This is a genomic window from Rhodococcus sp. KBW08 (genome assembly GCF_003852455.1).
Classification (GTDB): Bacteria; Actinomycetota; Actinomycetes; order Mycobacteriales; family Mycobacteriaceae; genus Rhodococcus_F; species Rhodococcus_F baikonurensis.
Window position 1 is genome coordinate 57010 of sequence record NZ_QAJJ01000007.1, and the last position, 55940, is coordinate 112949.

60 protein-coding genes (1 of these 60 running past the window's edge) are annotated in these 55940 nt (G+C 61.7%); 29 read left to right on the forward strand and 31 right to left on the reverse strand.

Translation table 11 applies throughout. From position 1 onward, the window contains the following. Positions 1–371: the end of an alpha/beta hydrolase gene (locus DBV08_RS08845; protein WP_124567189.1), read on the forward strand. It extends 601 nt beyond the left edge of the window; 371 of the gene's 972 nt are visible here — the last part of the coding sequence; its start codon lies beyond the left edge, outside the window; its stop codon occupies positions 369–371. Positions 372–380: 9 nt separating this feature from the next. Beyond that, entirely contained in the window at positions 381–1460 is a 1080-nt protein-coding gene (locus DBV08_RS08850; protein WP_240952060.1) for a helix-turn-helix domain-containing protein, read from the forward strand. Between the two features lie 22 nt (positions 1461–1482). On the opposite strand, the gene DBV08_RS08855 is transcribed toward DBV08_RS08850, so the two are convergent. Continuing rightward, positions 1483–2382, reverse strand: coding sequence for a LysR family transcriptional regulator (locus DBV08_RS08855; RefSeq protein ID WP_124567190.1), 900 nt, complete (start codon positions 2380–2382; stop codon positions 1483–1485). Between the two features lie 142 nt (positions 2383–2524). On the opposite strand from DBV08_RS08855, the gene DBV08_RS08860 reads away from it, so the two are divergent. From DBV08_RS08860 to DBV08_RS08880, 5 genes are all read left to right on the forward strand, one after another. Continuing rightward, positions 2525–3937, forward strand: a complete 1413-nt coding sequence (locus DBV08_RS08860) for an FAD-binding oxidoreductase (protein WP_124567191.1) — start codon at positions 2525–2527, stop codon at positions 3935–3937. A 13-nt stretch (positions 3938–3950) separates the two neighbouring features. Beyond that, complete coding sequence (locus DBV08_RS08865; protein ID WP_124567192.1) at positions 3951–4592, forward strand: histidine phosphatase family protein; 642 nt, start codon at positions 3951–3953, stop codon at positions 4590–4592. Further along, positions 4592–5791, forward strand: a complete 1200-nt coding sequence (locus tag DBV08_RS08870; protein ID WP_124567193.1) for a winged helix DNA-binding domain-containing protein — start codon at positions 4592–4594, stop codon at positions 5789–5791. Before DBV08_RS08865 ends, DBV08_RS08870 begins: the two co-directional genes overlap by 1 nt. Before the next feature lie 135 nt (positions 5792–5926). Further along, a complete protein-coding gene (locus DBV08_RS08875) occupies positions 5927–7402 on the forward strand; it encodes an aldehyde dehydrogenase (protein ID WP_124567194.1) in 1476 nt (491 codons plus the stop codon). Then, entirely contained in the window at positions 7399–8136 is a 738-nt protein-coding gene (locus tag DBV08_RS08880) for an SDR family oxidoreductase (RefSeq protein WP_124567195.1), read from the forward strand. Before DBV08_RS08875 ends, DBV08_RS08880 begins: the two co-directional genes overlap by 4 nt. A gap of 73 nt (positions 8137–8209) precedes the next feature. Here the strand turns inward: DBV08_RS08880 and DBV08_RS08885 are convergent, their stop codons facing one another. After that, complete coding sequence (locus DBV08_RS08885; RefSeq protein WP_166809942.1) at positions 8210–8860, reverse strand: TetR/AcrR family transcriptional regulator; 651 nt, start codon at positions 8858–8860, stop codon at positions 8210–8212. 304 nt (positions 8861–9164) lie between these two features. Between DBV08_RS08885 and DBV08_RS08890 the strand changes: the two genes are divergently transcribed. Continuing rightward, complete coding sequence (locus DBV08_RS08890) at positions 9165–10514, forward strand: lipase family protein (RefSeq protein ID WP_124567197.1); 1350 nt, start codon at positions 9165–9167, stop codon at positions 10512–10514. 17 nt (positions 10515–10531) lie between these two features. Here the strand turns inward: DBV08_RS08890 and DBV08_RS08895 are convergent, their stop codons facing one another. From DBV08_RS08895 to fepB, 5 genes are read right to left on the reverse strand one after another with little or no spacing between them, the layout of a single operon-like run. Then, complete coding sequence (locus tag DBV08_RS08895; RefSeq protein ID WP_124567198.1) at positions 10532–11389, reverse strand: siderophore-interacting protein; 858 nt, start codon at positions 11387–11389, stop codon at positions 10532–10534. 21 nt (positions 11390–11410) lie between these two features. Continuing rightward, complete coding sequence (locus DBV08_RS08900) at positions 11411–12235, reverse strand: ABC transporter ATP-binding protein (protein WP_124567199.1); 825 nt, start codon at positions 12233–12235, stop codon at positions 11411–11413. A 23-nt stretch (positions 12236–12258) separates the two neighbouring features. After that, positions 12259–13308: an iron chelate uptake ABC transporter family permease subunit gene (locus DBV08_RS08905; RefSeq protein ID WP_235172370.1), complete on the reverse strand. Its 1050-nt coding sequence runs from the start codon at positions 13306–13308 to the stop codon at positions 12259–12261. 2 nt (positions 13309–13310) lie between these two features. Next, positions 13311–14372, reverse strand: a complete 1062-nt coding sequence (locus tag DBV08_RS08910; protein WP_260395409.1) for an iron ABC transporter permease — start codon at positions 14370–14372, stop codon at positions 13311–13313. Positions 14373–14376: 4 nt separating this feature from the next. Further along, positions 14377–15390: a Fe2+-enterobactin ABC transporter substrate-binding protein gene (fepB, locus tag DBV08_RS08915; protein WP_124567202.1), complete on the reverse strand. Its 1014-nt coding sequence runs from the start codon at positions 15388–15390 to the stop codon at positions 14377–14379. Positions 15391–15497: 107 nt separating this feature from the next. Between fepB and DBV08_RS08920 the strand changes: the two genes are divergently transcribed. After that, complete coding sequence (locus DBV08_RS08920; RefSeq protein WP_124567203.1) at positions 15498–17114, forward strand: AraC family transcriptional regulator; 1617 nt, start codon at positions 15498–15500, stop codon at positions 17112–17114. Here DBV08_RS08920 and DBV08_RS08925 read toward each other — a convergent pair. Next, complete coding sequence (locus tag DBV08_RS08925) at positions 17102–17479, reverse strand: glyoxalase/bleomycin resistance/extradiol dioxygenase family protein (protein WP_124567204.1); 378 nt, start codon at positions 17477–17479, stop codon at positions 17102–17104. The genes DBV08_RS08920 and DBV08_RS08925 overlap by 13 nt on opposite strands. Before the next feature lie 97 nt (positions 17480–17576). Here DBV08_RS08925 and DBV08_RS08930 point away from each other — a divergent pair, with 97 nt between their 5' ends. The 3 genes from DBV08_RS08930 (at position 17577) to DBV08_RS08940 (ending at position 19205) form a co-directional block, all read left to right on the forward strand. Then, the gene (locus DBV08_RS08930; RefSeq protein WP_124567205.1) at positions 17577–18302 is read left to right on the forward strand and encodes a TetR/AcrR family transcriptional regulator; all 726 of its coding nucleotides are present in this window, start codon (positions 17577–17579) and stop codon (positions 18300–18302) included. 149 nt (positions 18303–18451) lie between these two features. Next, entirely contained in the window at positions 18452–18754 is a 303-nt protein-coding gene (locus DBV08_RS08935) for a hypothetical protein (RefSeq protein ID WP_253252955.1), read from the forward strand. Between the two features lie 88 nt (positions 18755–18842). Then, positions 18843–19205 (forward strand): hypothetical protein, encoded by a 363-nt coding sequence (locus tag DBV08_RS08940; RefSeq protein WP_253252954.1) that lies wholly within the window; start codon positions 18843–18845, stop codon positions 19203–19205. Positions 19206–19529: 324 nt separating this feature from the next. Here DBV08_RS08940 and DBV08_RS08945 read toward each other — a convergent pair whose 3' ends face one another. From DBV08_RS08945 to DBV08_RS08955, 3 genes are read right to left on the reverse strand one after another with little or no spacing between them, the layout of a single operon-like run. After that, positions 19530–20951, reverse strand: coding sequence for a hypothetical protein (locus tag DBV08_RS08945; RefSeq protein WP_124567206.1), 1422 nt, complete (start codon positions 20949–20951; stop codon positions 19530–19532). Further along, positions 20948–21136 (reverse strand): hypothetical protein, encoded by a 189-nt coding sequence (locus DBV08_RS08950; protein ID WP_124567207.1) that lies wholly within the window; start codon positions 21134–21136, stop codon positions 20948–20950. Before DBV08_RS08950 ends, DBV08_RS08945 begins: the two co-directional genes overlap by 4 nt. After that, a complete protein-coding gene (locus tag DBV08_RS08955; RefSeq protein WP_124567208.1) occupies positions 21133–24966 on the reverse strand; it encodes a GTPase in 3834 nt (1277 codons plus the stop codon). Before DBV08_RS08955 ends, DBV08_RS08950 begins: the two co-directional genes overlap by 4 nt. A gap of 528 nt (positions 24967–25494) precedes the next feature. On the opposite strand from DBV08_RS08955, the gene DBV08_RS08960 reads away from it, so the two are divergent. Together DBV08_RS08960 and DBV08_RS08965 are read left to right on the forward strand one after the other, a co-directional pair. Continuing rightward, positions 25495–25701 (forward strand): hypothetical protein, encoded by a 207-nt coding sequence (locus tag DBV08_RS08960; RefSeq protein WP_095971750.1) that lies wholly within the window; start codon positions 25495–25497, stop codon positions 25699–25701. An 83-nt stretch (positions 25702–25784) separates the two neighbouring features. Next, positions 25785–26000, forward strand: coding sequence for a hypothetical protein (locus tag DBV08_RS08965; RefSeq protein WP_095971749.1), 216 nt, complete (start codon positions 25785–25787; stop codon positions 25998–26000). 8 nt (positions 26001–26008) lie between these two features. Here DBV08_RS08965 and DBV08_RS08970 read toward each other — a convergent pair whose 3' ends face one another. From DBV08_RS08970 to DBV08_RS08980, 3 genes are all read right to left on the reverse strand, one after another. Beyond that, the gene (locus DBV08_RS08970; RefSeq protein ID WP_124567209.1) at positions 26009–26536 is read right to left on the reverse strand and encodes a CinA family protein; all 528 of its coding nucleotides are present in this window, start codon (positions 26534–26536) and stop codon (positions 26009–26011) included. Beyond that, positions 26533–27012: a hypothetical protein gene (locus DBV08_RS08975; protein ID WP_124567210.1), complete on the reverse strand. Its 480-nt coding sequence runs from the start codon at positions 27010–27012 to the stop codon at positions 26533–26535. Before DBV08_RS08975 ends, DBV08_RS08970 begins: the two co-directional genes overlap by 4 nt. Positions 27013–27174: 162 nt before the next feature. Then, positions 27175–28323 carry a glutamate--cysteine ligase gene (locus DBV08_RS08980; RefSeq protein ID WP_124567211.1) on the reverse strand — a complete coding sequence of 383 codons (1149 nt, stop codon included), beginning with the start codon at positions 28321–28323 and terminating at the stop codon, positions 27175–27177. 171 nt (positions 28324–28494) lie between these two features. On the opposite strand from DBV08_RS08980, the gene DBV08_RS08985 reads away from it, so the two are divergent. Continuing rightward, positions 28495–28788 carry a hypothetical protein gene (locus DBV08_RS08985; RefSeq protein ID WP_095971745.1) on the forward strand — a complete coding sequence of 98 codons (294 nt, stop codon included), beginning with the start codon at positions 28495–28497 and terminating at the stop codon, positions 28786–28788. 57 nt (positions 28789–28845) lie between these two features. Here DBV08_RS08985 and DBV08_RS08990 read toward each other — a convergent pair whose 3' ends face one another. The 4 genes from DBV08_RS08990 to DBV08_RS09005 form a co-directional block, all read right to left on the reverse strand. After that, the gene (locus tag DBV08_RS08990; RefSeq protein WP_095971744.1) at positions 28846–29115 is read right to left on the reverse strand and encodes a Rho termination factor N-terminal domain-containing protein; all 270 of its coding nucleotides are present in this window, start codon (positions 29113–29115) and stop codon (positions 28846–28848) included. Positions 29116–29210: 95 nt separating this feature from the next. Then, entirely contained in the window at positions 29211–31379 is a 2169-nt protein-coding gene (locus DBV08_RS08995; RefSeq protein WP_124567212.1) for a catalase, read from the reverse strand. A 143-nt stretch (positions 31380–31522) separates the two neighbouring features. Further along, the gene (locus tag DBV08_RS09000; protein WP_003943084.1) at positions 31523–31759 is read right to left on the reverse strand and encodes a CsbD family protein; all 237 of its coding nucleotides are present in this window, start codon (positions 31757–31759) and stop codon (positions 31523–31525) included. A 230-nt stretch (positions 31760–31989) separates the two neighbouring features. Further along, the gene (locus DBV08_RS09005) at positions 31990–32454 is read right to left on the reverse strand and encodes a hypothetical protein (protein WP_260395413.1); all 465 of its coding nucleotides are present in this window, start codon (positions 32452–32454) and stop codon (positions 31990–31992) included. Positions 32455–32725: 271 nt separating this feature from the next. Here DBV08_RS09005 and helR point away from each other — a divergent pair, with 271 nt between their 5' ends. Next, the gene (gene helR / locus DBV08_RS09010) at positions 32726–34948 is read left to right on the forward strand and encodes an RNA polymerase recycling motor ATPase HelR (RefSeq protein WP_124567213.1); all 2223 of its coding nucleotides are present in this window, start codon (positions 32726–32728) and stop codon (positions 34946–34948) included. On the opposite strand, the gene DBV08_RS09015 is transcribed toward helR, so the two are convergent. Next, the gene (locus tag DBV08_RS09015) at positions 34910–35671 is read right to left on the reverse strand and encodes an IclR family transcriptional regulator (protein ID WP_095971733.1); all 762 of its coding nucleotides are present in this window, start codon (positions 35669–35671) and stop codon (positions 34910–34912) included. The two genes, helR and DBV08_RS09015, sit on opposite strands and share 39 nt — an antisense overlap. 69 nt (positions 35672–35740) lie before the next feature. Here DBV08_RS09015 and DBV08_RS09020 point away from each other — a divergent pair, with 69 nt between their 5' ends. The 5 genes from DBV08_RS09020 (at position 35741) to DBV08_RS09040 (ending at position 39893) form a co-directional block, all read left to right on the forward strand. Then, the gene (locus tag DBV08_RS09020) at positions 35741–36568 is read left to right on the forward strand and encodes a 2-keto-4-pentenoate hydratase (RefSeq protein WP_095971788.1); all 828 of its coding nucleotides are present in this window, start codon (positions 35741–35743) and stop codon (positions 36566–36568) included. Continuing rightward, a complete protein-coding gene (locus DBV08_RS09025) occupies positions 36565–37509 on the forward strand; it encodes an acetaldehyde dehydrogenase (acetylating) (protein ID WP_124567214.1) in 945 nt (314 codons plus the stop codon). Before DBV08_RS09020 ends, DBV08_RS09025 begins: the two co-directional genes overlap by 4 nt. After that, positions 37506–38534 carry a 4-hydroxy-2-oxovalerate aldolase gene (gene dmpG / locus DBV08_RS09030; RefSeq protein ID WP_020909650.1) on the forward strand — a complete coding sequence of 343 codons (1029 nt, stop codon included), beginning with the start codon at positions 37506–37508 and terminating at the stop codon, positions 38532–38534. Before DBV08_RS09025 ends, dmpG begins: the two co-directional genes overlap by 4 nt. Before the next feature lie 160 nt (positions 38535–38694). Beyond that, positions 38695–39393: an NUDIX domain-containing protein gene (locus tag DBV08_RS09035; protein ID WP_124567215.1), complete on the forward strand. Its 699-nt coding sequence runs from the start codon at positions 38695–38697 to the stop codon at positions 39391–39393. A gap of 38 nt (positions 39394–39431) precedes the next feature. Continuing rightward, positions 39432–39893, forward strand: a complete 462-nt coding sequence (locus DBV08_RS09040; protein ID WP_124567216.1) for a DUF6389 family protein — start codon at positions 39432–39434, stop codon at positions 39891–39893. A 97-nt stretch (positions 39894–39990) separates the two neighbouring features. On the opposite strand, the gene DBV08_RS09045 is transcribed toward DBV08_RS09040, so the two are convergent. Together DBV08_RS09045 and DBV08_RS09050 are read right to left on the reverse strand one after the other, a co-directional pair. After that, entirely contained in the window at positions 39991–40485 is a 495-nt protein-coding gene (locus DBV08_RS09045; RefSeq protein ID WP_095971730.1) for a DinB family protein, read from the reverse strand. 127 nt (positions 40486–40612) lie between these two features. Further along, positions 40613–41107: a hypothetical protein gene (locus tag DBV08_RS09050; protein WP_185564553.1), complete on the reverse strand. Its 495-nt coding sequence runs from the start codon at positions 41105–41107 to the stop codon at positions 40613–40615. 111 nt (positions 41108–41218) lie between these two features. On the opposite strand from DBV08_RS09050, the gene DBV08_RS09055 reads away from it, so the two are divergent. After that, positions 41219–41560, forward strand: a complete 342-nt coding sequence (locus DBV08_RS09055) for a VOC family protein (protein WP_221621593.1) — start codon at positions 41219–41221, stop codon at positions 41558–41560. A gap of 10 nt (positions 41561–41570) precedes the next feature. Here DBV08_RS09055 and DBV08_RS09060 read toward each other — a convergent pair whose 3' ends face one another. The 4 genes from DBV08_RS09060 to DBV08_RS09075 form a co-directional block, all read right to left on the reverse strand. Further along, positions 41571–42605: a MerR family transcriptional regulator gene (locus DBV08_RS09060; RefSeq protein WP_124567219.1), complete on the reverse strand. Its 1035-nt coding sequence runs from the start codon at positions 42603–42605 to the stop codon at positions 41571–41573. Between the two features lie 12 nt (positions 42606–42617). Continuing rightward, the gene (locus DBV08_RS09065; protein WP_185564555.1) at positions 42618–43283 is read right to left on the reverse strand and encodes a HEAT repeat domain-containing protein; all 666 of its coding nucleotides are present in this window, start codon (positions 43281–43283) and stop codon (positions 42618–42620) included. 81 nt (positions 43284–43364) lie between these two features. Beyond that, positions 43365–43835 carry a DUF2269 family protein gene (locus tag DBV08_RS09070; protein ID WP_124567221.1) on the reverse strand — a complete coding sequence of 157 codons (471 nt, stop codon included), beginning with the start codon at positions 43833–43835 and terminating at the stop codon, positions 43365–43367. A gap of 34 nt (positions 43836–43869) precedes the next feature. Continuing rightward, a complete protein-coding gene (locus tag DBV08_RS09075) occupies positions 43870–44544 on the reverse strand; it encodes a DJ-1/PfpI family protein (protein WP_124567222.1) in 675 nt (224 codons plus the stop codon). Positions 44545–44750: 206 nt separating this feature from the next. On the opposite strand from DBV08_RS09075, the gene DBV08_RS09080 reads away from it, so the two are divergent. Then, on the forward strand, positions 44751–45695 hold the full coding sequence (locus DBV08_RS09080; protein WP_124567223.1) for a GlxA family transcriptional regulator: 945 nt from the start codon (positions 44751–44753) through the stop codon (positions 45693–45695). A gap of 98 nt (positions 45696–45793) precedes the next feature. On the opposite strand, the gene DBV08_RS09085 is transcribed toward DBV08_RS09080, so the two are convergent. Further along, positions 45794–46897 carry an iron-siderophore ABC transporter substrate-binding protein gene (locus DBV08_RS09085; protein WP_260395418.1) on the reverse strand — a complete coding sequence of 368 codons (1104 nt, stop codon included), beginning with the start codon at positions 46895–46897 and terminating at the stop codon, positions 45794–45796. A gap of 149 nt (positions 46898–47046) precedes the next feature. Next, a complete protein-coding gene (locus DBV08_RS09090) occupies positions 47047–47718 on the reverse strand; it encodes a DNA alkylation repair protein (protein WP_124567224.1) in 672 nt (223 codons plus the stop codon). Positions 47719–47914: 196 nt separating this feature from the next. Between DBV08_RS09090 and DBV08_RS09095 the strand changes: the two genes are divergently transcribed. Both DBV08_RS09095 and DBV08_RS09100 read left to right on the forward strand, forming a co-directional pair. After that, positions 47915–49261, forward strand: a complete 1347-nt coding sequence (locus DBV08_RS09095; protein WP_124567298.1) for an APC family permease — start codon at positions 47915–47917, stop codon at positions 49259–49261. Positions 49262–49286: 25 nt separating this feature from the next. Further along, positions 49287–49655, forward strand: a complete 369-nt coding sequence (locus DBV08_RS09100; protein ID WP_095971722.1) for a hypothetical protein — start codon at positions 49287–49289, stop codon at positions 49653–49655. 59 nt (positions 49656–49714) lie between these two features. Here DBV08_RS09100 and DBV08_RS09105 read toward each other — a convergent pair whose 3' ends face one another. Next, complete coding sequence (locus DBV08_RS09105) at positions 49715–50419, reverse strand: SDR family oxidoreductase (RefSeq protein WP_124567225.1); 705 nt, start codon at positions 50417–50419, stop codon at positions 49715–49717. A 349-nt stretch (positions 50420–50768) separates the two neighbouring features. Here DBV08_RS09105 and DBV08_RS09110 point away from each other — a divergent pair, with 349 nt between their 5' ends. From DBV08_RS09110 to DBV08_RS09120, 3 genes are all read left to right on the forward strand, one after another. Next, positions 50769–50987 (forward strand): hypothetical protein, encoded by a 219-nt coding sequence (locus tag DBV08_RS09110; protein ID WP_124567226.1) that lies wholly within the window; start codon positions 50769–50771, stop codon positions 50985–50987. Between the two features lie 30 nt (positions 50988–51017). Continuing rightward, complete coding sequence (locus DBV08_RS09115; RefSeq protein WP_124567227.1) at positions 51018–51983, forward strand: ferritin-like domain-containing protein; 966 nt, start codon at positions 51018–51020, stop codon at positions 51981–51983. A gap of 87 nt (positions 51984–52070) precedes the next feature. Further along, positions 52071–52508, forward strand: a complete 438-nt coding sequence (locus tag DBV08_RS09120) for an SRPBCC family protein (protein WP_124567228.1) — start codon at positions 52071–52073, stop codon at positions 52506–52508. Positions 52509–52521: 13 nt separating this feature from the next. Here DBV08_RS09120 and DBV08_RS09125 read toward each other — a convergent pair whose 3' ends face one another. Then, positions 52522–53148: a TetR/AcrR family transcriptional regulator gene (locus tag DBV08_RS09125; RefSeq protein ID WP_221621594.1), complete on the reverse strand. Its 627-nt coding sequence runs from the start codon at positions 53146–53148 to the stop codon at positions 52522–52524. 80 nt (positions 53149–53228) lie between these two features. On the opposite strand from DBV08_RS09125, the gene DBV08_RS09130 reads away from it, so the two are divergent. After that, positions 53229–53912 (forward strand): SDR family oxidoreductase, encoded by a 684-nt coding sequence (locus DBV08_RS09130; protein WP_124567229.1) that lies wholly within the window; start codon positions 53229–53231, stop codon positions 53910–53912. A gap of 25 nt (positions 53913–53937) precedes the next feature. Here DBV08_RS09130 and DBV08_RS09135 read toward each other — a convergent pair whose 3' ends face one another. Together DBV08_RS09135 and DBV08_RS09140 are read right to left on the reverse strand one after the other, a co-directional pair. Next, positions 53938–54342 carry a DUF4259 domain-containing protein gene (locus tag DBV08_RS09135; protein ID WP_124567230.1) on the reverse strand — a complete coding sequence of 135 codons (405 nt, stop codon included), beginning with the start codon at positions 54340–54342 and terminating at the stop codon, positions 53938–53940. Positions 54343–54450: 108 nt separating this feature from the next. After that, positions 54451–55536, reverse strand: coding sequence for a sorbosone dehydrogenase family protein (locus DBV08_RS09140; protein ID WP_124567231.1), 1086 nt, complete (start codon positions 55534–55536; stop codon positions 54451–54453). Between the last annotated feature and the right edge of the window lie 404 nt (positions 55537–55940).

The window sequence follows — 55940 nt, forward strand, 5'->3', positions numbered from 1 at the left end:
CGAACTTCGTCGACACACCAGGATGGACCCGCCCCAAGGCCATCCTGTCGTGGAACTACTACCTCGGCGAGTCGTATTCAGGCCCCGAAGATCCTGACGTTTCTATTTACGCTGCACCGTCCCGGGCCACCGACCTCACAGGTCTGCCGCCGACCTACCTCTCCGCCATGGAACTCGACCCGCTCCGCGACGAAGGAATCGAATACGCCCTTCGGCTGCTGCAAGCGGGAGTCAGCGTGGAATTGCACTCGTTCCCCGGAACCTTCCACGGGTCGGGATTTATCGCGACCGCAGCGGTCAGCGAAAGGGGTGCCGCCGAAGCCCTCACTGCGCTCCGGAAAGGGTTGCATTCGCTGTCACCGGTCTCGTAGCGTTGCAAGATGCAAGGACTGATGTACCGGCTTGCCGAGCTCGACGCAGACTCGGCAGGCCTGGTACGTGTGATCGACTACTTCGACTCCCTCGTACGTCACGGCGCCGACACGGCGTCCCTGCTGCGCGCAAGCGCACAGTTGGCGGATTGTGTTGCGGGTATCGAGATCGTGGAACACGGTCGCAGCAAGAAGAACTTGCGCCGTTGTGACCCGCGCGGCCGATGGTCACCCGAACCTCAGCTCCCACCGAGTATGGCCAGAGACATCGCTGTAGACGATGACGTTCTCGGGACGGTATGGATCGAGCGAGCCGGGACGAGCTTGCCGCTCGACGAAATGCTGGTGGACCGGATGGCCTTGACCGCCGCGATAATCCTGCAACCACGACGGTTACCTACCGTGGCCGAGCACAGTCGAAATTTGTTGTTCCCGATGGATGAGCTCGCGGTGCTCACCTCGTGTGCCGGTCTCGGTATCGAACCCCATACACCAGTCCGTGTAGTGGCAACCAAGGCAGTCTCAGACACAGCTGCCAGCAGTGCACGCCTTGTTATTTCGCAAGATTGCACACCTGGCAAAGCCGCTGGGATAGAAGCTGATGGCGAGTATCTGAATCTCGTGGCGGGTTCGTTCGCACCGACACCCGAGCTGTCCGAGGCAGCGCTCTCATCCTCCGTCCGCGCCGGAATATCCTTGGCCGCAGCCGCTTCCGAGGTGCATACCGTTGTCGCCACTGCACGATTCGCTCGCACACAGGCGTCAGCGACAACACCGATCGTGAACGCGGACGATCTCGGCGCCCTCAACCTCCTGGCACCGGGAGCGCGGATTGATCACTCTAAAATTCCGGATCTAGTTCTCGCCAAGGAGATCGGCAGTACCAAGCAGGGATTCGAACTGCTGGAAACCTTGAGGACATATCTGCGATCCGGAACATTGAGGGCCGCAGCCGATGCCATGCATCTTCATCACAGCAGCGTCGCGCACCGATTGTCGAAGCTGTCCCAGCACGTCGGATTCCACGTCGACACCCTCGAGAACCGAGCACGCGCAACGGCCATGATGCTGGTCCTCGATAGCGGATAACGCCCACCCCGCATCTCATGCGCTACGCAGTCATTGACGATCTTTCACGTTCAGCGAGCGCCACAAACGGCGCAAGCGCCGGATTCGGATTATCCGGGCGGTAGGTCACTGCAACGTCGAGAGTTGGTTGCTCACCGGCGATCTCACATAGATGTATACCTGGGATCCGGAGCATCCGTGCCCTGCCCTGGGGGATCGGCGCAATACCCACCCCATCCGCGACGGCGTGGAGGACCTGCTCGTCGTCAGCTTCGAAGCGAACGATATCCGGAGTGCTGTTCGGCCAAAGTTGTTCGAGCGTATGGGAATACATTCCAGGTGCATTCTCCTCGGGCCAGAACACAACGGGGACGTCCATCAGATCTCCGAGTTCGAGTGTCGCTCGGCCCCCGAATGGATGGTCTACAGGAACCGCAACCAGTATCGGTTCCGAATCGAGGACAATCAGGGGAAGTTCGCGATCACCGTCATCGAGTGGCGGGCGCACAACCGCGATGTCTACCGCTCCGCTTCGGACGAGATCAACTGTCTGCGCTGAAGTGCCACGATGGACGACGACCTCCACGCCCGGGTACAGCTTTCGATAGGTGCTGACCAGATCCGCGACTGCGCCGCCTGCCCACGAGCGGGTGTACGCGATGCGCAGTTCCCCATCCACACCACGCGCGGCCAACCGAATTCGTTCGACCGCCCGGTCCGCACACCCGAGCAAAAAGCGCGCCTCTCGTACCGCTACCCGGCCGGCGTCGGTGAAGGTGAACTGTGGACCACGACGATCCACCAACGGCACCCCGAGTTCGCGCTCGAGCACCTTGATCTGCTGACTGAGCGCCGACTGCGCTACGTGGACGTTCGCTGCGGCGCGAGTGAAGCTGCCGTGATCCGACAGAGCGATCAGATAACGGGCGCGCTGCAGGTTCATACGGCGATTATAAGAAGAACAGATGGTCGTGTCACTACTTGGTCTTGGACACGGCATCACCTGAGGTCGGAGGATCGAGTTCACGGAAGTTCCACCGCTTGTCTTCCGAAGAATTGTCACCCGATCGATCACAAGGTTGCACATGAACCCCCGAACACTCACGGAACCACGCGAACCTGCAACAGATGCGAGGCTTCTCGATGCCCTCGCGGAGATCGTCGGCCAAGCGCACGTCCTCACCGATCCCGAACTGATCGAGGGCTACACACGCGACTGGACGGGACGTTGGATCGGCGACGCGATCACGGTCATTCGACCGGGCAACACTTCCGAAGTGTCTGCGGTGCTTCGAGCCTGTTTCGACGCGGGGGTTCCCGTCACACCTCAAGGCGGAAACACCGGACTGGTCGGGGGCGGAATCGCCTCGGCTGGGTCCGTGGTGCTGAGCACCAGACGTCTAGAGACGATCGAATCCGTCGATCCCATCGGCCGGACAATCGCAGCCGGCGCCGGCGTGACCGTTGCCCGCGCCGACCTTGCTGCCTCTGCACACGGACTTCGATTCGGAATCGACTTGGCATCAAAGGAATCGGCGACACTCGGCGGCATCGTCGCGACCAATGCCGGTGGAACACGCATGGTCCGATACGGAAATACACGGGCGCAGATCCTCGGCATCGAGGCAGTACTCGCCGACGGTTCCGTCCTGAGCAGGTGGACGCCACTCGTCAAAGACAACGTCGGCTACGACATTCCAGGGCTACTCGCCGGCAGCGAGGGAACTCTTGCCGTCATCACCAAGGTCTTGATGAAGCTGGTCACCCCCGCGACCGACACCCAGGTTGTGCTCGCCGGTGTGCGCGACGTCGATCAAGCGCTTCATTTGTGTAATCGCGTGCGTCAGAGCGGATTGACCGTCGAAGCCGCCGAGATCATGACTGACGACGGCATCTCCCTCGTTTGTGCACACACCGATGCACGTCGCCCGTTCGGCACCCCTTCACCGATGTACACACTGATCGAGGTTTCGTCGCCGCGCGAGACGGAAGAGTCGCTCCTGGAGGTTCTCTCCGACTCTGCCGATCTCATCGAGGACGCGACTGTAGAGCCTGGTCCGGCGCGGAAGCTGTGGACCCTGCGGGAAAGCCACACCGAAAGCATCAGCGCTTCGTCGACGACGCCGGTGGTCAAACTCGACATCTCCGTCCCCCTGTCCGTGATGGGAACGTTCATCGAAAGCCTCCGAGAGACGTTGGTCGATCGTTTCCCCCTCGTTCGACCAATCCTGTTCGGGCACTTCGCCGACGGAAACATTCATGTGAACCTTCTGGATGCGGAGCCGAGGGTCGCCCACGAACTGACCGATACGGTGTTCCGACTCGTCGCCGCCCACCATGGAAGCATCAGCGCCGAGCACGGGATTGGTCGCGCGAAGTCGCCGTGGATATCGCTGGGGCGCACTGAGGCCGATATCGCCGCAATGCAGTTGATCAAATCGTCCTGGGATCCACGTGGAATCCTCAATCCTGGAATACTGTTGCCGGAAAAGGTGTAAGCAAAGGGGACTCGTGCAGGATCTTTACGTCGTCACTCATCCTCATGCCGAACACACCGCGCAGGATGTGGTCGGGGGTTGGCACAATTCGGTTCTCACGCCTGCCGGCCGGCGTGATGCAGAAATGATCGCCGAAGAGATGAAGCGTCGACGCACAGGAGCTTCGCGCCCGATCTGCATCACCTCGTCCGACCTCGAACGATGCTCTGAGACATCCGCAATCATCGCCCGGACACTCGAAGTTCCGGCGACAACAGACTCTCGATTGCGCGAAATCAGCTTCGGAGAAGCAGAAGGGCGCCCGAACTCCTGGCTGGCCCAGCGGCAGGTCCCGGCTCCCGACGACAACCGCCTCGATCACCGTGGCCCCGTTGCCGGTGCCGAGACCCGCCGCGAAATCGCGTCGAGGGTCGGCGAATGCGTTCACGAATTGATGACCGACCTCGACCACGACCACATCGTCGTAACACACGGCTTTGCACACACATTCGTCATCTCCGCCTGGTTGCAGATCCCCGTCGAAGCCGCAGGGTTTGCAACCTTCGCGACCACGCCCGGTGCAATCACCCATCTCCGACACGACGACTACTGGCGCAACCGAACCCTCGCGCAACTAGCCGATACGTCGCACCTGGACTGTGGCACGATGTCCTGATGCGCCATGTCTCCGACGACGAACGCCGTGCACGCATGGGCATACGTCATGCGCTGGCTCCCGCATTCCTCGTCGATTCTCCCGAAGCTGCGACCAATGCCATGACGGTGCTTCACGCCACCGAGTCGGCGACGGTCTACCTGTCCTGCTGGGCGAGGGTTCGGTCGTTGGACGCCGCCGACGTCGACCGCGCCCTGTACGAGCAGCGAAGCCTCGTGAAGCAATTGGCAATGCGCCGCACACTCTTCACTTTTCCCCGAGACTTGCTGCCGGCCGCGTGGTCGAGTGCGTCCGCCCGGGTCGCCAACACCGAGCGTGCTCGAATGTCCAAGGACGTAGTCAAAGCCGGACTCGCCGTCGACGGCAACGACTGGCTCGATCGCGCACGCTCCGAGGTACTGTCACTGCTGGCCGATGCGCCTGAAGGGCTTTCAGCAGTCGACGTCCGTCAGGCGGTGCCGATGATCGATGTGAAGGTCGAGGGTTCGGCAGGTGAAATCTGGTCGGCACCCAGGGTTCTCACTCACCTCGGGGCCACCGCAGACATCATGCGCGGCACCAACACCGGACGCTTCCCCACCTCGCGCCCACTGTGGACTCTTACTCGGCACTGGCTCGACGACGCCCCCGTCGCTCTCGAATCCGTTGACGTCGAACCCGCAGACGGATACCGAGAAATAGTCCGACGCTGGCTCTACACCTTCGGGCCGGGGACGGAAGACGACATCGTCTGGTGGTTGGGCTCGACGAAGACGGTCGTCCGGGCTGCCCTCGCCGAACTCGATGCCGTTGCAGTCACACTCGACGGCGGTGGCACAGGCTGGTTGCTGCCGAACGACGTCGCGGAGGTAGGGGATCCCGGTCCTTGGGTGACGCTCCTGCCCGTGCTCGACCCGACGATCATGGGCTGGAAGGGCCGCGACTTCTATCTCGGACCGCACCGCAACCAACTCTTCGACACCCGCGGCAACGCCGGTACCAGCGCATGGGTCGACGGCCGCGTCGTGGGCTGCTGGATCCAGGACGAAGCCGGGGTCGTCCATCTGCGCCTCATCGAACCCGTGTCAGCGTCTGCGCGGCGCTCTCTGGAGGCCGAAGCGGCCCGACTCACCGAGTGGCTGGGCGGCGTCAAAATCGGTACCGGGTACGTCTCACAAGCAATGAAGCAGGCGGCCGGCGTTCTTGCCGCCAGGTCCTGAGAACACGAGCAGAACACTGCTCTAGCTGGCCTTTCTTCCAACCCTTTTCAGCTGCGGGTACTAACAATCATCGACAAGTGTACGAAACGTACAGTACACTTTTGAAGTCAATGATTGACCGACCTAGGAGGTCCCATGGAGGGTCAAGCAGTTCGTGAATACGGTGCGTTCATCAATGGAGCGTTCCAAGCCATGGGCACATCCACATTCGAGGCGCGTGACGCCGCTTCCGGCGCTCTACTCGCCACACTGTCTCGGTGCGGGCCCACGGAGATCGATGATGCGGTCGAAGCCGCCAGGCGGGCATTTCCGGCGTGGGCGAACCTGACCACAGAAGAACGATCCGCACAAATCTTGCAGTTTGCCATGCTCGTGGAGGATCGAGCCGAAGAACTTGCCCAACTCGAGTGCAGGGATACCGGGCGACATATCAGGGAGATGCGAGAGGACTATCGAGCCGCCATCTCGCACCTGCGATACTTCGCGTCAATCTCGTTGGCCCACCATGGCTTCGGCCGCGAGTTGGCATCGGGATACCTGGTCGCGAAGCGAGTGCCGTTGGGCGTCTGCGGACAGATCATTCCCTGGAACGATCCCGTGGTGATGACGGCGTTCAAGATTGCACCTGCTCTGGCTGCGGGAAACACCGTGGTACTCAAGCCTGATGAAAATGCCTGTGTTTCGATCATGGAGCTGGCGAGGATCGCCGCCGACGTGTTTCCCGCAGGCGTTTTCAATGTTGTCCCTGGTCTTGGCGGGGAGGCCGGCGCAGCCCTGATAGACCACCCGAAAGTCAGCAAACTCGCTTTCACGGGAAGCACCGAAGTCGGCCGACTCGTGGCACACGCCGCAGCCTCACGGCTGATCTCGACCACGCTCGAACTCGGTGGCAAGAGTCCCAGCATCGTGTTTCCTGATATCGAGGATGTAGACGCAGTGGTCGCCGATGCCACCGCGGGTGTCCTCATGTGCAACGGCCAATCCTGCTTGGCCGGAACACGTCTCTTCATCCACGAGGATATCTACGACACCTTCGTGGAAAAACTTGTCGCATCATTCCGCTCAATGCGAGTCGGGCCGCCACTGAACGAGGACACCGAACTGAGCGGATTGATCCACCAGGAACACGCCGAACGTGTGATCTCCATGATCGAATCAGGAATCGGCGAAGGCGCACAGCTAATTACAGGCGGGAATCTGATACAAGTGCCGGGATTCGAAGCCGGAAACTTCGTCGCGCCGACGATTCTCGAGGTGACCAACTCGATGCGAATCGCACAGGACGAAATATTCGGACCGGTCCTGTGCGTCCTCAGATGGAACGACTACGAGCATGTGATCGCAGAAGCAAATGACACCCCGTACGGTCTTGCTGCTGGGATCTATACCTCAAACCTGAAAAACGCGATGGAAACCGCGGATCGTCTTGACGCGGGCTGCGTCTGGATCAACCAGTACTTCAACCTGGGCGGCGGCGTTCCCTTCGGAGGATTCAAGGAAAGCGGGCTCGGGCGAGAGTTCTGCCTCGAGACTCTCAACGAATACACCCAACTCAAATCGATCACGGTGGTCACGTCGACTCCCCTCCCAAAGCAAGGATTCAAAAGTTGAACATCTCAGGAAATACCATCTTCATTGCGGGCGGAACGTCCGGCATCGGTCTCGAACTCGCACTGGCATTACAGAACGAGGGGAACAAGGTAATCGTCGGCGGACGGCGTTCCGCTCTGCTGCAGGAGATCTCGGACAAGAATCCTAAGATCAGCACCGTCGTCATCGATGTGGACGACCCGAATTCCATTCGGGAGGCATACGAATCCGTTACACACGACTACCCCGACCTGAACGTTCTCGTGACAATGTCAGGAATCATGTACCCGGAAGACTTGAAGAACCCGGACTTCCTCGACATCGCCGAGCGAACGGTTACGACGAACCTCCTCGGGACAATTCGCTTGGTCGGCCAGTTCATCCCGCATCTGTTGACGACGCCCAGCGCCACTATCGTCACTGTCTCATCCGCTGTCGGCTTCGTCCCGCTACCCATCACGCCCACGTACAACGCGACGAAGGCGGCTGTTCATCTCTTCACAGAGAGCATGCGCGTACAACTTGCCGATACCTCGATCCAGTGCATCGAACTCATCCCACCAGGAGTCCGTACCACGCTGATGGGCCAGGAGAACTCGGAATCTGCCCTACCCCTTGATGATTACGTCGCAGAAACCATTGCTCTGTTGAAGGCTGACAACAACGCCACAGAGATCGTGGTCGAGGCCGCCAAGCCGCTTCGTCATGCCGAGATGAACGGTGAGTACCAGAACGTCCTGAAGATGCTCAGCTGACGGTACCGAATTGACACACGTCGCAACGCTGGAGAGGGCGGATCACCCTCTCCAGCACAAGGGATCTCAACAGTCAATCCTCTTGGTCGCCACTCCGGAGCCCACGAACTGCGTGATCGATGATCGAGCGCACTGTGTTGTCGTCGATACTCGCGTGCCCGACCAACATCCGGTAGATCAACGGCCCGAAGAACAGATCGATCGCTTCCTCGGTGTCGATGTCTTCGCGGAAGTAGCCGGAATTCACACATCGCCGAATCAGTTCGGCGAAGCCTCTACGACGTTCGTCGAGAAAGAAAGTGCGGAAGTATGCCGCCGTCGTCGGATCGTTGGCACACGCACCGACAAGTTCGGCAAAGATCGAACCGAGTGGACCCCGGTAGAACTCTCCGATGTCACCCAGATAGTCGTTCAAATCAGCTTGCGCACTATCGGTCTCGGGAAACGTCAGATGCCGAGCCATGAGCACACCGAATGCTTCAGCAGCGATCGCCTGCCGCGACGGCCAGTGCCGATACAGAGTCACCTTGCTGACGCCCGACTGTTCGGAGATCGCATCGATGGTCGCAGCCTTCATGCCACCGGACTTCAAAAGAGATTCCGCCGACCGGAGGGCCTTCTCGTGGGCCACCTCACTACGTGTACCGCTCGGAGGAGTGAGCAAGCCCGTCTCTGCCTCACCCGGGCCGCGAGACACATCGCCATCGGGAGCGCGCTTACCCATGTCTACCCCTTCATCCTTCAATGCCGTGCAGCACAGAGCATTTCCCGGCACCAGACGCCCCTGAACGGCCATGGGGGACCCAAGGCAGCAGTTCGGCGCGATAGCTACTAGTCGTATCGTACACATCTCATCCTGGATTGAATCATCCAGGAATCGGTGGCGACCTCAATCCCATTGCATCCATATGTGATTCAAAGAAGCACGACAAACTCTCTCGTTTATTACTCAAAAGTAAGATAGCGTGTGTTCGTCATCACACCAGTTCGTCAAGCGTCGAGGGAAATACGACATCGAAGGGTCGATCGTGACATCAAGGATTCTCTTTCGTGGAGTGGTGGCGCTGACTGCCATTGCACTCACAGGCATCACAGCACCTACTGTCGCCGCGCAACCGTCGGCGGATTCTTTCTACCAGTACGACGGTTCTGCACCGCTGTCGACGTATCCGCCTGGGGCCGTTCTCAAAACGAGAACCTTGCCCTACCACGTCGTCAACATTCCTGCCCCATTGCTGGCCGTGCAGGTGTTGTACCGGTCGACCGACGCCCTCGGCCGACCGTCTGCGAATGTCACATCGATTCTCCGACCACCCAATGCCCAGCCGGACAAAGTTGTCTCGTTCCAGTCGGCTTACGATTCACTGAACCCGGAAGACGGTCCGTCACGAGCTGTCGCCGGGGACACCCTGATCGGCGGCCTGACCACCAGCGGACGCAATGTCGCCTTCGGCGGGACTCTCGCTTCCGGCGAAGCGGTCATGTTCGCTCCCCTACTGGCGCTGGGCTACACCGTCGTCATTCCCGACACCGAAGGGCCGAACGCAGACTTCGCTGCGGGACCCGAATACGGAATGATGACTCTCGACTCTCTTCGCGCCGCCCGGAATACTCCCGAGACAGGTATTGCCGACTCAGCCCAGATCGGCCTGATGGGATACTCGGGCGGAGCAATCGCCACCAACTGGGCGTCCATCCTCGCCCCGGACTACGCCCCGGACATCAACGAGGACCTGATCGGCGCCGCCCAGGGTGGACTGTTGGTCAACCCGGCAAACAACCTCCGGTACGCAAACGGAAGCATCGGTTGGGCAGGCGTTGTCGGGATGGCAGTCGTCGGACTTGCCCGTGCCTACGACATAGATTTCGATCCGTATCTCGGCGATCGGGGACGCGAACTCCTACCTCGCATCGAGGATGCCTCGATCGGTAACGTCATCCTGCAGTACCCGGGAGTGACCTGGCAGGACCTAGCCAAACCACAGTATGCGAACCCCAACTCGGTGCCCGAGTACGTCGACGTCGCCAACAAGATCAACATGGGCAACGCGCCGATACCCACCATCCCGATGTTCATCGCTCAAGCCGCAAACGGAGCCCTCGAGGGCACCCAGCCAGGTGGACCGGGCGTCGGCCCTGGCGACGGAGTCATGGTCGCCGGGGACGTCCGCTCGCTCGCCACTCGCTATTGCGACTCAGGTTTGTCCATCCAGTACGACCAGTACGACACCATCAGTCACGTTCCGGGTGGCGCGCTTTGGCTCCCCGGCGCCATCACCTGGCTCAACGACCGTTTCAACGGGAATCCTTCGCCGAACAACTGCTCGAACATCGCACCGGGCAATTCCCTGGTGCCGGAAGAACACGCCGCGGGTTGAAGAATCCAGCAGTCGCGTCAGATCCCGATTGCCAGATCGTCGATATCCGCAAGTGTGCCGCCATTTTCGAGGATGCTCGTGTAATTCCGAAGTCGGTTCTGATCGATCTCGGTGGTGCTCACTCCGCGCTTCCAGTACCCGAAGACAACTACATCGTCCTTCGCCAGGCCGACGGTCTTACGGAAATGCGCTCGGATGGAACGCATCTCATCGCGCTCCCCGGCTCCCCACACTGCGTAGTCTCCTGGGTTCTCGAGTTCGAGAGCGTGCTCGGCGAGACGCCCTTCCACGTGGTGCAACTCCAGGCCGGGAATCACGGGCAGTTCCGCGAAAGCCCCTGCATCACCGGTGGCTACCCAACCGACGCCGGTCAGTCCTTCCGGCCACTGGAGCAGGATCGAATAGAGGGCAGGTATCGCGGTGTCGTCGGCGAACAGCGCGACGCGGCGACCAGCGACCTCGGGAACGAGGAAGTGCGGGCGGGGACCGGTGAGCGAGAACGAGTCACCCACACGAAGGTCGGCTGCCCACTTCATCATCGGACTGGTGTGGCCGTGCAGCACTACGTCGAAGGTCATCGAACCGCTCGACGCGTCGAAGGTGCGCACTGTGTAGACGCGAGAGACGTCGCCGAACTTCGGACCGAGCTGGATGCGGAATGCGACGTTGGGACGCAACCAATTCGGGTCTTCCGCCGACGAAGTCAAGTGGACGGTGATGCGCGAGATGCTCTCGGTCGGCCGTTCGACGCGTTCCACGACAGCGACCACGTCGTTGAGGCCACGGTCGTGGTCTTCGCCGCGTGGCGCTTTCACCGACGCAGAGGACGAAGTTTCTTCGTTTCGGGCTTCTTCGGGGCGAGGTGAGGTTGTCATCGTTTTCTCCTGATCGTGGTTTCAGTTCTGGACGGGTAGCTGACTGACAGGTCTGCGGTCACGCGGAACAACAAGTGGCCGTCCGGTTTCCGGATCTTCGAGGACAAGAGCCTCGAGGTCGAACACTTCGCGCAGCAACTCGGGGGTGAAAACCTCCGAGGCACTGCCCTGCATGACTATTTTCCCGGACCGCATCGCGACTACGTGCGTGGCATATCTGGCCGCGAGGTTCAGGTCGTGGAGGACTGCCACCAATGTTCGACCGGCCTGATGAAGTTGGGAACACAGGTCGAGAACTTCGATCTGGTGGGCGATGTCGAGAAAAGTGGTCGGTTCGTCGAGCAACAGCACCGGAGTACGCTGCGCGAGGGTCATGGCTATCCACACCCGCTGACGTTGTCCACCACTCAATTCGTCCACCAATTGATCTGCTGCATATCGCATTCCGACCTCAGCCAGCGCGTCGGAGACGACGCGCTCGTCTTCGGGCGACCATTGGCGCAGCATGCTCTGATACGGATAACGGCCGCGGGAGACCAGGTCTGCGACACTGATCGCGCCGGGCGAAAGCGGGGACTGCGGCAACAGAGCGATTCGGCGAGCGACGTCCTTGGTTCGGTAGGACCGAATATCGTTACCGTCGAGCACAACCCGACCCGATCGAGGTGTGAGCATTCTGCCGAGCGCACGCAACAATGTCGACTTGCCGCACCCGTTCGGTCCGACGACCACGGTGAACCCGCCGTCGGGGATTTCGAGAGTCAACTCGTCCACGATGGTTCGATCGGCGTAACGGAGTTCGATCTTCTCGGCGTGGAGCCGCGGCACTGGCGTAGCTGTAGTCATTGATCTCTTTCGTAGCAAAGTTTTCAGGCCTGACGGGCCAGCAGCCAGATCAGATAGGCACCACCGAGCAGACTGGTGACAAGACCGACCGGAGTGCGGAGACCGACCTCGACCGCTTGCGCGATCAGGTCGGCACCCGCCAGCAGAACTGCGCCGAGCAGGAAGGAGGTCGCGACAAGAACACCGCTGCGCCTTGCCAATCGTCGTGCGATCTGGGGAGCTGCGAGCGCAACGAAAGCGATGGGGCCGGTAGCTGCTGTCGCTGCTCCGGTGAGCGCGACCGCAAGCAGGATGCCGGCAAATCGGTATCGCTCCACGGAAATTCCGAGTGAGGACGCTGCGTCGTCGCCCATCTCCATCATGGTGACGCGCCTGGACACCACGACGAGAGCAGGAACGAGAACACCGACGGCGATCGCAACGCTGACCGCGTGTGGCCAACCGCGCCCGGTCAGTGAACCTGCCGTCCACTGCTGCACCACGGTGGCGTCGTCGATATCCGCGCGCACCACCAGGAACGACATCACGGCACTCAGCATCGCGCCCACGCCGATGCCGACCAGGACAAGTCGAAGACCGCCGCTAACTCCGTCTTTGCGAGCGAGTGCGTACACGAGCAATGCGGTCAGCATGCCGCCGAGAACAGCGGCACTCGCGGTCTGCAGGACCCCGCCGCCGAAGAACACGATTTGAACCACCGCCGCAGTCGCAGCGCCGGTGGTGAAACCGATGATGTCCGGCGAGCCGAGTACATTGCGCGAAAGCGTCTGGAAAACCGCGCCGGCCACACCAAGGCTTCCGCCCACTCCGATCGCCGTGATCAGCCGCGGCAGCCGGCGGTTCTGGACAGACCGAACCGCCGCTGGCGTGCCTTCGCCCTGCAGTGCGCGCCACACGTCACCCAAGGACAGATCCAAGGTTCCGTACATCAGCGTGACCAAGGAAAGGGCTAGAAGTGCCGCACTGATTGTCATGGCTACGAACAGCACTCGCGGAACTATTCGCCACGACCACGAGCCGATTCGAACCACCCAGCCTCGAAACAGCGGTGGGACCGGCTGCGCGGCAATCATGTTCACAGTGACGCCACTCGCCGCGAGCGAACGAGCGCAACAAATAGCGGACCACCGAGCACTGCCACCGCGATCCCCGTCTGCAGATCTCCCGGCGCGGTGGCAACGCGACCGAGAACGTCGGCCAAGAGCAGAAATGCCGGAGCGACGACGAGCACACACGGCAGTAGCAACCGCAGATCCGGTCCGACGACGCCCCGCACGATGTGCGGCGCGGCCAGCCCCACGAATCCGAGCGGTCCGGCCGCCGCGGTGGCGGCCCCTGCCAGCAGGATGACTGCGACAGCGGACCCGACCCCAGCGGGTCCGGTGCGGGCGCCAAGACCTTTCGCGACGTCCTCACCGAGCGCGATCGCATTGAGTGGACGAATCAGCAACAACGACAACCCGATACCGACGATGACGAAGGGAAGGACGGTGACGATCACGTCTCCGCCGCGCCCCTGCAACGAACCCACTGCCCAGAATCGGAACTGATTGAATGCGGCCTCGTTGCTGATGAGAACCATGCTGGTGAGCGCCGTGATCGCCGTTGCCACAGCGGCACCGGCAAGCGCCATGCGCGCTGGGGTCGCGGCGCTGCGATGCGCAGACCCCAACATGTACACCCCCACCGAGGCTACGGCCGCGCCGGCCAGCGCGAACCACAGATAACCGCCGACCGAAGTCACCCCCAGATAAGCAATCGCAATCACGACTGCCGCTGACGCTCCGGCGTTCACACCGAGTAGCCCCGGATCGGCCAGAGGGTTGCGGGTGATCGACTGCATCAGCGCACCGGCCAGTCCGAGTGCGGACCCGACCACCAGCCCGAGAATTGTTCGAGGCAAACGTGATTCGATCACGATCAAGTGCTCGTTGTTACCGGCGTCGTAGGAAAGAACTGCGTCGAGCACCGTGGAGACGGGAATGTTGCGTGAGCCGAGGACGAGTCCTCCGACGGATGCCAGCACGATCACGACGATGGAGACGACGACCAACAACCCCGCACGCGCGGCCGTCCCGGACCTCAGCGGCGCTTCGGTCCGGGGCGGTGCGGTCCGGGACGGTGCAGAAATACCCACGCGGTCATCCACCGAACGTGGACACCAGCGACTCGACTGTCTGCTTTGCACTGAAGTAGTCGAGACGGAAAGCCGCCGTACCCATCGCGTAGACCCGATCACCCTTGACCGCAGGTTGATTGGCAAGAAGCGGATCGGCGGCAAGTTGCTTCTCCACGTCCTTGGGTCCCATCGAGACGGCGAACAGCGTCTGCGAACCGTCGAGTGCGGCAGACATGTTCTCGGAGCTGACGATCGCGACGCCGGAGGCTCCCCGCTTGTCCGGCGCGACGAACTGCTCGGCAGGCTCGGCATAGGTGAAGCCGAGCGAGGCCAGCAGATTGCCCTGCGGGCTGTCGGCTCGGAACGTCCAGACACCGTCGGCACCCATGTAGACCAGTGCCGTCACCGGCTGCTCGGGAAGCGTGATCTTCGCGGCTTGGGTGGTGACCCAGCTGTCGTATTCGTCGACGGTCTCGGCGGCCTCGCTCTCGAGTCCGGTGACGGTCCCGAGCTGATCTGCGAGCTCCTCCCAGGAACTGGCGCCGTAGTCGAGAAGTACGGTGGGTGCGATGTCGCTCAGCTGCGCGTAGGCGTCGAGCGTCGAGTCGCCGCCGTTGGCGGACCCGATGATCAGATCGGGCTCGAAGGTCTCGATTGCGTCGAGGTCCAGCTCGAGATTTCGGTAGAGCACCTCGACGCCACGATCAGCTGCCACGCCCGACCACTGGGAGAAGAACCCCTGGCTGTCGGTCATTCCCGACGGCGTTGTCGCCGCACTCGCGACCACCGGAGCACCGATCGCAAGCAGTGTGCCGGTCAACGACGGCGAGGTGGAGACGATCCGAGTCGGCTTTGCGGTGATCTCGGTACTGCGGCCGCCGTGCTCGACGGTGCGTGGCCATCCCTCGGTGGACCCGGAGGTTGTCTGATTGCCCTCGGTTCCGGTGTCACTACCGGACGAATTGGAGCAGCCGGCAAGAGCGAGGGCGACGACCGCGGCGAGTACTGCCGCCGTCGGACGTAGAGATCTGCGCATGAGTATGTGGCTTTCTGAAGGTACGAAGGTGCGCCGCTGCGAATGCAGACGGACCGGAGGTAAAGTTAGCCATACTTAAGTAGCAAGGGTTGTCCAGGAGCGCCAACGTGTTACCACTATTGGGAAGGTCGGACCAGATCTACATGGGCCCGATCCGTGCCGGCCGCACCGAGCCCAGCACGGGCCGCTCACCCTTACTGTTCTGGGTTCTTGCAGGCAGCGGACGTGTCAGGACCGGATCGACCGTCTACGAGGTGCCGGCAGGCGAGTTGCTGTGGATCCCGGCGGGCGCACGATACGCAATGGAGACGGACTCGGATTCCGTCGCGTTTCCCATTCTGCTCCCACCCTCGGACGGCGTAACCGACGGACCGGCCACCGTGACACGGCTGCGCGTTCCGCCCGGCTGGGAAGACCGACTGATCCACGAGTTCGTTCACAATCTGGGCTATCTACGCGGGGACGCGGCAAAACCGGCGTCTCTCTTCGAGATGATCGCCCGGGCAGACGACGGGTCCACGTCGCTGCCGCGATTGCCGCACTCACGGGAAGCGTTCGAAATCGCGCACGCCCTTTTGCGAACACCTGGCACCGACGACACCGAAGGACAATTCGCGAAGCGCGCCGGGATCAGCACTCGAACGCTCCAGCGGTACTTCGTGGAGGAGACCGGCCTCACCTTCACCCGCTGGCGACTTCGAGCGCGGATCGCCGCCTCGTTGGAGTACCTGAAGCAAGACCGCGAGATCAGTTGGATAGCAAACGAAGTCGGGTTCGAAACGGGCAGCGGATTCACTCGCGCGTTCCGAGCCCAGATGGGAGAGAGCCCGAGCGACTATCGCCGACGGACCCTCTCCGGTCCGTCCGATCGCAGTGCGCGAACCGACGATGACCAGGCCTTGGTCCGCATGCTCGCAGAGTCCAGACAACCCGGCGAGACCGCGCCACCGATACCGGCCAACGCGACGTGGCCGCGCGTCAACGGAGCCCACGTTGCAGTGTGGGTCTACCGAGGCCGAGCCCGGGTGGATGTCGCCCACCGCAGCTGGGAACTGCGCACCGGCGAGGCCATGATTCTGCCTGCAGGCGTGCGCAATACAGTCACAGTTCCGTCCGGATCACTGCTGCTCCCGCTCGGCTTCCGTGCCTCGAACGGGTCGACCGTATCTGCCGACGCTCTCGAGACCGTCCAATTCTCCCCCGATGACGAGTTGGCATTGCTGCACACTTTCGTCGCCGCCTACACACCCTTGCGCCCGCGTGGCCACGACAGCACCGCGGTGTTCGACATCATCGCCACCGGGCCACTCGCGCAATCGGTTTCAAATGAGGGCAATGCCGATTCGATTGCCACGCGACTGGCAGCGACAATCGCCGCCCGGCCGGCCGACCCTCGCACTCTGGAGGAGTGGGCCCAGGAGTTCGGCACCGACGCGGCCGGGCTGCGCCGGGAGTTCCGGACCGAGACCGGCACCACGTATCCGCAATGGCGATCCCTTTCTCGGATGACCCAGGCACGCACCCAACTACAACTCGGGATTGCACCCGGCACGGTGTCGAGGAACCTGGGTTACGCGCACCTGCCCGCGTTCAGCCGAGCGTTTCGCACTGCGCACGGAATCTCACCGCAGCGCTTCCAAGCCCAGTCCGTCGAACGCGCCCTCTGGTTACGTTCGGTGCCGCGCGCCGCCGAGCCGAGCACGCGGGTTCCTCACATCCACTGAACGAGTTGCCACACGATGCCGTTGGGATCGACGAACTGGCAGTAGCGCTCGCCCCACGGTTCGGTCTCCGGCTCGGTGACGACGGAGGCGCCTTCGGCGGCGATGCGGGTGAACTCCGCGTCGACGTCATCGACCACGAATGCGATGAGCATGCCCTGGCCGGCCGGACCTGCGACGAAGTCGGGCTTGAACGTCCCGAGCCCGGTGCGCAGGAAGACCACGTTGACCCCGGCATCCGGATGATTCAGGGAAACGAAGCCGTCGTCGGCCATGGCCTCGGTGAAACCGAAATGAGTTTTCGCGAAGTGGGCCGAGGCGTCCGTGTCGGTGACGTTCAAGGACAGAGCAGTGCTGGTGATTTTCATCGTGGCCTCCATGATCATAAACCTTGTGCAGTGCATACAGTATGCACCGTATAAGGTATACCACCGTTGAGGTATTCCCGATTTCTGGAGACGACTGATGGCACGCGAACTGATCGACCTACTCTGGCGCGATCACCCCCTGGCACCGAAGGGTGGCGCCCGTGGCCCGCGGGCGAAGGTCACCACCTCACAGGCGGTCGACGTCGCCATCTCCGTCGCGAACACCGACGGCCTCGACGCCGTGACCGTGCGTCGCCTGGCCACCGACCTCGGCATCTCGGGAATGGCGCTCTACACCCACGTCGGATCCCGCGACGATCTGCTGGTGCTCATGGTCGACGCCGTACACGCGAACAGCCCACGTCTGCCGTACGGAAACCTGACGTGGCGCCAACGCGTTCGTCGGGTCGCAAAGGAAGAACTTGCCCTCTATGCGGAGCATTGGTGGCTCCTCGACATCACCGATCAGCGCTCCGCGTTGGGTCCGGGAACTATCGCGAAGTACGACCACGAACTTCACGCGTTCGACCGCACGGGACTGACCGACATCGACCGGGACTCCGCCCTGACATTTGTCGCCGACTTCGCCCGATCCTCGGCGCAAGCACGGCGCCCCGACCCTCGCGCAGCCGACATGGCCGAGGTGTGGTCCTCCTGGAACCAACGCCTGGCCGCTTACCTCGGCGACGACTTCCCGTTGGCTCAGCGCGTCGGCGGCGCGGCGGGAGAAGCGAAGAACACCCCGTACAGCCCCGAGGCGGCGTGGGAGTTCGGGCTGGACCGGGTACTGGACGCTCTCGAGGGGCTTGTTCACATCGAATGACTCGTTCAGATCGAATGACATTCCTGCAATTCGTGGGTGACAATATGTCCGTGCAGCGCTTCGCTTGGTCTCGACGGTCCGGTGGCAAACCTTCGTTATTCGAATCGCGAGAGCTGTTGCACGCCTATGAGAATCGATCGACTCGAGAGGTGCGGGATTCCGGCGAGCTTCTGATCGAGATTCCGCTGAGCGACGCGAGCATCTTGGAGATCACCATCCTCGATCCCTCCGCGGACTGGATCGAGCCCCGAGTTCGAGGGCTCTGCAGTTCGCTGGACGAGATCAACCGACGAGCCCAACGCATCCTCCGCGGGGGATTCAGCATCGGCTGGATCGAACTCGAATCAGAGCGACACGGCATCATCGACTATTGGGAAGACGGCGTGAACAACGAGTACCCCGTCGCCATTGTGTGGAACGGAAATTCCTGGGAAGAAGCGACCACCACCTAGCCCCGAATTCAGCGGCATATATCCGCGAAGACGGGGTAGACGAGTAGATACCAGCGGCACATCGACTCAACTCCAGGCGTGGTGGACAATGTTTCTCAGCGACCAGTCAATTCGTCATCACACCCGCCGTTTCGGAGCAGCTCTGTCGCCCTCACACAAGTGGCCTCCGCCCACCGAAACACAGCGCATCGCACGCTGGAGTGAGCGGTCGGAGATGCTCGGCGCGCTGTCGGTACTCCTGTTCTGGGCTTTCGGTTTCGGCATCCTGCTCGGGGCGGGCGCCATTACAACAGGAATCTTCGCGCTCCGACGTCACCCGAAGAAGTCTGGCGGGCATCTGCTCTCGAATGCCCGCCAGCTGCCCTGGGATGCAATAGTCGGCCTCTTCACCGGCGTCATCGGTCTTGCCCTGAGCGGTTGGTTCTTCGTCGTGGTCCTACCCAACATGTAGCTCGACCTGGGCCCGCCGAAGAAACTGCCGCGATGAATGATCGAACACGTTTCGCGACAAGAATTTTCGCGTACGGGGAACAGTTCTCTCCGGGTAGGCCCTGTCGACGACGATTTCGCCGGACAGAAAGCGCTGACCGCGCGTCTGCACCTCACGATCGAATTGAACACCGACGCACGCCATTATGTCCGCACTGGACAACTTGCACTGACGATCGATCAGGTCGTTGATGCTGCGCAAGTCACCCCGGACCAGTGGTACCGACGAGCACCGACCTGCCGATGAGACCTTGCCGTAACAGTCAGTCGCCGTCTCGCGGTAGATCTACAACAAACCCTCGCCCTCGGATATTGCGGTCTGCAATTTCGCGATCGAATCATGAAGTCCTTCAGATAGTTCTGCGTGCACACCGGCATCGTCGATTTCGTTCCGAACTTCGGAAATAGCTTCACTCCACGAATCGAGCGCGATTGCGCTCACCGCGGCAGCCAACTTACCCCGCCGCTCGTCCCGCGACTTCTGCTCTTGCGAAGCCACTGCCCGATTCATGCGAACTTCGTCAACCCAAGCGGCGATTTGAACAACTATCGGTAACAGGAAGGCGGCAATATCGGCGCCGTCGCTCAACGACCACGCATTCGACTCAGAGCGTCGACTGGTCGAGCCCCGATTTACGCCCTTTCCGGAAAATGCTCCCTTCGGGCCACGCTCGAAGTCGCGCAATCGCTTGATCAACAACGCTCCGACCATGCTGACGTGGGGGGCAAATGCGGTGAGTTGGACCGCAGCAGCGGGTTCATTGCTATCGGCGATCTTCGCCGCAAGCCCTTCAAGCTTTCCCCAAGACGGCTGATTTCGCTGGCGCTCCGCCGATTTCCCTACATCCTGACGCAATCGATCCAATTCACGTTGGTGCTTACCGAACCAATCGACAAGAGTGGGCCGCAGGATCGCAACCACTTCCGATTGGTCCAGTACTCCACTTTCTACGACCCTTCGGGTAGCTTCACCCAACGCACCGCGTAGGTCGTCTCTGGCCGCGGAGTCGACACTTTCGAGTGCGACAAGCGATTGACGACGACGACCTGCTGTGGCGTCGGCCTGAGCAGCAAGCGGGGCACAAGCATCCAGCTGAGTTCTCAGCTCAGCGACAATTCTGGCAACTGTTTGGCGCCAGTACCGTCGCTCAGTCGACGCTCTCAGCGCAACAAAGTCAGATGCCCCGACTGTCTTGATCGCCGCGGAGAGGGCATCCATACCGTCCCACTGACGCGAGTCGTCCCAAACCTCAGCATCGACATCCCTCGCCGATCCTGCCATCTGAGCAAAATCTTGGGCGACAACGAAAATGGGGTACTCGGCCGACAACTCCAATGATTCGGATAGTTCCACTGCCTTTCGAGCCGCCAGTTGCCTGTACCCCTCGAGATCATCATCCGGATCGATCCCCGCTTCGTCGAACCTGGAGATGGAGAACCAAAGGCTATCGGACGTCCATCCGCTCCCGACGATCTCGCGAAGCGCCTGATGTTCACCGGTTGCCAATTGCGTTGTGACGGTGATGATTGCTATATCGGTTAAGCCAATTGCCTCGGTTGCACGTTGCGTGTTCATCACGCCCCGAGCATCTTTCGCCCCAATTGCCAGACCCGGCGTGTCCCGCAGAACGACGCCTGCCAGCTCGACACCATTGACGTCGAATGTCTCGTGCCGAGCGCTGATCGTGAGCCAATCCGGCACCCTCACTTCACCATCCACCAACAGACGTCGGAAAGCGAGCTCTTGCCAGTGTCGTACGATCCGAAGATCGTAATCACAGGCGCATCGATCGAGTCGAATTGCTGCCATTGTTCGGCATAATTCTCTGCGAGGGAACCACCGGGCAGGCTGGCCAGCCATTCGTTGACCTTCAGCACATCGATGTCGTTCATTCACCGCTCCGTTCGCATTCGCGCAGATTTTCAACCTGAGACAGTAACCGTTCGACCTTCGAGAGCGTATCCATCAGCGCGCGTTCTTCATCGGCTGCGACTAGTCGCTGACTCTCGAGCAACTTCGCGTATTCGGCCAAAGAGGCTGCGGAGACACGAAGGACCGGTATCGGCCCGTTCTCTTCTATGCCGTTCAGTACTTGATGCACGAGATCCGCTGCGGCCTCCTCGATGACCCCCGCCGCCTCACGCCTTTGCTCCTCACGAGCATTCGTTGAGAGTTCGCCCTTGACCATCGCGTGTGCATCGGCAGCCACTCCGGCTGCGGCCAGGATCGGGGCAACCTTTGCGACCCTGCCGGCGGCTTTCACAGCTCCCCAAGGCTTGAACTTCACCCCGATGCCCTTGCCGATGGCGTAGACCGTGTCGCGATTCGCAATCGCTCTCACGAACGCAGAGCCTCCCTTGGCCGCACCCGCAGCTATATTCCCCGCATCCACACCATTAAATTCTGATTCGGGATCCTCGGCACGGTGCCTCACCGTCGTAAAGGCCAGCGCATCCATTTCACGCCCGATTGTCGACGCGTGCGTACGGAACCAAGTCTCGATTTCTTGTTGGGCTTTGATCATGAACTGATCGATATCCGAGTCGAGGTCGCTGTTCGCCCACAACGCGTTCAACGCGGCGGGAATGTCCTCGACACCCCCACGATCCTGTCCAACCGCGTAAGCCGTGTACCTATTCGCATAGGGCTCGACGACTCGCTGCGCATCTTGCCGAAGCGACTTCTCCAGTAACTCAGAATCCTGCTGGCAGTTTCGAATTGACTGTTCCAGCGAGGTTCGGGCCGTCTCCTCACCCCGCAACTCCGCAACCTTCTGCTCAATTCGATTGCGCCCCTGCAGCAGCATATTCACTGCTGTATCGAGCTGTGCTCCGCTCACACCGGCACTCCCCGATTTTCTCGAGTACGAGTCGAGCATCCGCACGAGGGGTTCGACACCGTCCCAATCGCGGTGCTGCGCGTAATCTTCACGGCTGACGTCCGTACGCGCGCCGATCTCTCCGAACGGATCACCGGAGAGAACGTGAACCTGGTTCGCGTTCACCTCGATCCCACATGAACCCAACGCCGCAATGAGTTCCGCCTTCTTGCGATCCTTCAGCAGAAGGAAGTCTTCCGGTGCGGCGGTGGGATCGACGCCCAACTCATCAGATCGATTGATCAGGTAGATCGTTCGAGTACCTTTGGCAACAGTCTCGCGTGTCCCTTCGACAATCCCTTGGAGAAGGGTCATGTCGCCGATGAGCAAGTTGACGTGCAATACGACGAGTACAAGCGCAGCCTCGCCGGCAGATTTCAACGCCAAGGCGTCGTGTTCGCGATTGCCACTCTGAAACCCTGGCGTATCGAGCAACTGGATATGTCCGAGGTCGTAACGCTCAACCGCGCTTGTCGCCGCACCACCCCGTACACGGAGGTTCGCAGGAACCTGACCGCTCATCTCCACCAGCAAACGTTTGATCAGACTGGACTTCCCCGAACTGTAGTCACCCAGCACGACGATGGCCGGCTTGATTGCTACCTGGCTGTGCGAAGCACCCGGCATCTGCGCATCAAGGACGGTCGCGTCCTCGATCTCTCGGATCAGTTCGGCGACAGACGAATCGGAGGGTAGGCCCCATGCTTTCAAAAGTGCCTGCTTCAGGCTCGACAGATCCACGTTGTCCCGTTCTACGAAGACCGGAAGTCGTTCCGTCTCAACCGCATTCTTGTCCAGGCATCCGGACTCGAACCAATCTTCACCCAACCAGACTTTACGTCCGGATACGGAGCCCCTCGCATCTGCTCCCGAAGCCCCACCCTCGCCCGGCGGCAGCGCCGAATGGTCGGCCAGGACGCGTGCTTGCGCACGTTCCAAAACCGATTTTGCATCTACCGCCGGCGGAAGCGACTCCGATGCCTGACGGAGGCGAGCTGCCAGATGAGCTGCGTCCTTCCGATCCTTTCGCAACGCAAGTGCTTCGCCCAGCAGTTCTGACAGAACGGGCTCGGCTACTTGCCAAGACAGATCTCGTCCATGCTCGCGCAGTTCCTGCTCGATCCGATCGTAAGTCCGATGAACTGCAGATCTGGATTGCCACCCGAAATCGAATCTTGCCAGAGCGCCCTGCTTTTCAGTGCTTGCGGCGACCCGTTCGCCGATGTAGCGACCGGCTTGGGATGCGCCACCCAACCCGACTGCAACGGCCGCCCCCGCCCAACCAACAGGATTCCAGACGTTCGCGACGGCTGGAACAAAAATGGCACCCGCCGCACCACCGGCGGCCATCCCGGCGATTTTCATGGACCTGGCCAGGTTCGACTTCATCCGACCTGCATGCCCATCCAAGGTCGCCGAATCGGTCGACGATCCGGTGATGTCGGGCGCCTCGTCGACGCTCGCCAGCTTCAGTTCCCTCATCAGGAATGCTGCCTTCGAGTTCCAAACCGTCACAACTGCCGCTTGGATGTCGTTCATCGCGAAAACTGTATTACTGAACAATTCGTCGTCGATTGAGTTGCCACTCTCGAAAACAGTGGCTGCCAGTTCATCTGATTTCACGATAGAAGCTTCACGAAGTCCCGACAGGTGCGATTTGATCAGGTGGCTCATATGTCGATCGAGCGTGCCTTCGGGAGTTGCTGTGAACGTCTGTCCACGAGTGTCTTCCAAAGCGGACAGGAGATCCAGACCATTATCACGGCCGAGATACTTTGCTCGCTCATCGCCGTCTATATACCCCAAGACGTCCAGAAGTTGGTCGATCTGGCGCTCCGCGGCAGCAACTCTGGGATCTATGCCCTCGATCAGTCGCTCGAGCCTGTCAGCGGTCAGGTCAAGCACACCGCGAAAGCCCTCGCGCAGCGAAGTTTGCCGTAGCTCGGCACCACCTTCGACTATCGACGCAGTGAGAAGTTCTTCCAGCACTCCGAAGTTCGACCATTGGCTGAGGTATTCCACGCCGAACTGCTCACGATCCGACAGAAAATTCCGTCCCGCAGGGCCTTTGAACGGAGTACGCGCGCGACCGAATAACGCCCGGCGGCTTTGAACCGCGACGATGGGGGCGGATGGAAGATCAATCTTGGCCAACTCTGTTGCGATCGAATCGACATGCTCTCGAACTGCGCGAGACAGTGATTGGCGCGCAGATTGGCTCGCTACCTTGGCGGGGTGCCGCCAGCGGAGGTTGCGCACATTCAGCACCGCCACGGCAGGCTTTCCGTACGCACGCACCCACTGAGCGACTTTCGTGAACTCCGAATCTTGCTGGCTCTGGCTGTCGAAACACAAGAGAACCACGTCTGCAATCTCGACGGCTCGCCTTGCGGTTTCCTCGAGATCAACTCTCGACTGAGTGCGCCCCCATCCATTTATGCCTGGCGTATCCCATAGCCGACAGCTATGCCATTCGATCTCGGTTACGTCGGTAGTCCAATCGCTTTCACCGGGTGAGACATAGCCACCGTCGAGCCCACCGAACGCTGAGAGCAACGTGCTCTTTCCCGCTCCGGTTCTGCCGAAGAAGGCGATGTTGAACGTCGATAACACACGGCGCTGGTCAGCCAAGTGAGCGCGAAGGCTGCGCTCGAACCCGTCCGAGATTTCGGCAAGCTCACGGCTGAGACCTGCCCCGGATGTGGCCGGTGAAGGTGCCTCGGCCGTCAGTGCAAATTGTTTGACCAGAGAACTGATCGAGGCATCGAGTTCTTCCAATTCTCGATTGCCACTAGCGACGGCGCGTTCCACTGCGTGTTGCAGAGCGACTCCAGCATCGACCATTCCTGACCCTTTCGCAGGCTGTTCTCTGTATCGGAAAGGCTTCCGGAACTCCGCATTGCAGTTCGCTTGGATTCTGATCGATTAGCTGACGCAATGCGCGAACCGAAGTCCTGCACTGACGAGCAATAGCTAGGTCTAACCAACCACCAACGAATGATGCTTTCTGAATTCCGACTTCCGACCCGAATCGAGATTCCGTCTCCCGACATGAGCGTCGGTATTTGGATTGCATCTTAGATCACCCCACCGACAGGATTCCGTCCCTGTCGGTTCTGAACCCTGGAGATTTCCTACTTCTACACTTGTCCCCGCGAAATACGTCCGCGCCTACATTTCTGACTGCTCCCGCACTCGCACGCCTGTCCTCAGGCCGAGTACATGGATCAACAGAATTCCGATCCTCATTGACCCCTTCGCGAACCGGTATGCAGCACAGTTGCTGCGACGGCACACCCGAGTGGCTGCGAAAAGTTCGACCCGCGGACAGAACGAAAGGACTTGAGCAGGTCGCTCCCGAGAAGGTACGAAATGAACATGGTCGTGGGATACCGGCGGACCACAGTCCGACGCTTCCGGGCGGATGCAACGACCTGTGCGCGTTCCGAAGCAATCGGATTGCCGGCGTTGGAGTTCACCGATCATCTCGAATTCGACGAGAGCATCGACCGCGTTCTGGGTTCTTTGCACACGCTCGAAATCGGCGAGATCGAAGTGAACCGAACACTCTGTTCGTAATTTAGGACTCCTGCTGATTCCCATACCGACATTTTCTGTGAACTCGGGTTGTCGGAGACGGATCAACCCGCAATAGTCGATGTATGGATCGGTACAAGATCACGATGCCCGACGGCTCTTCGACCGAGGAACCTTTCAACTCCGACATGGAAGCAATCACTTGCGCAGTGGATGCCAACCGAGGAGTCAGCAAGAACCTCGTAGTCGAAAAATACACGGCCGACGGTCATCTGGTTCCTACCGCGCAGGCACCTGCGAAACAAACAGGTCGTCACAAGAAGAACCGTTCGAAGCGTTGAATAGTCGACTAGATTCCAACTCTCGAAATCGGTGTGTGCCAACCGGATGCGTGACGCAGAAGTAGTTGGATCGCATGCTCGACGGTCGCTCCCAGGACTACTTCGGGGTCGCCTGAGAAAACCTGTTTCTCTGTTTCCGCGGTCCCATGGTCGACGACACCGAACCACACTGTTCCCGGTGGAACGTTCTCCTGGGTATCCGGACCGGCTTCGCCGGTGACAGCCAGTGCCAACGTCGCGCCGAACAGTGTGGCAGTGCTGTGTGCCATGACCCGAGCAGCGTCCTCGCAGACGACCGGGCCGTCAGGAACATGAAGAACGGAATGCTTGACCGCTCGGGTATAGGCGACGATCCCGCCACAAAACCACGATCCCGCGTTCGGTGCCTTCCCCAGATGTGCAGCGATGTTCCCGGCAGTCAACGATTCCGCTGTGGCGACTGTCAGGCCACGCTCTTCGACCACGGTGGCCAACCGACGGCACAGCGCGTCGAGGTCCTTGTTCGACTGAATTTCGGGACGTGGATCGTCAGTCATATGTTGCCACTCTTGTCTTCGCTCCTCCCTACGCCGGTCTGATGTGCCGGCCCCACTCCGCTTTCGCTGGAAGTCGATTCAGTGGTCTCCGCGGCAGGTTGCTCGTCCGCGGGGGATGCAGTTCGTCCACCGGCAGTCTCTTCCGCCGGTGGTGCCTTGAACTCGGAATCGGGGACCGGTTCGCCGGCCCCTCCGGTGTTCGGCCCACCAGAACTCTCGGCCTCCTTGAAGACCGACTTCTTTGCGGACTCCTGGCGTCCGTCGTAGGGCGGCACAGCCGGTTCCGATGCGGTGGGCTCGGCAGGCGTCGTCTCGGTTCCTTCCACCCCCGAGATCGTCTCCTCGTCGTCGAACGAGCCGGAAGGGCGATCTACCGGACCGCCTCCGGGTTCATTCGAGCCCGTGCCTCGCGAGCCTAAGGCTCCACGCGCAGACTGAGGTTCCTCGGACGCCCGCTCGCCAGATTCGTTTTTCATGACTAACCCTTCGCCATCATGCAACTCGCGACGCGACCTACAGACGGGATGACTTCTGCACGGGGAGTCGACAAGTCCTCATTTCCAGTGAACTCGGCACGAAATTGGAAGTCAACGCCTCCCCGTTTCCAGTAGGCCCCGTTATCTGCAGGTCCCGGCTGCCTACAGCTCACTGACCTCTTGCGAACTGCACCCTTCGAAAGTGCGTCGGGCGCACTCGTCGATCACATCGGCCACCCGTGACCGGCGTGCGAGTTGCCGGCGCTGCACGATCGCTCCGTTTCCGTTACTGAAGACTTTGTCCAAGGAAGCCGTGACCTGCTCGAATTCTCCGAATGCGGTCAGAGCAGGTTCGACATGATCGACCAGTCGCCGAACCGCCTGGTGTGCAGTCAGCAAGCGTACCGATTCGACGTCGAGCGACCTCCCGTCGAGTCCGTCACGCGCCGCCCGCCAGCAAGCCGCGCGGAGTAGCTCCTGATCGACGGCAGGCGCAACCTCACCTTTGGTGATCGCAGCGGATGCGGTGCCGACGAGTGCCTGCACCAGTGTGGCCAGAGTCATCGTCTCCTCCACGGTGGCGGGAACGTCGCTGATTCGAATCTCCACGGTGGGAAGGTGATCCGACATGCGCACGTCCCAATAGACCATGTGCGGATCGAGAATGACCCCAGTCTCCAGCATCGCTGCAACAGCATCTTCGTAGTGCCCCACGGACTCGAAGAAGGGCGGCGGACCCGAACTGGGCCACCTGCCGAACAGAACGTAACGCCAACTCGCATAACCGGTATCGCGTCCGGCACTGATCGGCGAGTTCGCCGTCAATGCCAACAAGGTAGGTAACCACGGACGCAGATGATTGATGATCTGGACCGATCGTTCTCGATCTTCGACACCCACGTGGATATGGCAACCACACATCACACCTTCGGTGATCGCACCGAATTGACCGGCCATTCGTTGGTATCGCGACTTCTGTGTGATCTCGTCGACCGGTGGATCGTAGAAAGGCGTCCCGACTGCGATGAGTTGGCAGCCCACGCGGGCAGCGGCATCGGCGGTGAGGGCACGGGACTCACAGAGTTGATCACGAAGATCACGAATGTGACTGCCGATCGAAGTGGCCGTCTTCACCTGACAACGCGTGAGTTCGAGTTGCAGCGAGATACCGAGTTCTCGCCCCGCGGCAGCAACCTCGGAATTGCGGGGGCTGGGATGCCCAGTCTGGGGATCACAGAGCAGAAACTCCTCCTCCACACCGAGAGTCGGTGTACCTACGGAGAATAGGTCGGGATTCGGCTTCGCATTCATAGGCCTTCCTCGCACCGGTTTCCTGCACATCCGATACTTCGAGCGTACGACGTTCTCCGTCTTTCGGCACTACTCCATCCGTTTCATCCACTCGTCGATCGGGTAGTTGCCCTGTGAACAGACGACGAGCGAAGAATCGCAAGTCTTCATGAGCTCAGGAGGGGGTGTGCCGTGACCAACGCGAGCGGGAGTTCACCGGTAGATGACGAACACACCAATCGATCGCACGTCGGGGAGGCAATCAGCGACGGCCGCAACTATCCCGGATACCTGCTGATCGGTTTGGGCCTGGCAACACTCGGATTGACCTTGGTGGCAGCAGGTTACGGATTTCGCGGTTGGGCAGTTATTGCAGGCATCGTGTGCGTGGTGTCCTTCATCGTCGGGACACTGGCCATCTTGATGGAACACCGTCGGGTCAAGCGACTGGAAGGTCAGGAACTCTTCGATCAAGAAGGGCACTGAGCCGAACGCTCGAGTCGTATTCTGCACAAGCAGAATACGACTCGAGCAGAATGGAGCTCAGTGATTTCGGAGTTTCTCGATCAGCTCACCCTTGTTCAGTTTCGAGTAGCCGTGCAGATCGAGTTCCTTGGCGCGTTCTTTCAGCTCGTCGACCGTCCACTCCTCGTACGGCGAGGATTGCCCGCCGGACTTGGCGACATTCGACCGCCCTCGATTGGCGGCCGCATTGGAGATTCGGGCCGCCTTCTCCTTGGAATCGCCCTTCTCGCGTAGCTCTTCGTAGAGTTCTTGATCCTTGAGTTGAGGTTGTGAGTCCTTGCGAGCCACTGTTTCGTCCCTTCACTCGTCTTCACTCCGGCGGTGTGGCCGAACTTGCGGTGTGGCCGNNCGGCCACACCGCAAGTTCGAACGTACGCCGGCACTCAGGATGTGGGCGGCACCTCGAAACGCCCCCACACGCGGTGCGTCTTCAGAAGCTGAGCCAGCGAGGCCAGGGCCCCTTCCGCGTCCGCATCGACCACGACTCCCAATGCTGACTCGTCGATACCGGCGGCGGCCAGCGCACTCATGCTCTCACCCCAACCGCCAATTGCCTTGCTGTGACGATACATTTCGTTCAGCAGAGTCTCCACCCGTGGATCCAACTTGCCCTCGCCGATCCGAGAAACGTCGCCGCTCAGCAGGATTGCGTCGAATTCGATCGATCGAGCTGTGAGGTACGTTCGCTGCACCGTCACCGCGTCGTCACCGTCCCCGATGGTTCCGCCGTGCGGGCCGAGGATCAGCGGCACCATACCGGCGTCGAAGATCTTGTCTCGAACGGCGACAACCGTTTCGAGGTCGGAGTTCTCGTCGACCAGTAGTGCGATGATCCTTCCGTCTACCGGCCATTCCGCACCGACCTGGGACAGCGCAGGGCTCAGCTCCGGATCACTCAACGGCTCCGTCGGTTCGGGAACCAGAAGGCCAAGCCCCCCTGCGACGATCGACACGAGACCCGCGTCGATGTTTGCCAAGATTCCCAGATTCCGGGTCTTGATGTTCTCTTCGTAGCACTTGCCCAGTTCGAAGGTATACGCCTGCGCGACGTGCTCCTGTTCGACAGGGGAGAGGCTGCGATAGAAGAGTCGAGCTTGCGAGAAGTGATCGTCGAACGATGCCGGCGCCTGCCTCACCTTTCGCCCTGAAACTTCCTCGGGCACCTCGATGTAGGCCGCGCTGTCCGCCGAGGCCAGGAACGGGCACCCGCCGTCCAACGAATTGGGATGGTACGGCGCGACTCCGGTATGCACACCGTCCTGATGGAAGCCGTCGCGGAGCATGTCGTTGACGGGCGAGTGAGGACGGTTGATCGGAATCTGGTCGAAGTTGGGGCCGCCGAGTCGCGTGATCTGGGTGTCGAGGTACGAGAACAAACGCGCCTGCAGGAGACGATCGTTGGTGATGTCGACGCCCGGGACCAAGTGACCCGGATGGAATGCAACCTGCTCGGTCTCGGCGAAAAAGTTCGTCGGATTGGCATCGAGTGTCATCGTTCCGATGACCTGAACCGGTGCGAGTTCTTCGGGCACGATCTTGGTGGGATCCAAAAGATCTATGCCTTCGAACATTTCGTCTTCGGTATCGGGGAACACCTGCACGCCCAGATCCCAGGACGGATATGCGCCCGCCTCGATGGCGTCGGCAAGATCGCGGCGATGGAAATCCGGATCCACACCGCCGGCAATCTGCGCTTCCTCCCACACGAGTGAATGCACTCCAGCGGCCGGCTTCCAGTGAAATTTCACCAGATTCGTCTCGCCGTCGGCATTCACGAGCCTGAACGTGTGAATGCCGAAGCCCTCCATCATGCGATAGGAGCGCGGGATGCCTCGATCGGACATGTTCCACAATGTGTGCGCCGTGGCTTCGGTGTGCAGCGACACGAAATCCCAGAAGGTGTCGTGAGCACTCTGCGCCTGCGGAATCTCCCGGTCCGGGTGAGGTTTAGCGGCATGGATGATGTCCGGGAACTTGATTCCGTCCTGAATGAAGAACACCGGGATGTTGTTGCCCACCAGATCGAAGACACCTTCGTCGGTGTAGAACTTGGTGGCGAAGCCGCGTGTGTCTCGGACGGTATCCGCCGAACCGCGTGAACCCAGAACTGTGGAGAAGCGTACGAATACCGGGGTTCTGGCACCGGAAGCGAACAACGAAGCTTTACAGATGTTTTCGGCTGCACCATTGGCCAGGAACGTACCGTGCGCGGCCGCACCGCGGGCGTGGACGACGCGCTCCGGAATTCGCTCGTGATCGAAATGTGTGATCTTCTCACGCAGATGGTGATCCTGGAGAAGAGTCGGGCCCCGCTCGCCTGCGGTGAGTGAGTGGTCGGTCTCGTAAAGCCGTGTACCGGTTGCAGTGGTGAGGTACTCCCCCCGCTGGCCGCGACCGTTTCCCTTCACCTTCTCCTCGGCACCCGCGACGGTACGCACCTCCGGCTGCCGCTGGTCGTCCTTGGGCGGCAATGGCTGTCGAGGCTTGACCGGCTCTTTCAGGTCCGGCGCTTTCGGGGCCGGTGCACCTGGGACGGACTGAGATGAAGGCATCGAACAGCTCCTCTTGATCGTCATGCTGGGCGCACGAATTCTGGTACGCCCTAAGTAAGTAGAGATTTCAAACTGAATGCGGAGCCACGACTCACCCCCGGGCTGGGATCAATCCCAGGCCGAGGGCGACGAGTGCGTCAGGGCTATTGCTCGGACTTCTGTCGCGCTTCGTCCGCGGCCGCTTCAGCGCGAGCCTTCTCGGCTTCTGCCTCTTTCTTCGCGACTTCTCGCTGGCTTTCGGCTTTGTCCTGCTGAGCACGGCCCTCTCGGGTCAAACTGTCGTTTCCGGAGACCGCACCAACGGCTTCCTTCGCCTTACCCTTGACGTCCTCTACAACGCCTTTGATGCCCTCGCTGGGGCCGCTCTTGTCGTCTGGCACGTTGACCCTCCAATTCGTTCGGATTCTCGCTCGGGGTTCCCGCGCAGGCAGGACTCCCACACAGAAGGCCCTACCCCGTCGAAATTCGCATAAACATTTAGTGCTGGGACGAGGTGCGGGCATGACTCCCGTGGTCGAACTGCGACGTTGTTGCACCAGTGCGAATTTCGTTCAGCGTTACGTGCGCGACGCTTTTGTTCAGTCCGGCCTCGAGTAGCGATCAACCGTTCTCAGAAACTGTCGACCGGGCAGAGGAATTGGCGGGACTCGTTCCAGAAGGGGAAGAGGTCTGTGGTCGTGGCCGCGGGGTGGTCGATCCCGGCGAGAGGGTAGAAATCGAGGATCGTCCGACCAGCGGTTGCGCTGACCTCGCATGCCTGCAAGCTCAGCTTTGCCTCCGCCACGAAGCCGATGCTGCGGGCAAAGGGACCGAGAGTCCCGGCATTGACGAAGCTCTCGAGATTTTGTCCCCACTGGTTGTAGTCCGACTGCAAAGCAAAGCTGCATGTTTCGCCGAACAACTCGGTGCAGGTGGTCGGCTGCCCACCGATCGTGTGCTCCGTATCGGCAAGCTCGTGAGAGGTGCGTTCGCGCGGGGATCCGGAAAGCAACAGCAAGATGGCGACGGCCAAGGCAACCACGAGAAGGATGCTTGCGGCCGTTGCCAGTATCGCCTTCACAATCCCTCGATCCACGTAAGTTCATGAGGGCAACCGATTTTCGAACACCGGCCAGTACATTTGTACCCGCGGCGTTCAGGGTCCAAACATCGACCAGGCTGGGAGCCGTCCGTCAGTCTGGGGGATCTGTTATCGGAACTGTGAGGGAGGATCGACACTCCCTTCCACTATCAATGTATATCTCACCGGGGGCCTTGCGGCAAGGCCCGGGTAGTGCCGCAGAATGGCTCTTCCGATCCCGCACGACCGACCACGGGATCGGAACAGCCAGCGGAAGTGAGGGCACGTGCCAACCCAGGGATACGAAGACGAACTGCGATCCGAGCGGAACTATGTGGAGGGGCTCTACGCACGCCTCGATGCGGAGCGCGCCCGAGTCAAAGGCAGGTACAACACCGCTCTGCGCGGAAACGGCGAAGCTCTCATGGAACGCGACGCCGAGGTGCGCGCACTTGCCAAAGAAGTGAAAAGGCTGGATGTGGCCGACAACGGCCTGTGCTTCGGCCGGTTGGACTCGCTGTCGGGTGAGACTTCGTACATCGGCCGAATCGGCCTTCTCGATGCGGACAACGACTACGAACCGGTGCTGTTCGATTGGCGGGCACCGGCGTCTCGCGCATTCTACGTGGCCACCGCTGCCAACCCGGAAAACATGCGTCGACGCCGTCAGTTCCACACCCGTAGTCGACGCGTGGTCGATTTCACCGACGAGGTACTCGGACGCCCCGACGGCGTAGAACACGACGCGCACAGCGACTCCGCCCTGCTCGCGGCAGTCAACGCACCCCGCGGTGAAGGAATGCGGGACATCGTGGCGACGATCCAGGCCGAGCAGGACGACATCGTCCGGCTCGAGCACCCAGGGGTGTTGGTGATCGAGGGTGGCCCGGGTACCGGGAAGACCGTCGTCGCCTTGCACCGCGTCGCCTACCTGCTCTACACGCAGCGAGAGCGGATGGAACGTCACGGCGTTCTCGTGGTCGGGCCGAACCCGGCGTTCTTGAACCACATCGGCCGCGTACTGCCCTCGCTGGGAGAATCCGACGTGGTGTTCATGACCACCGGTGATCTCGTTCCCGGCCTGCGCGTCACCGCCGAGGACACCCCGGCCGCCGCCGAACTCAAAGGTTCGCTGAAGATCCTCGACGTTCTCGGCGCAGCGATTGCCGATCATCAGCGACTGCCCGAGAACCCGCTGTTGATCGAATTGGCGGACGTCACGGTGCGAATCGACGCCGAAACCGCGGAGTGGGCCCGAGAAGAAGCCCGTACGAGCGGACTCCCCCACAACGACGCTCGCACTGTGTTCACCGAAATCCTCACCTGGGCGCTGACCGAACGGGCGATAGCGCGGATCGGCAAGGGGTGGTTGACACGCAGTGACCGTGAAGCCTGGGAGCAAGTGCGAGCAGACCTGACCGCAGAGCTGGTGGAAAACAGCGCGTTTGGCGCGGCGCTCGACACCCTCTGGCCGATCCTGACTCCGAAAGAGCTACTGACACAGCTGTTTACTTCTCCGGCACGACTACGTGCGGCAGGCGCGGACGAGAAGCTGCTTCGCCAGGACGGTGACGGCTGGACCGTCTCGGACGTTCCGTTGCTCGACGAATTGGCGGACATGCTCGGCCGGGACAAGCCCGTCGACCAGAGTGCCGAACGTGAACGCCGCGACGAGGCTGCGTATGCAGCGGGCGTATTGGACATGATGATCAGCCGCGAGGACCTGATGGACGACGAGGATCACCTTCTCGCCCAGGACATGCTGTACGCCGAGGACCTGGCTGACCGCTTCGTCGAACGTGATACCCGGGAACTCGCCGAACGCGCTGCTGCAGACCGTGACTGGACGTACCGGCATATCGTCGTCGACGAGGCACAAGAACTGTCCGAGATGGATTGGCGGGTCCTGATGCGCCGTTGTCCTGACCGGTCTTTCACCGTGGTAGGCGATCTCGCGCAACGACGTTCACCGGCCGGTGCCCGCTCGTGGTCGACGATGATGGAGCCGTATGTCCCCGGTCGCTGGATCTACCGATCACTGTCGGTGAACTACCGCACGCCGGCCGAGATCATGAGCGTCGCCGCCGCATTGCTCGCCGAGTTCGCGCCGGGAGTCCAACCACCCGAGTCCGTCCGCGCCTGCGGGATCGCGCCGTGGTCCAGACAGATCTCGGCCGACGAACTGGCCTCCGCCATCGACGAATTCAATCAGGACGAGGATGGGCGCGAAGGTACGAGCATCGTCATCGGACCTGCGGATGTGCCCGGCGCCGTGCCGGTTTCGGAAACGAAGGGCCTGGAGTTCGATGCCGTACTCGTGGTGGAACCGGAACGAATCATCGCCGACGGTCCACGCGGCGCATCGGAGCTCTATGTCGCCCTCACCCGCGCCACCCAACGTCTCGGCGTCTTGCACGAGGGTCCGCTGCCGCAAGCCCTGAGCGGACTCGTCCAGTTCGAGACGGCGAGGTCACCGCAATCGTTCGCGACGAGCGATCGTGCTGTGTAGCCCTTCGGCAGCCGCGCGAACGTAAGGCACTTGGCTCTCGGGAACGAAGCGGCTGGTGGGGCCGGTGACACTGATGGCGGCGACCGGTTTGTCGTTGGTTCCGAATACCGGAGCCGCGACACACGCAAGACCAGGGGCCGATTCCTCACGCTCGAACGCAATGCCGGTCTCGACAACTCTGTTCAGTTGAGTGTTGAGAATGCCGGGCGCGACAATTGTGTGCGGGGTGCGCCTGGTCATCGGTTCCGACAGCACTTCGCGGCGAAAATCGCTGTCGGAGAACGCCAGGAGTGCCTTTCCGATCGCAGTGCAGTACAGCGGTATCCGGCCACCGGTCCGAGACGGGGAGTTCGCTTGTCGATGTCCGCCGATCTTCGCGACGTACACGACGTCGTGGCCGTCACGGACCCCCAGGTGGACTGTCTCGTGGGTCCGCTCGTACAAGTCTTGGAGGAACGGCATCGCCATCTCCAGGAGGCTACGTTCGAGAGAGGCGAGCATGCCGAGTTCGAAGAGACCGCCGCTGAGTCGGTAACCGCCGTCGATGCGGTCGAGTAGTCGGTTCGCGACCAGTTCGTTGGCCAGGCGGTGCACCGTCGCCTTGTGCAGTCCTGTCCGTTGGACCAGGACGGCCAGAGGCAACATGTGGTCGTCGGCCCGAAAAGCCCGCAGGATCGTCACCGCCTTGCCCAGCACGGTGTCGAGGTTTGCGCCGCCAGTCACGTGCCCAGCGTATCGCTGAGTGAGACAGTTCCCTGGCGCAACCTCGGTACTGCGGCGAAGGTAGTGGTCATGAGCCAGCCCACGAATACCAGTACAGCTAGCGAGACCGACATCGCAGCTGCTGCGGACCGCCTCGCAGCCGCCATCGCGAGCGGTACTCCCTGCGCGCCAGTGCGCGATCTGATCGGCGCCGACGATCTCGTCGCCGCCTACGCTGTCCAGCGCCGCGTCGATGAAATCCGTCGGCAGGCGGGTGCCGTCGTCGTAGGCCGCAAGATCGGCCTGACCTCGGTGGCAGTCCAGCAGCAGCTCGGTGTCGACCAGCCCGACCTCGGCGTTCTGTACGCCGACATGGAGTTCCCCGCCGGTGGCGCCATCCCCATGAGTCGTTTGATCCAGCCCAAGGTCGAAGCGGAAGTTGCCTTCGTGCTCGGTGCCGACCTTGTGGACGGACCTCTCGACAGCGCGCAGGTGCGCGGCGCAATCGACTACGCCGTCGCCGCGATCGAGATCTGCGACAGCCGCATCGCGTCGTGGGACATCAAGTTCGGTGACACCGTCGCCGACAATGCGTCCTCGGGCGTGTACGTCCTGGGAACCGAACGTCGGACCCTCGACGAGGTGGAGCCCGCCGGCGTCGTCATGTCGATGTCCGTCGACGGCACCGAGGTGTCCACCGGCGTCGGAACCGCCTGCCTGGGCGATCCGATCGAAGCAGTCGTCTGGCTCGCCCGCACGGCACGCGAGTTGGGGCAGCCACTGACGGCGGGCCAGGTGATCCTGTCCGGCGCACTCGGCCCCATGGCGCCGGTCACCGCAGGCAACGAAGTCACCGTGACCGTCTCCGGGTTCGGTTCCGTCACCACCAGTTTTTCCAGCGAAGAGGACAACGCATGAGCAAGGTCAAGGTCGCGATCATCGGATCGGGCAACATCGGCACGGATCTGATGATCAAGGTGCTGCGCAACTCCGACTACCTGGAGATGGGCGCGATGGTCGGCATCGACCCGGCGTCGGACGGCCTCGCCCGTGCTGCGCGTCTGAACGTGCCGATCACGGCTGAAGGTGTCGAGGGTTTGATCGGTCTCCCGAACTTCGACGAGATCGAGATCGTCTTCGACGCCACCTCGGCAAAGGCTCACGTCGCCAACAACGCGCGGCTGGCTCCCCTCGGCAAGCGCATGATCGACCTGACGCCTGCAGCGATCGGCCCGTACGTCGTGCCGGCCGTCAACGCGGACGAGCACCTGGATGCACCCAACGTCAACATGGTGACGTGTGGTGGCCAGGCCACGATCCCGATGGTTGCCGCCGTTTCTCGGGTCGTCCCGGTGGCGTATGCGGAGATCGTCGCGTCCATCGCCTCCAAGTCCGCAGGTCCCGGAACGCGCGCCAACATCGACGAGTTCACCGAGACCACGTCCGAGGCGATCGTGGCTGTCGGCGGCGCCCGCCGCGGCAAGGCCATCATCATCCTCAACCCCGCTGAGCCGCCGCTCATCATGCGCGACACGGTCTTCTGCCTCGTCGACGCCCCGGACCCGGCTGTTCACGAGGAGATCCGTCAGTCGATCGAGAAAATGGTCGGCGACGTCTCCGCGTATGTTCCCGGCTACCGGCTCAAGCAGGAAGTCCAGATCACCGAGATCCCGGCCGACCAGCCGGTCGAGACGTTGCTCGTCGACAGCAATCGCCCCACTCATCAGGTGTCGGTGTTCCTCGAGGTCGAGGGTGCTGCACACTACCTGCCTGCGTACGCCGGCAATCTCGACATCATGACGTCCGCCGGAATGCAGATCGCGGAGCGCATCGCCCAGCAGAAGGAAGCAACCAAGTGAGCAACCGCAAGATCTTCGTCCAGGACGTCACCCTTCGTGACGGCATGCACGCTGTCCGCCACCGCATTTCGCCTACCGACGTCAAGCGGATCGTCACAGCTCTCGACGCTGCCGGTGTCGACGCGATCGAAGTTGCACACGGTGACGGCCTCGCCGGCGGCTCGCTCAACTACGGCCCCGGTTCGAACACCGACTGGGAATGGATCGAAGCTGCGGCCGAGGTACTCGAGCACGCTCGCCTCACCACGCTGCTGCTTCCGGGTGTCGGCACGATCAGTGAACTCAAGCATGCTTACGACCTCGGTGTGCGGTCGGTTCGCGTTGCCACGCACTGCACCGAGGCCGACGTCTCCGCGCAGCACATCGAGACTGCCCGCGAAATCGGCATGGACGTCTCGGGCTTCCTGATGATGAGCCACATGGCTCCGGCCGAAGAACTGGCGAAGCAGGCCAAGCTGATGGAGTCGTACGGCGCGCACTGCGTCTACGTCACCGACTCGGGTGGACGTCTGGTGATGAACGACGTCGCGGATCGTGTTCGCGCGTACCGCGACATCCTCGACGAGGGCACCGAAATCGGTATCCACGCGCATGAGAATCTGTCGCTCTCGGTTGCGAATTCCGTTGTCGCAGTGCAGAACGGCGTCACACGCGTCGACGCTTCACTTGCCGGTCACGGCGCCGGCGCCGGTAACTGCCCCCTCGAGGCCTTCATCGCCGTTGCCAACATCGAGGAGTGGGAGCACGGCTGCGACCTGTTCGCCCTGCAGGATGCTGCCGACGACATCGTCCGTCCGCTGCAGGACCGGCCGGTCCGCGTCGATCGGGAGACCCTCACACTCGGCTACGCAGGCGTGTACTCGAGCTTCCTGCGCCACGCCGAGGCTGCGTCGGAGCGCTACGGAATCGACGTTCGCACACTGCTGCTCGAAGCCGGACGCCGCCGTCTGGTGGGTGGCCAGGAGGACATGATCGTCGACATCGCGCTCACCCTCGCAGCGCAGGCGACAAAGGAAGCTGTCTGACGCACTGCCCAGCTCGCTGGTACCCGAGTCCCGCTCCCGTCTCCGGACGGGGGCGGGACTTCTCAGTTGAGCTGAGAGGTTCTGTCATGACGGCGCTCAACCTCTGAAACTGTTGTTGCCCAATAACGCCGAGGGACCGATCTTCGCTACGGTGGATGACATGACCGAACCTGACAGCGACAGGCAGACACACCCAACTGCAACGGTGGGATGTGCCGGCGTCGACATTCCGGACAGCCGGGGTCGCACCGGCCTCGACCGAACAGGCTTCGGTCTGCACGGTAATCCGAATGTCGAGGTCGAACGAGTCGAGGTCACCTCGGACGGTTGGCATGTGTTGCGTCGCAGCACCTTCACGTATCGGCGAAGGGACGGCACTCTCGAGACACAGCAACGGGAAACCTACGACCGTGGGAACGGCGCGACGATCTTGCTGTACGACCCCGAACGGCGCACCGTCCTGTTGACGAAGCAATTCCGCTTTCCCGCCTACGTCAACGCACACCCCGACGGAATGTTGATCGAGACCGCAGCCGGTTTGCTCGATTCCGACACACCGGAAGTAGCCATTCGGCGAGAGACGAGCGAAGAGCTTGGCGTCGCAATCGGTGAGGTGCAGCATCTGTTCGATCTGTACATGAGCCCCGGATCCGTCACTGAGAGAGTGCATTTCTACGCCGGCCGATACACTCCGGCGGACAGAACCGGCAGTGGTGGCGGGGTGCCGGACGAAGGTGAGGACATCGAAGTCCTGGAGTTGCCGTTCGAGACGGCACTCGACATGATCTCCGGCGGAGAAATCGTCGACGGCAAGACGGTCGTTCTTCTTCAATGGGCGGCAATGTCGGGGGCGCTCTGACTCGAAGTCGATTGCCTGAAATTCTATATCCTGTACCGATGGAGTCTGCCGAGTACCGTGACGCGCTGAGATCTGTCCTCGACACTGCATCGTCGTTGGTCGAAAGCCGGCTGGCGGCGATGCGCGCCACGGCGACCGCACATACCGAAGGCATTGTCATCGATGTCTCGCTCGACCAAGACGGCGAGGGAACATTCGGCGTCTGGGCACGATTCGAGGGTTCCGACGCATTCAGCCTGAATCAGCAAATCGGTGACGAGAGAGAGCTATTCGGCGTGATCTGGGGCGAGGAAGGCTGGGAACCGCCGGTTCCTACTCGGCCACGAGAATGGTCGCACGCGGAACTGGAGAAAGTTATCGTCGGTGTCGTGGCCGAGTGGATCCACACGCTCATTTCCCCGACTGCATCCGAACTGCGCTGGGAAGTAACAACTCCCGACGGAGCGACCGACCCGGTTCCCGTAGGCCCCGATTTCAGTCGTGGACATTCACCTCGATGAAAGCGCGGAAGCTGTCGGCGAGACGAACGACCTCACCGCCACTGTTGTCGTCCAAGCTCTGCCAGTTGCAGCGACGGATCTATCGGGTGTTGCGATGTCACCGGCCGGTCGAACCGTCGATCAGTTCGCGGAGGATATCGGCGTGCCCGGCATGGCGTCCGGTCTCTTCGATCATGTGCACGAGCGCCCAACGGACACTGGGAGCGGGTCGTTTCGCCCCTGGCCGCGGGATGGGTGCGGCAAGATCTGTGCATCCGTCGAGAACTGCGTTGGCGCGCTCGACCGTCTCGCGATAGCGACGGACGACATCGTCCACGCTTTCTTCCGATGACGGCTGAAAGGTCGCCTTCCAATCCGTCACGTTTTCGGCGAGAAACATCGACCGCTCGACAAAGATCAGATGATTGATCAGCCCGAGCAAGGTTGTTCCCGACGGAACAACTGTGTTGCGCACCTGAGGTTCCGGAGCACCCTCGACCTTGGCGGCAATCGAATCACGGAGGTAGTCGAGAAACGCTCGTAGCGTGGCCGCCTCGCTGTTTCCCGCCCGGGGCGGTGGGACATCACGGCGGCTGCGACGCGACGTAGCCATGGTGTTTCTCCTTCCTCCGCGACGAACAGTCAGAGGCTTCCTGGACGAGCAGGGTCGATTCTTCCGGTTCCACTCCGATCCCGCATCAAGTTTTGCCGTTACAGCAAAGACAACTTGGTTGCCGGTATCAGCGTGCCGAGTTCAGGTCGCGCACAAGTTGGGGCCTCCGCCACTTGCCGACCTCGAAAGGCCACCGCCGCGGCGGATAGGCGAGACGAGCCACGAAGTAATTGACGTACTCGACGACGCCGAAAGCCCACACCGCCAGGACGCCCACCGCCGTGCCGGAGTGATCTGGTAACCAGATGACAACGCCGAGAAGAGCTATCGCCAACAGGAGAACATCGAGGACCCGAAACACGCGGTAAAGCGCTGCGAGGCGGGCCGGCATCGGCTCCACCTCGATCCAGCCCCGTGCAAGCAGCCAATAGACACCTGCTTGCACGAGGATCACAAGCAGTGGGGCCAGCGCCGACCACAGCGCAGCGGAGTCTTGCGGACCTTCGAGGCGAGGAGTCACGACGCCGACAGCCACAGCGGCGAATACGGCCGCGGCTGCCAACTCTCCCATGCCAAGGCTCAGGTACCTGCGTCGCACACTCTTTCGCCGTTGATCCACCACGAAAGCAGACACTATCCGCTGATCACTCCGCAGCAGGTGCGAGGCGTTGCCTAAGATCGTTCGAAAGGCATTCACGTGTACAGAGGTTGGTGTGGGATGGTGCGATTGGCCATGGTTACGTTCGATGCAACGGACGCCCGATCGTTGGCCACCTGGTGGTCGGAGCGATTCAGCAACGCGAGCATTGACGGCGACGAAGACTTCATCACGGTGACGGCCCCGGATCTCCCGCTCACTCTCGGTTTCCAACGAATCGATCAGGCTCGCAGCCAAAGGAATACGCTTCACCTCGACTTCGACCTCGAGTCGCACGATCCTCCACGAGACGAGGTCGTCGCTGCGTTCGTCGCGGCAGGCGCGGCCCACGTCGAGCGCCACGAAGCGGGTGGATCGACTTGGGACGTTCTCGCGGATCCGGCGGGAAACCTTTTCTGCGTAGGTGATCCGCACTAGTTCTCCGCTCTCAGCTCCCGATACGCGGTCGTTCGCGCCGACGTGGTCCTCGATCGCGCATCTCGAGAATCGCCGCCGCCGTGGACGCGACCGTCTTGTCGTCGTCGCTGGCGATCCGGGCGAGCGCCTCGCGTGCTGCCGCGCCGGGAATCTCTGCGAGCGCCTGCGTGATTCGCAACCTCGTCGGGGCGTCGTCAGTGCCGTCGAGCCTTGCCTGCACGGCATCGACGACCTCACCGCTGGTCGGTGAGTGCTCCGCGAGAAGACCGAGCACCTCGCCGGCCTCGACGTCGCGTCGCCCGTCGGCGACCATCTCGAGGAGAGCGGGCATCGAGACGGCCTCTCCGCGAGATCCGAGGGCGAGAGCGGCGTCGGCGCGGACTATCGCGTCCGAATCATCGAGAGCTCGCTTCAGTGACCGAGTTGCTTCCTCGGCGTGGATCCCGGATATGGCCGACGTCGCGCGGCGTCGAACCTCGACGTCCTCCGATTCGAGCCCCTTCGTGAGACCGGCAAGGCCCGCACCTTCGGTCCTCGCCAACGCCCACTGCAACGCACCCGCCACGTTGGCATCCTTCTCCGACAGGATGGCTTCGACGAGTGCGTCGACGGGCAAAGCCGCATTCGCATCCTGCGACAGGATCGCTTGCTGACGGTGGGCAGCGAACTCGGATTCGAGTGCACGCAACAGCGAGACCATGCGCAGGACGTCGTCCCACTCCGAAGGGGCGGTGGCGTCGACCCTTTCGAGTTTGGTCAGCAATTCCTCCTCCGCCGCGATCCGTTGCCGAGTGTGTTGCATGAGTTCACCCACCAAATCGGCTGGGGCGAAGTCCGGTTCGTCCAGTGCACGCTTGGCCTCGTTCAACGAGAGCCCCAACGTCCTCAGGCTTTCGACGTGGAAGAGTCGACGGATGTCGTCGGCGGAGTACTCGCGGTAACCGCCGGACGTGCGGCCCGTCGGCTTCACCAGCCCCAATGTGTCGTAGTGACGCAGCATCCGTGTGCTGACACCACAGCGCCGCGAGACCTCGCCGATCAACATCCGTCTCCCTTCCTACGCGTCCGGGCCGATTGCCGCGACGCGCTTCGCCAACTCGTGCGAGAGAGCGAACCCACCGTCGGGGTCGTGCCAGAGTTGCTTTGTAGCATCAGCATGCGCCCGAACACGCGGATTCGTGCTTGCGCCGGCCGCGTCGAGCACCGGAAGTACAGCCTCGCCGAGCCCTGTCAGAGCTCTGCTGAGACTGAGCTGCATCTGCAGTTCACCCCGTCCGAGTTCGGTGGCCAGATCGGTCGCGAGTGCACCTTCACCTCCAACGGGCACGAGAGCCACGGCCGCACGCCACGCACTGCGCGCGACTTCGTCGTCCTGGTCGTGAACCAGCGCAGAGACCTCGGGCCACGCGATCGGATCGCCGATCTTGGACAAGGTGTGGAGTGCCTGGCTGCGGGCTTGCGAACCGTCGGTCCCGAGCTCACGAATCAGCTGCGGCACCGTAATTTCGGCCGGCAGGCGGCACAATGCCCAGGTCAACATGTCGCGGACGAAGAAGTCCGGCTCGACGGCACACCGATCGACCAGGGCATTCGTCAGCTCAGGGTCCGGGCGTGTGCCGGCGGCGAGCGCGGCTCGCAGCCGAACCGAGGGGTCGGCTGCGGCCAGTGCGTCGACGAGGTGAGCATTCTGCCCACCGTGGTTGGTTGTGTTCACGACAACCACCTCCTTCGTCGACCATTGGAGTCCTTGTCACTGTGTCAAGGTCAAGCTCCGCTGTCACCGACACGTGAAAATCACCTCGGACTACACGCCGGTTGTCGATCCTGGCCGAAAGATCATCAGGACGACGACAACGACCCACAGCAGATTGAAGATTCCCGTCGAAGTACCCAGTCGACGGGTCAGCCGCGTTGCGACGTCCACACCGGTCCCGGTTCCGTCGATCGCAGCCATCGTCAGCCGTTGGGCAGGGAGCACTACCGCGGTGAGTATCACGGCAGCAACGACGGTGAGTGCAATCGAGGTGAGGATCCACAGGTCACCGAGTACCCCCAGATTGACGGCGGTCGCGACACCGAGCATCGGAACGACGATCCCGATCGTGGCGTACACCCGAACGATGTGATGCAACATTCCCGTCGTCGCAACACTGCCGCTGTCCGGATCGGCGAGCGCTGCGCGGCTCGCCGCCGGGAACATACTCGCCGCCACAGCGACGGGGCCGATGGCAAGAATGGCCGCAATCACATGGAGGGACAGCAGGATTCCGGTCATGGGAGTTCTCGCGTTTCGGTATGCGTAAGCGTATTCACGCCGCGTCCGGGGCGAAGGTGATTACAGGCTCGGCGCCTTTTGCCGACCACACCGTTCCACGACGCTCGAAGTCGAAGAGCGCTTCGACCTCGAGACTTATCCGGGGCCCGAGGCATCGTTCCAACAGGTACACGCCCAGGTCCAGACCGGATGTCACACCGCCGGCGGTGATCAGGTCACCGTCGTCGACGATTCGCGCCTGGATCGGAATTGCCCCGCCGGCCGCCAGTGCGTCCACGGCGAGATGATGCGTCACGGCGCGGCGCCCGACGAGAAGCCCCGCCATCGCCAGTGCCAATGACCCTCCACAGACGGTCGCAACGAGAACACCGGGATCGTCGAGTGCGCGGCGCATCATGACAGGCAGTTCGGTTTTCGTTGTGGCCGCGAGCCTTTCCGGCAAGCTGGTACCCGGATGGTTCGCGTTGGGTTCGAAGAGACCCGATGCTCCGGGAACGATGATCAAATCCGCGTGTTCTACATCGAGGGTCGCAGTGGCGGTCATCGCAAGTTCACCACTCCCGCTCAGGACGGTCCGAGGCCCCTCCGCGCTGACGAGTTCCACGCTCAACGCCCCACCGCTGGCGAGCCCCCCGGCGTAAAGCACCTCGTACGGGCCCACGACATCCATGGGATCGAATCCGTCGAACAACACGATTTGCGCGTGCACTGCAACCTCCGATTTTGTGCGACGCACTCCTGCGCACGTCGCTGTCCCCCACGACAGTAGGAGGAAATTCGCCTCCGCAGCGACGGCTGAAAGCCAACCTTCGACGGTTTTCAGCCAATATCGAAAATTCTGCAAAACACCAGTTGAAGAGCTTTTTCGATTCACGAGTTCATCGGATCTCGCGCCACATACGCTAAGTTTCAGACATGCATGACGTTGCAGTTCTCGCGTTGCCCGGGGTGGTACCGATGGATCTGGCGGCACCCCTCGAAGTCTTCGGACGATGCAGACTCCCCTCGGGTGCACCGGCGTACCGGACCGCAGTGTGCGCGCTCACCGAGGAGGTGGAGACCGGAACGTTCACAATGCGAGTACCGCACGGACTGCCACGCCTCGCCCAGGCCAGCACGATCATCATTCCCGGCACCGCCGATCTCGACGTGCCGATCGACCCCGCGATCATCGATGCCCTCAGATCAGCCGCGGATCGCGGCACACGCATTGCGTCACTGTGCGTCGGTGCATTCACACTCGCCGACACAGGCTTGCTCGACGGACTTCGCGCGACAACCCACTGGGCGGCAGCGTCGGAGTTGGCCCGCCGGCACCCGGCCATCGACGTCGATGCCGCCGTTCTCTACGTAGACAACGGGCACGTCCTGACTTCCGCCGGCGCCGCAGCCGCACTCGACCTTTGCCTGTACATGGTGCGTCAGGACTACGGGTCTGCGGTCGCCGCCGACACGGCGCGACTGAGCGTGATGCCGCTCGAACGTGCCGGAGGGCAAGCACAATTCATCGTTCACGAACCTCCCGTACCCAGCGGGACAACCCTTCGACCACTACTGAACTGGATGGAGGAGAATCTCGGGGAGCAACTCGACATCACGGCGATCGCGGCCAAGGCAACGATGAGCACCCGCACGCTCAACCGCCGGTTCCAGGAACAAATCGGTACGACGCCGTTGCAGTGGCTCCATCACGCGCGGCTCCGCCAAGCGCAATTTCTGCTCGAGACTACCGACCACTCCATCGAACGTGTTGCGGGACAAGTCGGATTCAATGCCGTCACCACGTTCCGCGAACGCTTCCGAGACTTGGTCGGCACCAGCCCCCAGCGGTATCGGGCACAGTTTCGAATTCCGCGCTAATCGACCTACCGAACCCGGCGGAAGCTGATCGCACGTCCGGCAATTCGGTTGTACAGCCTTGCCACTCAGGCTCTTTCCATCCTGTTCGCTAACCAGGCTTATCCCTTGACGTTGCCCGCAGCGGCGTTCAGTACTGTAGCGACGTCGTCGAGGATGTACGGGATCGTCAAGACCGTCAGTCCGCCGAACGCGAAGTTCTTGTCGACGCTGAAGTCCTTGGTGGATGCAGTACGGCCGTCGACGATCACCGGCTGCGCGGCAACCAGGGGCTCGGCGAGGAACGCGTTCAGGGAGTCCTTGTCGTAGGCAACCACGAACAGGACGTCGGCGGCGATCAGAGGCGCCTGCTCGGTGCTCAGTTCGAAGTACACGGCCTCCGGGTCCTTGGTCGGATCGGCCTGCTGGATCGTCGGCTCGTTCTTCAATCCAAGCTGTTCGAGAAACTCGACGCGCACGTCGGTGTCCTTGCTCACCGCGAACGTGCTCGGGCTGTTCGGGAGTGCGATGGTGACGGTCTTACCCTGCAGCGCAGGGTTCTTGGCAGCTGTCGCGCTGATCGCGGCGTTGGTCTTGTCGATGAGTGCGGTGGCCTTGGCCTGCTTGCCCAGCGCCTGACCGGCGATGGTCACCTGGTCCTGCCACGACGCGGTCCACGGCTCGTCCGGGAAGGAAACCACTGGCGCGATCTTCGACAGTGCGTCGAATTCCTGCTGAGTGATACCGGAGTACGGGGCGAAGATGAGATCCGGTTCAGCCTTGGCGAACTGCTCGATGGGAGCCTCGCCGGTTCCGTCACCCGACAACAGAGTCGGCTGCTCGCCGCCCAACTTGTCGAGCGCCTCGGCGTCCCACTTCAGAATGCCCTTGTCGTCGGCCCCGTACTGAGGTCCGGAGAACGTGGGCATCGCGACCGGGACGACGCCGAGCGCCAGAAGGGCGTCCTGGTTGGACCAACCCCAAGTCGCGACGCGCTGGGGCTCCTCCTTGATCTCGGCCGTGCCGAGGGCCGACGTGATGGTCGCCGGGAACGCGGCATTCGCTGCGGACGAGGTCTCGCTGCCACCGTTGTCGTCGTTGTTGCTGCATGCCGCCATTCCGGCCACGAGGCCGCATGCCGCCAAGACAGCTACGATTCCGCGGACAAGGCGGACACCGCCCGGGTTCCGTCGCTCTGACGGCCCACGCCCCAAAATCCTTGTCACTGCAACACCTCTCGACCGATTGATCTGCTCACACACCCCGAGCGGATGATGGCGCTCAACATAGCACGAAGGTAACCCTATCCTCAGTCCCTACGAGTGCCCGTGTTCACACCCGACACGAACGCAGCCATCGAAGAAAGCCAGCCTCCCTACCCAGCAGTCTGTCGTCGCACCATCTCCGAGATCCAGATGGGCGCAAACGGCGAGGTGCAGTTCGGGGGCGTCGGGTAGTCCTCGAGCACTCGCAGACGTTCACCGATGTCGATTGCCCGGGCACGGTACCGGGCATGTTCGATCCCGATCTGGGCCAGGCAATGGTTCATCGCCCATTGCAGGCGGTCAGGGGCATCCTTCATCTCCGCCTCGATGACGTCGAGCAATCCTGAAAGATCAAGGCCCTCGGGCTTCTTCGCTACGCGCTCGGTAGTCAGGGCCCAGCCGGCGCTCGCGACCACGGGATCGGGGTCAGCGGTCCAGGCCACGCGCAACTCCTCGGCGTTCGGGTTCTTCTTCACCACGTAGTTGACGAGCCAGTCATGCACCTTGGGAGTACGGGCCTCACGCAACATGACGTCCAACTCGTCACTCCCGAACGCCTTCGGGCGGCAGATCAAAAGGGCCAGCAGCCGCGCGGCGGTATCGCCAGTCGTCCAAAGCTGTTGTGCGAGTTCCTGCTGAGTCTTCAATCGCTTCGCAACGGCGCGCAGCTTCGTGAGGTTCACGCCGTGGTCGTCACCGTGCTTCTCGTTCACCGCACGCGCCTTCGGATCCTCGAGCGCAGCAAGCTCGTCCATCACCGCGGCAACCGTCGTTTCGGCCACGTCGTCCTCCAGTCGCTACTTCTGCAATTCACGCACTGCTACTCACTCACATACAAGGAAAGCACGGGAAGGCGCGCGATCTGAACTGCACGGTCACTGTCCACGTTCGATCTGTTGTTTGAAATTTCGGTCATTGGGTACATGACTGCTCCTGAGGTGGCGGCACGTCACCATGAAGACAGGACGAACCTTGCATATGCGACGCGCCGCGAGTGCTGAGAACGTGGACGAAACCGCACGCCGCGATGAAGGCGGCGGTAAGAACGTTCTCACTCGGGCTATCACCGGCCCACTCCTTTTCGTGTTCATCCTCGGAGACGTTCTGGGCGCCGGAATCTACGCGTTGGTGGGCGTCATCGCCGGTGAAGTCGGTGGAGCCGTCTGGGTACCACTGCTGGTAGCGCTGGTCATGGCGTTGCTGACCGCAACGTCGTATGCCGAACTGGTCACCAAATATCCGCGAGCGGGCGGCGCAGCAGTGTTCGCCCAACGGGCGTATCGGAAATCACTGATCTCGTTCCTCGTCGGCTTCTCGATGCTGGCGGCCGGTGTAACGAGCGCAGCAGGGCTCGCCCTCGCATTCTCGGGTGACTACCTCAAAGCCTTCGTCGACGTCCCGACCGTTCCCGCCGCGCTCGTCTTCCTTCTCCTGGTGGGACTTCTCAACGCCAGAGGCATCAAGGAGTCGATGCGCGCAAATGTCGTCATGACAGTCGTGGAGGTCACCGGACTTGTCCTGGTTGTCGTCCTCGCGTGCATAGTTCTCGGGCACGGCACCGGAACCTTGAGCCGCGTCGTCGAGTTCGACGACAGTCGATCACCTGCACTCGCCGTGTTGGCCGCTGCATTGCTCGCGTACTACTCGTTCGTCGGTTTCGAAACGTCCGCGAACGTCGCCGAAGAAGTGAAGAACGTGAGCAAGGTCTACCCGCGTGCACTCTTCGGAGCCTTGCTGACGGCCGGCGCCGCCTATGTCCTTGTCGGCCTGGCTGTCTCGGTGGTCCTGCCCGCAGACGAACTCGCCGCGTCCTCCGGCCCCTTGCTGGCGGTGGTGTCAGCCGCCGACGTCGGCGTTCCTCCTCGCCTGTTCAGCCTGATCGCTCTGGTCGCCGTCGCCAACGGCGCACTGCTGACGATGATCATGGCGAGCAGGCTCACGTACGGAATGGCGTCGGAAGGCTTGCTCCCCAGCGTATTCGCGCGGGTGCTGCCGCGGCGCCGGACCCCTTGGGTGGCAATCATCGCGACCACCGCCGTTGCCATGGCCCTGTGCGTCACCGGCTCGTTGTCGGCCCTGGCGGAGACGGTGGTACTCCTGCTTCTTTTCGTATTCATCAGCACCAACATCGCGGTCCTGGTTCTACGTCGTGACGTAGTGCAACACAAACACTTCCGAACGCCGATCATCTTTCCGATCCTCGCCCTCGGTACGTGCGTTGCGTTGCTCACCCAGCAGAGCGCCGCGACATGGTTGCGCGCATCATTACTCTTGGCCGTCGGAGTTGTGCTGTACGCCCTCTCCCACCGGCGATCCACGAAGTAAGGTGCGAAGTTCACGAGGGGGTGTGATGACCGACAGTTCTGACGCACCAGATGTAATTCAGCGTCGAGAGCGAAAGATCGACAGGCGAACCCTGACGTACGGCCTGTCAGTCGTACTGGCTACCGCGGTATTGGTTATCGCGATCGTGTGGTTGGGCTCGCGACGAGGCGAATGCTTCGGCACCGACACCTTGCTGTGCTCACAGAAAGATCGCCGGCTGGCGGTGTTCGTCCCGAGCCTCGTGTTGCTGCTCGGCTCCGTAGGCGCGTTCTTGCGATCTTCCCTGCGATTGCACCGCCTGCGGCGCCTGTACATCCGGCCGTACATGGCATGGCTCCTGACGGGGCTCACCGTCGTGTATCCGGCAGGAGCTTACCTCCTGATCTATGGATGAAAACCTCTGAATACGTCTGTTCGACAAACAGATTCACGGCAAAGGTTCACAACCCTGGGTCAGAATCGCTGATCGTCGATCGCAGTGAGGACTACTTCCCGCATCGCCGACGAAGCCGACAAACTCGAAATCGTGCGCACCGTATCCACAACGTCATGCACCGGGACCAGAGATCCCTCTCCCCTGGCGGCAGCGACGTCTCGGGGCACATCGAGTCCGTCTTCTGTATTGAGATATCCGAGATGCAGGACAGTCACTGCGAGTCTGTCCTTCCGATAGCCCTCTCTCAACGCGTCGGCGATGCCGTTGATCCCGAACTTCGATGCACCGAACGCAACCTCCGGCCTACCGCTTCGCGGGAGTCCCGAGGTGGACCCGGTCAAGATGATCCGAGGTCGAGGACGGCCGATCATTCGCGGGATCAGGCGCTTGAGTACAAGAATCGTGCCCGTGATGTTGGCATTGATCATTTCCAGCATGTCGACGTCGGATTGATCTGTGAACGCATAGTCGGAAGTGAAGGCGTCGCCTTCCCAGATTCCGACGTTGCAAATCAGTGTGTCTACACCCCCGACAAGCTCCTGATCGATCGAGTTCGCTGCCCTAACAGGGTCGGTCAAGTCTGCTTCGATCCACTCGGAGACGTCGAACCCGCCAGGGCGCCGACGCGAGATGCCGAGAACATCGTGGCCATCGCTCCGCAATCCCTCGATCAACGCACGACCAAGACCTCGGCTCGCACCGACAACAACCGCCCTCGCCACAATTACACCCTTCGTCGCTCGCTCGAACGGATCCTATCGATCCAGCCGTCGCGGGTAGTTTCGTCGAGACGCGAGAAATTCGGATTCGCACCGTAGTGCAGCTGGACAACTGCGGGCTCGCCACTATTTCAGAGAGTGGCTGCGTGCGCACGTCGCCGCCCTGACCGCCCGACATGAAGCCGGCCGTGAGAACGAATAGAAGGTCACCGATGCGCCGACGAATTTCATCGACGCGCAGCTGCGAGGAATCGTGGGGATCGAACTGCACGTGGCCCGTGCAACGGAAAAGCGAAGTTGAACCAGAACCGCTCCCCAGGGGATCGCCGCCGGTCTCGACAACGGTTGACCGGTGACGCCGTCGTCGGGTCCTGCATTGCACACCGGTCCGGCATATCGGAATCGAAACCTCGAAGTGGCCTGCATCTCACTCGTCCAGGCAACGACTCCCGGTAAGTCGACCTCACTCGTTCGTTGTGGTTACTACGCGGTAGGTCGGGGTAGCCCGCGTAGCGGCGGTGGCTCCGCGACCCGCGGAGCACTCGTCGAGCAGAAGCTGAACATCACGTAAAGCACGCACCGACGAAGGGACGACCCCGTTATGAGCAACTCCGAAACCACGTCCGCCTTGATCACGCAGCTACGCAGCCTCCTCGGACTGACGCACGCCGAGATCCAGGTCGCCGAAACGCGCGTCGCTCAGGCCAGAACCGAAGCCGTTCGACGCGAACTCACGGAAAACGCAGAGAACGGTCGTGAAAGGGCCGGTTCCATCGAGTCCACAATTCGCGATCTGGGTGGCGTACCTGAATTGGTCGGTCCGTTCATCGGGCGAGCGACAGCAGGAGTGAAAGCGATGGTCGAACAGGCCCAACCTTTCGACGAAGCTGTACTGGGTGACCTTGCGCTCGAACATCAACTCCTCGACCGCTCGCGCTACCTCAAAGCCCTGGCCACAGCCGGAGGCGATCAGACCGTCGCCACATTGGCCGATCGACTCATCACCGCGCACTCGGCGACTGTGGAGTGGCTGACCACCGTCCTGGCCGAAGAGGCGCTCGGGGGCCCGGCAGCTTTGCGTCGCACTCCCTTCCAAGCGGCCACAGGCGCAGCCATTCGACTGGTGAACGTTCCCGTCTCCTGGTCCACTCGCAGCCTCGACCGTGCGATCGACGCCGTTCGCACCTCGCCGCCGGTATTGGGCGAGCTGATCAGCTGGGGTGCGTATGCCGGCGACGTGACCGTGAAAACGCTGTCTGCCAGTAGGGACGCGGCCATTGCCACTGCAGAGAAGGTCACTCGCCGAGAGGGCGCGGACGGCGCCGCAGACGTCTTCCGTTCGGTACGAAAGTCGAGTGGGCTACTCGACCCCACTGAACTTCCCATCGAAGACTTCGACGAACTCAACGTCGCGCAGGCCGTCTCAGCGGTGAAGGAACTGACCGAGGCCGCCCAGGTGCGAGATATCGTCGCGTACGAGGAAGCGCACAAGAATCGACATGGCGTTGTCTCCGCTGCTCAGGCAAGACTGGCAGCGATCGCCCAGGAAGTCGTCGGTATCAACTAGATCATTCGACCGCGACGCTCGGCGTTGTCTCGTCGAACCCGATGCGCGAGATCCAGACTTACGAAACCGAATCGAAAGGCACGAAACATGGTCGAAGTCACCCGAAAGTTCACCGCCGAAGTACCGATCGAGAAGGCGGCCGCGTTTCTCCGCGACTTCGCCAACGCCCCACTGTGGGATCCGGGCACCGAGAGTTGCACCCAGACCTCGGATGGCCCGATCGGTATCGGAACCCAGTGGCACAACGTGTCCAAGCTGTTCGGCATCGGCACCGAACTGACGTACACCTTGGTGACCGACGAGCCGAATCACATTGTGCTCGAAGGAAAGAACAAGACCGCCACGAGTACTGACGACATCACCTTGACGGCAATCGGCGCGAACTCGACTGAAGTCGACTACCGAGCGAACGTCGAATTCAACGGCGCTGCCAAGATCGCCTCCCCACTGTTGAAAGCGGGATTCGAGGCCAAGGTGGCACCCGAGACAGTCAAGAAGATGACCGGGGCTCTCGAGGCCCTCTGATCGGCACGTTGCGTCAGGGTTTGGTCGCCGACGTCAGCGCCGATTCGCGATCCGTCGAACCCAGCGCAGCTCGCGCGGAATCGAGAATTGCCTCGGAGAGGGGGGATCCCTTCGTAGCTCGCGCGAGGACCAATGCGCCGAGCATGGTGGAGAGCCGGACGAGACCGGCCGCTTCCTCGTCAGCCAGGGCTGCGGCAAAATCACCCACGCCCTCCGTGTAAACCCGACGGGCCCCGCTGTCTGCAGGCTCGCGCGCCATGTCGGCGGCGAGCGCGGCAGCGGGGCATCCGTCTGCCGGGTTGTCGCGATGCTCCACCGAGAGATAAGTGTCGATCAGAGCTTTCCGGGCAGAGTCACGTTGCCCTGCATGCTCTTCGAGCCCCGCACTGTGAAGCTGAGCCAACTCGGCAAAAGCATGGGCGGTAGCTTCGTCGATCAGCGCATCCTTGGACGCGAACTGCTTGTAGAAACCACCGTGGGTCAGTCCCGACGCCTTCATCAAGTCTGCGACGCTGAGGTGAGTGCCCTTCTCACGGAACAGACGGGCGGCATTTTCCACGACGCGTCGACGGTTCTCTTCCGCTTGCTGCTGCGATACGCGGCCCATCAGCATCCCTCCGGCTTGGATTTCACTTGACATCTATCTTAACTCGATCTTAGATTACATTCATAATCTAAATGTCGGAGCAGCCGACGCTAGCCGCAGCACTGGGAGAAATCATGGAACTGAACAACACCGTTGCCGTTGTGACCGGAGCCAATCGTGGACTCGGACGGCATTTGGCCGCGGGACTCGTCGAGCGCGGCGCGAAGGTGTACGCAGCCGCCCGCAATCCGGAAACTGTCGACCTGCCCGGCGTGATTCCCCTGAAATTGGACGTGACGGACGCCGAATCGATCACGGCGGCGGCCCGAATCGCCTCGGATGCGACCTTGCTGGTCAACAACGCCGGTATCTCCACCTCCGCGGCCTTGATCAGCGGCGACATCGATGACGTTCGACGCGAGATGGACGTCAATTTCTACGGCCCACTCGCCGTGACCCGAGCGTTTGCTCCCGTCATCGAAAACAACGGAGGCGGAACAGTACTCAATGTTCTCTCAGTACTGTCCTGGTTCCATCCTGCCGCACTGGGGTCTTACGCGTCATCGAAGGCCGCGGCATGGGCGATGAGCGACGCCGTTCGAGAAGAACTGGCGCCGCGCGGAATCTCCGTCTCGGCACTCCATGTCGCATACATGGACACCGACATGGCCGCGGGCGTACCGGCCGAACAGAAGATCGATCCTGCTGATGTCGCGGCGCAAGCACTGGACGGCATCGAAAGCGGGCTCGCCGAAATTCTCGCCGACGACACCACCCGGTACGTCAAGCAGAGCCTGTCGTCGTCGAACTCCGAGTGACCGAAAGACTGTCGACGGGCGACACTCATCCCACCGATTTGAGACTGGCCAATCTGCTCAGAATCGGTGCCCGCCAAGCCTCGAGATCTTCGGGACCGTTCTCTTCCCACAACTCGTGCAACTCCGACGTGTCGCTGTCGGAGACTGCGCGCTCGAGAGCGTTGAGGATCCAGGTTTTCTGCTCCGGGCTCAAGGTTCCGGCGTACCCCGCGGCGTCAATCTCGTCCAGCTGCACGGGCTTCGGCGCAACCCCGTGCGCAACCGCAAGAATCTCGGCGACAGCGATGGCTGTTTGAGCATCATCGGCATCGAGGTAGCCGTCGTCGGGGTGGCGAGCGTAATCGTCGATGTCGTAGTCACCCGCCTGTATCGCGCTGAGCAGGTCGCCCGCTACGTCGTTGTCGAAAGGTCCTGAACCCCAAGTCCCCATGCTGTCTCTCCGATCCGTGCCCGCGTCATCTGTCGTAGCGATAGTAGTGAATCACCGGCCTCGGCCAGGCTCGTCCGGCTGAAAGTGCTGCGTTCGCCGTATATCGACTCAGCGCAACGGGACGCGAATGATGCGGTCGTCACCGGGGTTCGGGTCGCCACGACCGTCCGTGTTGTTCGTCAATATCCACAGCGACCCATCGGGAGCGAGGGCCACGTCTCGAAGGCGTCCGTATGTGTCGACGAAGAACTCGTCGGCCGTTGCGAGATCGGTCAGCGGCACAACCCGGAGCCGCTCGCCACGAAGATTGGCGATGTAGATCGTGCCGTCGTGGATGGCGATTCCGCTGGGGCTGGCATCATCCGGTGACCATTGCTGGAGCGGGTCGATGAACCCGTCCTCGCCGGCAATGCCTTCGACCTCGGGCCACCCGTAGTTTCCGCCTGCTTCGATTTCATTGAGCTCGTCCCAGGTATCCTGCCCGAACTCGCTGGCGTACATCGTGCCGTCCTCGGCCCAGGCAATGCCCTGCGAGTTGCGGTGGCCATAGCTGTAGACGCGCGAGCCGGCAAACGGATTATCTTGCGGTACACCGCCATCCGGAGTCATTCGAAGGATTTTCCCGGACATCGAGTCGAGGTCCTGAGCCCTGTCTCGACTACCGGCATCACCGACGGTGGCGTACAGCATCCCATCCGGACCGAAGGCGATGCGACCTCCGTTGTGGTAGTTGGCCGAAGCGAGTCCGTCGAGAATCGTCTCGGCCGGCCCGAGACCAAGCGCTCCGGGATCGCCGGTGATGTCGAAGCGCTCGATCCGGTTTTCCCCGTTCGCGGTGAGGTACACGTACAGACGATTTTCATGTACTGCGATTCCCAGGAGACCGCCCTCGCCCCTAGGGCTGACACCGTCGATGACTCCCACCTCACGGGTGATTCCGCTACCGTCGACTTCGAGGATTCGCGCGCTGTCGCGCTCGCTCACAAGTGGCGTCCGGCCGTGGAAAGCGATCGACCAGGGCGCGTCCAAGCCGTCGGCGACGGTCTCGGGTTCGCCGAAGGCCACGGCAGGCGCCGATCGTGTTGTCGTACTCGCCCGCGGATCGGGCCCTTCAGGATCCTCGCTACCGCAGGCCGTCAGAAAGGCCGAGACGAGCACGGCGGCACCAAGCCCTCGGATCTGTCGTCGTGTCATGGGCGCGCCTCCCCGGTTCAGACGGTATCTAGCCCGACGGTAGCGCGAATTGGCCCCGAGAACGGGGCGATACTCTCTGGACGGTCGCGGATCCCCGACAACATTCCGGTTGACGATGGCGTTCGACGCCACTGCAACTGATCAAGGAACCCCTCGGCTACCAACGACAGATGCTTCTGGTCTATCGAAGTCCATACTCACTGATCAGGGCGAATGCGTATGTTCCCGAAGTTGGGATGGTCACTTCACTTGCTGCATAACTGCTTTGACCAATATGGCCGCAACATGAGCACTCCTCGACCGACGTGAGCCTTCGTTCGGAAACATTGTACGAGTGAATGTTTCAAAGCAATCCACGACTGCGCTACTTCGCAGCAAAGTCACTCGTCGCTACCTACGGTTGC

What these genes read in the sequence shown, in the direction of transcription:
- DBV08_RS08850 (WP_240952060.1), top strand. Translation starts at nt 381, where the DNA reads ATGCAAGGACTGATGTACCGGCTTGCCGAGCTCGACGCAGACTCGGCA.
- DBV08_RS08855 (WP_124567190.1), bottom strand. Translation starts at nt 2,382, where the DNA reads ATGAACCTGCAGCGCGCCCGTTATCTGATCGCTCTGTCGGATCACGGC.
- DBV08_RS08860 (WP_124567191.1), top strand. Translation starts at nt 2,525, where the DNA reads ATGAACCCCCGAACACTCACGGAACCACGCGAACCTGCAACAGATGCG.
- DBV08_RS08870 (WP_124567193.1), top strand. Translation starts at nt 4,592, where the DNA reads ATGCGCCATGTCTCCGACGACGAACGCCGTGCACGCATGGGCATACGT.
- DBV08_RS08875 (WP_124567194.1), top strand. Translation starts at nt 5,927, where the DNA reads ATGGAGGGTCAAGCAGTTCGTGAATACGGTGCGTTCATCAATGGAGCG.
- DBV08_RS08885 (WP_166809942.1), bottom strand. Translation starts at nt 8,860, where the DNA reads ATGGGTAAGCGCGCTCCCGATGGCGATGTGTCTCGCGGCCCGGGTGAG.
- DBV08_RS08895 (WP_124567198.1), bottom strand. Translation starts at nt 11,389, where the DNA reads ATGACAACCTCACCTCGCCCCGAAGAAGCCCGAAACGAAGAAACTTCG.
- DBV08_RS08900 (WP_124567199.1), bottom strand. Translation starts at nt 12,235, where the DNA reads ATGACTACAGCTACGCCAGTGCCGCGGCTCCACGCCGAGAAGATCGAA.
- DBV08_RS08905 (WP_235172370.1), bottom strand. Translation starts at nt 13,308, where the DNA reads ATGATTGCCGCGCAGCCGGTCCCACCGCTGTTTCGAGGCTGGGTGGTT.
- fepB (WP_124567202.1), bottom strand. Translation starts at nt 15,390, where the DNA reads ATGCGCAGATCTCTACGTCCGACGGCGGCAGTACTCGCCGCGGTCGTC.
- DBV08_RS08925 (WP_124567204.1), bottom strand. Translation starts at nt 17,479, where the DNA reads ATGAAAATCACCAGCACTGCTCTGTCCTTGAACGTCACCGACACGGAC.
- DBV08_RS08930 (WP_124567205.1), top strand. Translation starts at nt 17,577, where the DNA reads ATGGCACGCGAACTGATCGACCTACTCTGGCGCGATCACCCCCTGGCA.
- DBV08_RS08940 (WP_253252954.1), top strand. Translation starts at nt 18,843, where the DNA reads ATGTTTCTCAGCGACCAGTCAATTCGTCATCACACCCGCCGTTTCGGA.
- DBV08_RS08950 (WP_124567207.1), bottom strand. Translation starts at nt 21,136, where the DNA reads ATGAACGACATCGATGTGCTGAAGGTCAACGAATGGCTGGCCAGCCTG.
- DBV08_RS08955 (WP_124567208.1), bottom strand. Translation starts at nt 24,966, where the DNA reads ATGGTCGATGCTGGAGTCGCTCTGCAACACGCAGTGGAACGCGCCGTC.
- DBV08_RS08960 (WP_095971750.1), top strand. Translation starts at nt 25,495, where the DNA reads ATGAACATGGTCGTGGGATACCGGCGGACCACAGTCCGACGCTTCCGG.
- DBV08_RS08965 (WP_095971749.1), top strand. Translation starts at nt 25,785, where the DNA reads ATGGATCGGTACAAGATCACGATGCCCGACGGCTCTTCGACCGAGGAA.
- DBV08_RS08970 (WP_124567209.1), bottom strand. Translation starts at nt 26,536, where the DNA reads ATGACTGACGATCCACGTCCCGAAATTCAGTCGAACAAGGACCTCGAC.
- DBV08_RS08975 (WP_124567210.1), bottom strand. Translation starts at nt 27,012, where the DNA reads ATGAAAAACGAATCTGGCGAGCGGGCGTCCGAGGAACCTCAGTCTGCG.
- DBV08_RS08980 (WP_124567211.1), bottom strand. Translation starts at nt 28,323, where the DNA reads ATGAATGCGAAGCCGAATCCCGACCTATTCTCCGTAGGTACACCGACT.
- DBV08_RS08995 (WP_124567212.1), bottom strand. Translation starts at nt 31,379, where the DNA reads ATGCCTTCATCTCAGTCCGTCCCAGGTGCACCGGCCCCGAAAGCGCCG.
- DBV08_RS09020 (WP_095971788.1), top strand. Translation starts at nt 35,741, where the DNA reads ATGAGCCAGCCCACGAATACCAGTACAGCTAGCGAGACCGACATCGCA.
- DBV08_RS09025 (WP_124567214.1), top strand. Translation starts at nt 36,565, where the DNA reads ATGAGCAAGGTCAAGGTCGCGATCATCGGATCGGGCAACATCGGCACG.
- DBV08_RS09035 (WP_124567215.1), top strand. Translation starts at nt 38,695, where the DNA reads ATGACCGAACCTGACAGCGACAGGCAGACACACCCAACTGCAACGGTG.
- DBV08_RS09040 (WP_124567216.1), top strand. Translation starts at nt 39,432, where the DNA reads ATGGAGTCTGCCGAGTACCGTGACGCGCTGAGATCTGTCCTCGACACT.
- DBV08_RS09045 (WP_095971730.1), bottom strand. Translation starts at nt 40,485, where the DNA reads ATGGCTACGTCGCGTCGCAGCCGCCGTGATGTCCCACCGCCCCGGGCG.
- DBV08_RS09055 (WP_221621593.1), top strand. Translation starts at nt 41,219, where the DNA reads ATGGTTACGTTCGATGCAACGGACGCCCGATCGTTGGCCACCTGGTGG.
- DBV08_RS09060 (WP_124567219.1), bottom strand. Translation starts at nt 42,605, where the DNA reads ATGTTGATCGGCGAGGTCTCGCGGCGCTGTGGTGTCAGCACACGGATG.
- DBV08_RS09070 (WP_124567221.1), bottom strand. Translation starts at nt 43,835, where the DNA reads ATGACCGGAATCCTGCTGTCCCTCCATGTGATTGCGGCCATTCTTGCC.
- DBV08_RS09080 (WP_124567223.1), top strand. Translation starts at nt 44,751, where the DNA reads ATGCATGACGTTGCAGTTCTCGCGTTGCCCGGGGTGGTACCGATGGAT.
- DBV08_RS09095 (WP_124567298.1), top strand. Translation starts at nt 47,915, where the DNA reads ATGCGACGCGCCGCGAGTGCTGAGAACGTGGACGAAACCGCACGCCGC.
- DBV08_RS09100 (WP_095971722.1), top strand. Translation starts at nt 49,287, where the DNA reads ATGACCGACAGTTCTGACGCACCAGATGTAATTCAGCGTCGAGAGCGA.
- DBV08_RS09115 (WP_124567227.1), top strand. Translation starts at nt 51,018, where the DNA reads ATGAGCAACTCCGAAACCACGTCCGCCTTGATCACGCAGCTACGCAGC.
- DBV08_RS09120 (WP_124567228.1), top strand. Translation starts at nt 52,071, where the DNA reads ATGGTCGAAGTCACCCGAAAGTTCACCGCCGAAGTACCGATCGAGAAG.
- DBV08_RS09125 (WP_221621594.1), bottom strand. Translation starts at nt 53,148, where the DNA reads ATGTCAAGTGAAATCCAAGCCGGAGGGATGCTGATGGGCCGCGTATCG.
- DBV08_RS09130 (WP_124567229.1), top strand. Translation starts at nt 53,229, where the DNA reads ATGGAACTGAACAACACCGTTGCCGTTGTGACCGGAGCCAATCGTGGA.
- DBV08_RS09135 (WP_124567230.1), bottom strand. Translation starts at nt 54,342, where the DNA reads ATGGGGACTTGGGGTTCAGGACCTTTCGACAACGACGTAGCGGGCGAC.
- DBV08_RS09140 (WP_124567231.1), bottom strand. Translation starts at nt 55,536, where the DNA reads ATGACACGACGACAGATCCGAGGGCTTGGTGCCGCCGTGCTCGTCTCG.